The 57,671-nt window shown below is 74.6% G+C and carries 45 protein-coding genes, 1 tRNA gene, 2 pseudogenes and 1 riboswitch; of the genes and pseudogenes, 21 read left to right on the forward strand and 27 right to left on the reverse strand.

Annotated features, from left to right (window positions below):
* Positions 1 to 822: 822 nt before the first annotated feature.
* The 5 genes and pseudogenes from Sya03_RS08005 to Sya03_RS08025 all read left to right on the forward strand — a co-directional run.
* Positions 823 to 3,498, forward strand: a pseudogene (locus Sya03_RS08005) (ATP-binding protein); the annotation flags it as partial.
* 1 nt (position 3,499) lies between these two features.
* On the forward strand, positions 3,500 to 5,467 hold the full coding sequence (locus Sya03_RS08010) for an MFS transporter (RefSeq protein ID WP_203937547.1): 1,968 nt from the start codon (positions 3,500 to 3,502) through the stop codon (positions 5,465 to 5,467).
* Between the two features lie 6 nt (positions 5,468 to 5,473).
* Entirely contained in the window at positions 5,474 to 6,019 is a 546-nt protein-coding gene (locus Sya03_RS08015) for a hypothetical protein (protein ID WP_203937548.1), read from the forward strand.
* Positions 6,016 to 7,242 carry a M23 family metallopeptidase gene (locus Sya03_RS08020; protein ID WP_203937549.1) on the forward strand — a complete coding sequence of 409 codons (1,227 nt, stop codon included), beginning with the start codon at positions 6,016 to 6,018 and terminating at the stop codon, positions 7,240 to 7,242. The genes Sya03_RS08015 and Sya03_RS08020 overlap by 4 nt, the downstream gene beginning before the upstream one ends.
* A 1-nt stretch (position 7,243) precedes the next feature.
* Positions 7,244 to 7,843, forward strand: a complete 600-nt coding sequence (locus tag Sya03_RS08025) for a hypothetical protein (protein ID WP_203937550.1) — start codon at positions 7,244 to 7,246, stop codon at positions 7,841 to 7,843.
* 1 nt (position 7,844) lies between these two features.
* On the opposite strand, the gene Sya03_RS08030 is transcribed toward Sya03_RS08025, so the two are convergent.
* On the reverse strand, positions 7,845 to 8,312 hold the full coding sequence (locus tag Sya03_RS08030; protein WP_239107196.1) for an Rv0361 family membrane protein: 468 nt from the start codon (positions 8,310 to 8,312) through the stop codon (positions 7,845 to 7,847).
* 113 nt (positions 8,313 to 8,425) lie between these two features.
* Between Sya03_RS08030 and Sya03_RS08035 the strand changes: the two genes are divergently transcribed.
* Genes Sya03_RS08035 through Sya03_RS08045 form a run of 3 tightly spaced genes read left to right on the forward strand, consistent with a single transcriptional unit; the run spans position 8,426 to position 11,912 of the window.
* Positions 8,426 to 11,008, forward strand: a complete 2,583-nt coding sequence (locus Sya03_RS08035) for an FtsK/SpoIIIE domain-containing protein (protein ID WP_203937552.1) — start codon at positions 8,426 to 8,428, stop codon at positions 11,006 to 11,008.
* The gene (locus tag Sya03_RS08040; RefSeq protein ID WP_203937553.1) at positions 11,008 to 11,637 is read left to right on the forward strand and encodes a hypothetical protein; all 630 of its coding nucleotides are present in this window, start codon (positions 11,008 to 11,010) and stop codon (positions 11,635 to 11,637) included. The genes Sya03_RS08035 and Sya03_RS08040 overlap by 1 nt, the downstream gene beginning before the upstream one ends.
* Before the next feature lie 14 nt (positions 11,638 to 11,651).
* Positions 11,652 to 11,912, forward strand: a complete 261-nt coding sequence (locus tag Sya03_RS08045; RefSeq protein WP_203937554.1) for a hypothetical protein — start codon at positions 11,652 to 11,654, stop codon at positions 11,910 to 11,912.
* A 3-nt stretch (positions 11,913 to 11,915) separates the two neighbouring features.
* Here Sya03_RS08045 and Sya03_RS08050 read toward each other — a convergent pair whose 3' ends face one another.
* The 9 genes from Sya03_RS08050 to dacB all read right to left on the reverse strand — a co-directional run bounded on the left by Sya03_RS08050 (position 11,916) and on the right by dacB (position 21,586).
* A complete protein-coding gene (locus tag Sya03_RS08050; protein WP_203937555.1) occupies positions 11,916 to 12,722 on the reverse strand; it encodes a superantigen-like protein SSL4 in 807 nt (268 codons plus the stop codon).
* Positions 12,715 to 13,227 (reverse strand): SigE family RNA polymerase sigma factor, encoded by a 513-nt coding sequence (locus Sya03_RS08055; RefSeq protein WP_203937556.1) that lies wholly within the window; start codon positions 13,225 to 13,227, stop codon positions 12,715 to 12,717. Before Sya03_RS08055 ends, Sya03_RS08050 begins: the two co-directional genes overlap by 8 nt.
* Before the next feature lie 29 nt (positions 13,228 to 13,256).
* Positions 13,257 to 13,940 (reverse strand): hypothetical protein, encoded by a 684-nt coding sequence (locus Sya03_RS08060; RefSeq protein WP_203937557.1) that lies wholly within the window; start codon positions 13,938 to 13,940, stop codon positions 13,257 to 13,259.
* Between the two features lie 107 nt (positions 13,941 to 14,047).
* Complete coding sequence (gene folE, locus Sya03_RS08065; RefSeq protein WP_203937658.1) at positions 14,048 to 14,746, reverse strand: GTP cyclohydrolase I FolE; 699 nt, start codon at positions 14,744 to 14,746, stop codon at positions 14,048 to 14,050.
* Entirely contained in the window at positions 14,743 to 16,761 is a 2,019-nt protein-coding gene (ftsH, locus tag Sya03_RS08070; RefSeq protein WP_203937558.1) for an ATP-dependent zinc metalloprotease FtsH, read from the reverse strand. The genes folE and ftsH overlap by 4 nt, the downstream gene beginning before the upstream one ends.
* Before the next feature lie 198 nt (positions 16,762 to 16,959).
* Positions 16,960 to 17,535, reverse strand: a complete 576-nt coding sequence (gene hpt, locus Sya03_RS08075) for a hypoxanthine phosphoribosyltransferase (protein WP_203937559.1) — start codon at positions 17,533 to 17,535, stop codon at positions 16,960 to 16,962.
* A 129-nt stretch (positions 17,536 to 17,664) separates the two neighbouring features.
* Positions 17,665 to 18,645 (reverse strand): tRNA lysidine(34) synthetase TilS, encoded by a 981-nt coding sequence (gene tilS, locus Sya03_RS08080; protein ID WP_203937560.1) that lies wholly within the window; start codon positions 18,643 to 18,645, stop codon positions 17,665 to 17,667.
* A complete protein-coding gene (locus tag Sya03_RS08085; RefSeq protein WP_203937561.1) occupies positions 18,642 to 19,703 on the reverse strand; it encodes an Rv3626c family coenzyme F420 biosynthesis-associated protein in 1,062 nt (353 codons plus the stop codon). The genes tilS and Sya03_RS08085 overlap by 4 nt, the downstream gene beginning before the upstream one ends.
* Before the next feature lie 56 nt (positions 19,704 to 19,759).
* A complete protein-coding gene (gene dacB / locus Sya03_RS08090; protein ID WP_239107197.1) occupies positions 19,760 to 21,586 on the reverse strand; it encodes a D-alanyl-D-alanine carboxypeptidase/D-alanyl-D-alanine endopeptidase in 1,827 nt (608 codons plus the stop codon).
* Between the two features lie 1,519 nt (positions 21,587 to 23,105).
* Between dacB and Sya03_RS08095 the strand changes: the two genes are divergently transcribed.
* A complete protein-coding gene (locus tag Sya03_RS08095) occupies positions 23,106 to 23,612 on the forward strand; it encodes an inorganic diphosphatase (protein WP_203937562.1) in 507 nt (168 codons plus the stop codon).
* A gap of 27 nt (positions 23,613 to 23,639) precedes the next feature.
* On the opposite strand, the gene eccD is transcribed toward Sya03_RS08095, so the two are convergent.
* On the reverse strand, positions 23,640 to 25,058 hold the full coding sequence (eccD, locus tag Sya03_RS08100; protein ID WP_203937563.1) for a type VII secretion integral membrane protein EccD: 1,419 nt from the start codon (positions 25,056 to 25,058) through the stop codon (positions 23,640 to 23,642).
* A 95-nt stretch (positions 25,059 to 25,153) separates the two neighbouring features.
* Between eccD and eccCa the strand changes: the two genes are divergently transcribed.
* Together eccCa and mycP are read left to right on the forward strand one after the other, a co-directional pair.
* Complete coding sequence (eccCa, locus tag Sya03_RS08105; RefSeq protein WP_203937564.1) at positions 25,154 to 29,131, forward strand: type VII secretion protein EccCa; 3,978 nt, start codon at positions 25,154 to 25,156, stop codon at positions 29,129 to 29,131.
* Between the two features lie 96 nt (positions 29,132 to 29,227).
* Positions 29,228 to 30,532 (forward strand): type VII secretion-associated serine protease mycosin, encoded by a 1,305-nt coding sequence (gene mycP / locus Sya03_RS08110; RefSeq protein ID WP_239107198.1) that lies wholly within the window; start codon positions 29,228 to 29,230, stop codon positions 30,530 to 30,532.
* A gap of 6 nt (positions 30,533 to 30,538) precedes the next feature.
* On the opposite strand, the gene Sya03_RS08115 is transcribed toward mycP, so the two are convergent.
* From Sya03_RS08115 to Sya03_RS08140, 6 genes are all read right to left on the reverse strand, one after another.
* Positions 30,539 to 31,717 carry a MarP family serine protease gene (locus Sya03_RS08115; protein ID WP_203937565.1) on the reverse strand — a complete coding sequence of 393 codons (1,179 nt, stop codon included), beginning with the start codon at positions 31,715 to 31,717 and terminating at the stop codon, positions 30,539 to 30,541.
* Positions 31,718 to 31,757: 40 nt separating this feature from the next.
* Positions 31,758 to 32,441 (reverse strand): NUDIX hydrolase, encoded by a 684-nt coding sequence (locus tag Sya03_RS08120; RefSeq protein ID WP_203937566.1) that lies wholly within the window; start codon positions 32,439 to 32,441, stop codon positions 31,758 to 31,760.
* Positions 32,438 to 33,001 carry a TlpA family protein disulfide reductase gene (locus Sya03_RS08125; RefSeq protein WP_203937567.1) on the reverse strand — a complete coding sequence of 188 codons (564 nt, stop codon included), beginning with the start codon at positions 32,999 to 33,001 and terminating at the stop codon, positions 32,438 to 32,440. Before Sya03_RS08125 ends, Sya03_RS08120 begins: the two co-directional genes overlap by 4 nt.
* A complete protein-coding gene (nth, locus tag Sya03_RS08130; protein WP_203937661.1) occupies positions 32,998 to 33,726 on the reverse strand; it encodes an endonuclease III in 729 nt (242 codons plus the stop codon). The genes Sya03_RS08125 and nth overlap by 4 nt, the downstream gene beginning before the upstream one ends.
* A 104-nt stretch (positions 33,727 to 33,830) precedes the next feature.
* Positions 33,831 to 35,015 carry a CapA family protein gene (locus Sya03_RS08135; protein WP_203937568.1) on the reverse strand — a complete coding sequence of 395 codons (1,185 nt, stop codon included), beginning with the start codon at positions 35,013 to 35,015 and terminating at the stop codon, positions 33,831 to 33,833.
* Positions 35,016 to 35,057: 42 nt separating this feature from the next.
* A complete protein-coding gene (locus Sya03_RS08140; protein ID WP_239107199.1) occupies positions 35,058 to 35,708 on the reverse strand; it encodes an adenosylcobinamide amidohydrolase in 651 nt (216 codons plus the stop codon).
* Positions 35,709 to 35,849: 141 nt separating this feature from the next.
* On the opposite strand from Sya03_RS08140, the gene Sya03_RS08145 reads away from it, so the two are divergent.
* Positions 35,850 to 36,527, forward strand: a complete 678-nt coding sequence (locus Sya03_RS08145; RefSeq protein ID WP_203937569.1) for a Crp/Fnr family transcriptional regulator — start codon at positions 35,850 to 35,852, stop codon at positions 36,525 to 36,527.
* 92 nt (positions 36,528 to 36,619) lie between these two features.
* Here the strand turns inward: Sya03_RS08145 and Sya03_RS08150 are convergent, their stop codons facing one another.
* Together Sya03_RS08150 and Sya03_RS08155 are read right to left on the reverse strand one after the other, a co-directional pair.
* On the reverse strand, positions 36,620 to 36,934 hold the full coding sequence (locus Sya03_RS08150; RefSeq protein WP_203937570.1) for a DMT family transporter: 315 nt from the start codon (positions 36,932 to 36,934) through the stop codon (positions 36,620 to 36,622).
* 15 nt (positions 36,935 to 36,949) lie between these two features.
* A riboswitch (guanidine-III (ykkC-III) riboswitch) is annotated at positions 36,950 to 37,021 on the reverse strand.
* Between the two features lie 50 nt (positions 37,022 to 37,071).
* Entirely contained in the window at positions 37,072 to 37,539 is a 468-nt protein-coding gene (locus tag Sya03_RS08155; protein ID WP_203937571.1) for an Lrp/AsnC family transcriptional regulator, read from the reverse strand.
* A gap of 70 nt (positions 37,540 to 37,609) precedes the next feature.
* On the opposite strand from Sya03_RS08155, the gene Sya03_RS08160 reads away from it, so the two are divergent.
* The 3 genes from Sya03_RS08160 to Sya03_RS08170 all read left to right on the forward strand — a co-directional run bounded on the left by Sya03_RS08160 (position 37,610) and on the right by Sya03_RS08170 (position 42,696).
* On the forward strand, positions 37,610 to 38,491 hold the full coding sequence (locus Sya03_RS08160) for a DMT family transporter (RefSeq protein ID WP_203937572.1): 882 nt from the start codon (positions 37,610 to 37,612) through the stop codon (positions 38,489 to 38,491).
* Positions 38,492 to 39,286: 795 nt separating this feature from the next.
* A complete protein-coding gene (locus Sya03_RS08165; protein ID WP_203937573.1) occupies positions 39,287 to 40,663 on the forward strand; it encodes a carboxyl transferase domain-containing protein in 1,377 nt (458 codons plus the stop codon).
* A 14-nt stretch (positions 40,664 to 40,677) separates the two neighbouring features.
* On the forward strand, positions 40,678 to 42,696 hold the full coding sequence (locus Sya03_RS08170) for an ATP-binding protein (protein WP_203937574.1): 2,019 nt from the start codon (positions 40,678 to 40,680) through the stop codon (positions 42,694 to 42,696).
* Here the strand turns inward: Sya03_RS08170 and Sya03_RS08175 are convergent.
* The 6 genes and pseudogenes from Sya03_RS08175 to sp36 all read right to left on the reverse strand — a co-directional run bounded on the left by Sya03_RS08175 (position 42,683) and on the right by sp36 (position 49,569).
* Positions 42,683 to 44,197, reverse strand: a complete 1,515-nt coding sequence (locus Sya03_RS08175; protein ID WP_239107200.1) for a serine/threonine-protein kinase — start codon at positions 44,195 to 44,197, stop codon at positions 42,683 to 42,685. The genes Sya03_RS08170 and Sya03_RS08175 overlap by 14 nt on opposite strands.
* Positions 44,198 to 44,250: 53 nt before the next feature.
* Positions 44,251 to 44,655 carry a hypothetical protein gene (locus tag Sya03_RS08180; protein ID WP_203937663.1) on the reverse strand — a complete coding sequence of 135 codons (405 nt, stop codon included), beginning with the start codon at positions 44,653 to 44,655 and terminating at the stop codon, positions 44,251 to 44,253.
* Between the two features lie 34 nt (positions 44,656 to 44,689).
* Positions 44,690 to 48,139: pseudogene (locus tag Sya03_RS08185) on the reverse strand (adenylate/guanylate cyclase domain-containing protein); the annotation flags it as partial.
* Positions 48,136 to 48,861, reverse strand: coding sequence for an MBL fold metallo-hydrolase (locus Sya03_RS08190; RefSeq protein WP_239107202.1), 726 nt, complete (start codon positions 48,859 to 48,861; stop codon positions 48,136 to 48,138). The pseudogene Sya03_RS08185 and the gene Sya03_RS08190, both read right to left, overlap by 4 nt.
* Before the next feature lie 61 nt (positions 48,862 to 48,922).
* Positions 48,923 to 49,417: a RidA family protein gene (locus tag Sya03_RS08195; RefSeq protein ID WP_203937577.1), complete on the reverse strand. Its 495-nt coding sequence runs from the start codon at positions 49,415 to 49,417 to the stop codon at positions 48,923 to 48,925.
* Positions 49,414 to 49,569, reverse strand: coding sequence for a Sp36 family protein (gene sp36 / locus Sya03_RS08200; protein WP_203937578.1), 156 nt, complete (start codon positions 49,567 to 49,569; stop codon positions 49,414 to 49,416). The genes Sya03_RS08195 and sp36 overlap by 4 nt, the downstream gene beginning before the upstream one ends.
* Positions 49,570 to 49,632: 63 nt before the next feature.
* Here sp36 and Sya03_RS08205 point away from each other — a divergent pair, with 63 nt between their 5' ends.
* From Sya03_RS08205 to bagB, 3 genes are read left to right on the forward strand one after another with little or no spacing between them, the layout of a single operon-like run.
* Positions 49,633 to 50,727 (forward strand): Rv0361 family membrane protein, encoded by a 1,095-nt coding sequence (locus tag Sya03_RS08205; protein WP_203937579.1) that lies wholly within the window; start codon positions 49,633 to 49,635, stop codon positions 50,725 to 50,727.
* 28 nt (positions 50,728 to 50,755) lie between these two features.
* Positions 50,756 to 51,721, forward strand: a complete 966-nt coding sequence (gene bagA, locus Sya03_RS08210; protein ID WP_203937580.1) for an ATPase BagA — start codon at positions 50,756 to 50,758, stop codon at positions 51,719 to 51,721.
* 35 nt (positions 51,722 to 51,756) lie between these two features.
* Positions 51,757 to 52,893 carry an ArsA family ATPase gene (gene bagB / locus Sya03_RS08215; protein ID WP_203937581.1) on the forward strand — a complete coding sequence of 379 codons (1,137 nt, stop codon included), beginning with the start codon at positions 51,757 to 51,759 and terminating at the stop codon, positions 52,891 to 52,893.
* Positions 52,894 to 52,908: 15 nt separating this feature from the next.
* On the opposite strand, the gene Sya03_RS08220 is transcribed toward bagB, so the two are convergent.
* Positions 52,909 to 53,211 (reverse strand): WhiB family transcriptional regulator, encoded by a 303-nt coding sequence (locus Sya03_RS08220; RefSeq protein ID WP_203937582.1) that lies wholly within the window; start codon positions 53,209 to 53,211, stop codon positions 52,909 to 52,911.
* Between the two features lie 321 nt (positions 53,212 to 53,532).
* Here Sya03_RS08220 and Sya03_RS08225 point away from each other — a divergent pair, with 321 nt between their 5' ends.
* Positions 53,533 to 55,968, forward strand: a complete 2,436-nt coding sequence (locus Sya03_RS08225) for a penicillin-binding protein (RefSeq protein ID WP_370871914.1) — start codon at positions 53,533 to 53,535, stop codon at positions 55,966 to 55,968.
* 129 nt (positions 55,969 to 56,097) lie between these two features.
* Here the strand turns inward: Sya03_RS08225 and Sya03_RS08230 are convergent, their stop codons facing one another.
* A complete protein-coding gene (locus Sya03_RS08230; RefSeq protein ID WP_203937583.1) occupies positions 56,098 to 56,544 on the reverse strand; it encodes a GatB/YqeY domain-containing protein in 447 nt (148 codons plus the stop codon).
* 25 nt (positions 56,545 to 56,569) lie between these two features.
* Here Sya03_RS08230 and Sya03_RS08235 point away from each other — a divergent pair, with 25 nt between their 5' ends.
* Positions 56,570 to 57,445, forward strand: coding sequence for a metallophosphoesterase (locus Sya03_RS08235; protein WP_203937584.1), 876 nt, complete (start codon positions 56,570 to 56,572; stop codon positions 57,443 to 57,445).
* 74 nt (positions 57,446 to 57,519) lie between these two features.
* A tRNA-Pro gene (locus tag Sya03_RS08240) sits at positions 57,520 to 57,596 on the forward strand.
* The last annotated feature ends 75 nt before the right edge of the window (positions 57,597 to 57,671 follow it).

Here is a 57,671-nt window from a genome sequence, read left to right on the forward strand (position 1 = left end):
CGGCCCGCGGACCAGGTCGGCGAGGGACACGCCGCGGCGCCGCATGCGGCTTCCTCCACCGACCACTCCGCCGCGCAGGCGGACTCCGCTTCCGCTCTTCCGCTGCCCGCGGGCAGCGTCGGGCACGACGGCACCGAGCAGAACGGCGCGAGCCGCCGCGAGGGCGTCGAGGGTGTCGAGGCGGGAGTGGGTCAGCCGGGCCCGCAGGTCTGGGCTGAGCGCGCGGAGGGGCCCGAGGGCCCCTCTTCCGCGCCGCCCGCGGGCGCGCGGCCCGCCGCACCCACGGCCGCGCCTACCGCGCAGCCCGCCTCACCCACGGCCGCGCCTACCGCGCAGCCCGCCTGGCCCTCGGCCGCGCCTGGCGCGCAGGTGGCCTCGGCCGCGCCCGCCGCGCAGTCCACGTCGCCATCGGCCGCCCCCACCGCGCAGCCGGCGCAGCCCGCCGCCCCCACCGCCGATGAGCGCGGCGGGACCGGGTCCGGGCTCGACTGGGATGACGACGACGACCTGCTCGCGGTGCTCGACGTGACGCGGCCGCTGCCGCCGCGGCAGGCCGCCGCCGACGGTGAGGCCGCCGTGCACGCCGCGCCCGGGGCCCGGGCCGCCGCCGGGCAGCCGGGGCTGGAGGCTCTGGCGCCGCGTACCCGGGTCGCCGACACCGGGCAGTGGCCTGTCGCCGTACCCCCGCAGCAGCCCGGCCACGACGAGGCGCACGCCCTCGTGGTGCGGGAGGACACGCTGCCGGTGGAGAACCGGGAGACCGTCGCGCTGGACACCGGCGTGCGGCCCGCGCCGGCGGCGCAGGTGCCGGCGACGCGGGAGCCCGCGGAGCCGCCGGCGAAGAAGGGCTGGGGGCGGCGGCGCGAGCCGGCGAACCTGCCGGCCGTGCGGGAGAAGAAGCCGAAGACGCCGCCGCCGTTCAAGCCGCAGCGGTTGAAGTTCCAGGACAAGGATCCGTCGGTCGAGCTGGAGATCAGCGAGATCGCGGGGCACCTGACGTTCACGCAGAGCACGGTGACCGCCTGGTACTGGCTGCCGGAGGTGCGCTGGGCGTTCCGGCCGGACGCGGAGCGCGAGGCGCTGCTGTCGGCGATCAGCGAGCAGTACGCGGGCCTCGCCGGGTTCCGGCTGCATCTGCGGCGGACGACGCGGCCGTTCCCGGCGGACGAGTGGGCGCGGACGATCGACCGGCACACGGCGCGGCCGCTGCCGGACGTCGCCGGTGGCACGTCGTGGTCGGACCACCTGGTCAGCGCGCAGCGGCACCTGCTGTCGGTGAACCATGCCGAGGGGCAGACGTACCTGGGGGTGACGTTCGCGCGGCGGGCGCTGGGCGACACGTTCGCGGAGCGGGTGCTGCGGATCTTCGGGCGGGGCACGTCCGACTCGGAGCGGCGCAAGCTCGGGCGCACCGTCGAGCAGTTCGACGAGGTGCTCAACGCGTTCGGCATGCGCGGCCGGCGGGTGACGCCGCAGGAGCTGGAGTGGTTGCTGTTCCGGTCGGTGGCGCTGTGCATGGCGCCGCCCGGGCCGCTGTCGCCGGTCACGAACGGGCAGTGGGAGCGCGGCGACCTGCTGGCGCTGACGGAGCAGGTGGAGCGGTACCGCTCGCCGTACGGGTCGACGGTCAAGCTGGTGAACCGGATGACCGGCGAGGAGCGGCACGTCGCCGTGCTCACGGTCGGCCGGATGGAGCCGCTGGAGATCCCGGAGCGGCACGAGCCGTGGCTGCACTTCCACGAGCGGCTGCCGTGGCCGATGGAGCTGTCGTCCGTGGTGGACATCCTCGGGCCGGCGCACTCGTTCAAGAACCTCGAGCACCGGCTGCGGATGATCCGCTCCCAGCAGCTCGACTACGCGGAGCACGGCATCGACGCGCCGCCGGAGCTGGAGCGCCTCGCCAAGCGGGCCCTGCACATCGGCGACGAGATGACGACGGGCCTGCCGGTGGAGTCGGCGCGGGCGCACGGCTGGCACCGCATCGCCGTGGGCGGCAACACCCGCGAGGAGTGCCTGGAGCGGGCCCGCCGGGTCATCCAGCTGTACTCGCGGGAGCTGCGCATCTCGCTGCAGCACTCCAAGAACCAGGACCAGGTGGCCCGCGAGTTCATCCCGGGCGAGCCGATCGCCAACACCGGGTACGTGCGGCGCATGCCGGTGAAGCTGCTGGCGGCGGCGCTGCCGCAGGCCGCGTCGACGGTCGGTGACCGCCGCGGCGACCTGATCGGGCGCACGTCGGGCACGTGCCGCCGGCCGGTGTTCCTCGACCTGCACTTCCCGATGGAGGTGCGGGAGCGCTCCGGCCTCGGCGTGTTCGTGGCCGAGCCGGGCGGTGGCAAGTCGACGCTGATGGGCGCGCTGGGCTACCTGAACGCCCGCCGCGGCGTGCAGGTCACCCTGCTGGACCCGTCGGGCCCGCTGGCGCGGCTGTGCCAGATGCCGGAGCTGCGGCCGTACTCGCGGGTGCTGAACCTGACCGGCTCGGAGCAGGGCACGCTGGCGCCGTACTCGCTGATCCCGACGCCCGTCCGGTCGGAGTTCGCGACCGGCCCCGCGGGCGACCGCGAGTTCGAGATCGCCATCTCCAACGCCCGCGCCGAGCGCCGCATGCTGGTGCAGGACATCTGCTCGATGCTCGTGCCGCCGCAGGTGGCCCGCGAGGCGTCGACGGCGACGATCCTGCGGCACGCGGTCCGTGGCGTCCCGGCGGAGGAGACGTCCACCCTCGACGACGTGGTGGCGTTCCTGCAGGGCCTCGACGACGAGGGCAAGGAGCTCGCCAACCTGCTCCTCGACACCGCCGAGATGCCGCTGGCGCTGCTGTTCTTCGGCCGCCCGCCGGCGCACCTGCTCAGCGCCGACTCCGCGCTCACCGTCATCACGATGGCCGGCCTGCGCCTGCCCGACATGAAGATCGAGCGCGAGTACTGGTCGGCCGAGGAGGCGCTGGCCCTGCCGATGCTGCACACCGCCCACCGGCTCGCGGTGCGCCGCTGCTACGGCGGCTCGATGACGTCGCGCAAGATGGTCGGCCTGGACGAGGCCCACTTCATGGAGGGCTGGCGCTCCGGCCGGTCGTTCCTGGTGCGCCTCGCCCGCGACTCCCGCAAATGGAACCTGGCCGCCCTGGTGGCGTCGCAGAACCCGCGGGACATCCTCGGCCTCGACGTGCAGAACCTCGTCTCGACGGTGTTCGTGGGCCGCATCGCGGAGGACCAGGAGATCGCCTCCGAGGCGCTGCGCCTGCTGCGGGTGCCGGTCCACGACGGGTACGAGGCCACCCTCGCCTCCCTGTCCCAGGCCGACACGTCGTCGTCGAGCCGCCTGGGCTTCCGCGAGTTCGTGATGCGCGACGTCGACGGCCGGGTGCAGAAGGTGCGGGTCGACGTCTCGTACGTCGACGGCCTCCTGGAGCACCTCGACACCACGCCCGGCGCCCCGCCGCCGGCCATCACCTCCTCTGCCGTTCCGCTCCCCTTACCCGACGCGGAGGTGTGACATGGCCAGGCGGGCGAGTGCGCTGGTCCTCGCCGTGCTGGTCGCGGCCGTCGCCACGCTGACGTGGGCGTTCCTGCCCGCGTCGGCGGCATCGGCGGCCCCGGCCCCGGTGGCCCAGGCACCGGGTGATCCGTTGTGCAGCGTCGAGGAGTGGCGCACGAACATGCGCGGCTGCGTCGGCCGGCTGCAGGACGTGGCCGCCTCGGAGACGTCCTGCCTGACGGCGCCGACGCCGAACACCCCGGACTCTGGGCTGGCGGGCTGGTTCGCGGCCCGCCCGGAGTCGGCGAAGGGCAACGGCCCGAAGGGCCTGTACAGCGAGTACGGCTACGCGGGCTACAACTACTCGACGTACGACATCGGTTGTGCCTCGACGCTGGTCGCGCCGGAGTACAAGTTCGAGACGACGGTGGCGAACGGCGAGTTCATGCTGGCCACGTCCATCATCGGCGCCTCGAACGCGCTGCGCGAGCGCGCGTGGGAGCCGAAGGCGATGTGGGGCTGGGCGGACCCGCTGGTCGAGCAGGCCACCAAGGCCGTGTACGAGAAGGTCTTCAGCGTCTTCGGCGTCATCACGCTGGTGGTCATCGGCGTCTACCTGCTGTGGCGCTCGCGCCAGGCCGACATGAACAACGCCATCACCACGGTGAGCTGGGCGATCCTGGTCATGGCCGCGGTCACTGCGCTGGCGGCGTGGCCGGTGAAGTCGGCGAACATGGCCGACGCCACGCTGGTGGGCACGCTGGGCGTGGTGCACGACGCCATCGGGCCGCGGGCTCAGGACCGGCCGCCGTCCGAGTGCCGGCTGGGTGGCCCGGCGGCCTGCGAGGACGTCCGCCCGCCGGCGGTGCGCGCCAGCGACACGGCCACCGAGACGATGCTGTACCGCAACTGGCTGCGCGGCATGCTGGGCTCCGCCGACAGCGTCACGGCGCAGAAGTACGGCCGGGCGCTGTACGACGCGAAGGCGCTGAGGTGGGACGAGGCCGAACGCCTGCGGACCAACCCGGCGGACCGTGAGGCCACCCTCAAGGACAAGCAGAACCAGTTCATGAGGGTCGCCAACCAGATCAAGACCGAGGACCCCGAGGCGTACGAGTACCTCAAGGGCGTCAACGGCATGGACCGCATCGGCGCGGGCTTCATCGCCCTGCTGGCCGCGGCGCTCTACGCCATGTTCGACCTGACGGCGTCGCTGCTGATCCTGCTGGGCTTCCTGATCTTCCGGTGGGCGGTCATCGCCGCGCCGATCCTCGGCACCCTGGGCCTGCTGCGTCCCGCCAGCGCGGGCCTGCGCCGCCTCGGCAACGCGGTCGTCGCGGCGATCTTCAACATCGCCATCTTCGGCACGGGCGCGGCCATCTACCTGTTCGCCGTCGACCTGATCATGAACACGGCCAGCCTGGCGGGCTGGCTGCAGGTCGTGCTGATCTGGCTGTGCGGCGTGGTGGGCTGGCTGCTGCTGCGGCCGTACCGGCGGATCACCCAGCTCGGCGGCAAGGACAGCAGCCAGGCGGTGTCGTCGGCGGGCTCGTGGCACCGGCGGTTCTTCCGGGACCTGCGCGAGGCCGCGAAGCTGGACCCGGCGGAGCCGGGCGGCACCCGCGAGCCGCAGATCGGCAAGGGCCGCGGCGTGCCGATCATCCAGTCGACGCTGCGGCCGGAGGCCCGGCTCGAGGACCCGGCGCACGCGAACCAGCAGCGGCAGGAGGTCACGGCGGGCGGCGGCGCCGGCACCCCGCAGCAGGACGGCGCCCCGGCCCGGCCGGACGGCGTCGAGCGGGTGGAGCCCGTGCGGGCCGACGACGACGGTGCGCGCCGGCCGGCGCGGCAGCCGACCCGGCGGGAGCCGCGGTGGACGTCGCCCGACGTGCCCGACGCGCCCGCCACGTATGCGATCTACCGGCCGGAGACCGCGGAGAAGGCGCCCGCGCCGGAGCAACCGCGGATCCGGTCCGAGGCGAGGTGACCCGACGTGCAACGCGGACTGCAGACGTTCCTGACCGGCTTCTTCCGGTCCCGGTGGATCGTGGCCGTGGCCCTCGCGGTCATCGTCGTGGCGATCGTGGCGCTGGCCCGGCTGCTGGCCGGCCCGGCGCCGGCCCGGGTGCTCGACGCGGGTGACCGGCCGGCGCCGTCGATCAGCGTCGACCCGCACGGCGACGACAGCGTCACCTCGACGGACCCGCCGCCCGCGCCGAAGGTGAGCCCGGGCACGGCGCGGCCGGAGGCCGTCGGGTACGCGTTCGCGTCGGCGTGGGCCGACCACAACGACGTGTCGGCGAAGGAGTGGCGCGACCGCCTGCTGCCGCACGTCACGAAGGACCTGGCCGGGAAGCTGGCCGACACCGACCCGGAGAGCATCCCCGCCGACCGGGTCACCGGCGAACCCGCCCTGACGTCGCTCGGCTCCCAGCTCGTCGAGGTCCGGGTCGCCACCGACGCCGGTGAGCTGTCGCTCCAGCTGGTCGCCCCGGACGGGCGGTGGCTCGTCGACTCGGTCGGCTGGAAGCGGTCATGACGGCCGCGGCCGAGGCGGAGGGCCGCCTGCAGTCGGCCCGCCGCAAGGCGGCCCTGGCCGTGTCCATCGTCGCCACCCTGGCGCTGCTGTGCTGCGGCGGCAGCGTCAGCGCGTTCTTCCTGGGCAACCTGGGCGACGAGGACAGCCTGCTGGCCGCCTCGTTCGGCTGCGGCGGCGAGATCCTGCCCGACGGCGCCGACCTGCCGGTGTTCGCGAACTACAACCCGAAGCAGATCCGGCACGCGCTGACGATCGTGCGGGTCGGCGACGAGCGCAACCTCGAGGCCCGGGCCTGGATCATCGCCGTGGCCGTGGCGCTGGTCGAGTCGCGGCTGAAGAACTACGCCAACGACAACCCGAAGTACCCGGCGGTGCGGCGGATCAGCATGGCGCTGCCGCACGACGCCGTCGGCCACGACCACGACTCGGTCGGGCTGTTCCAGCAGCGGCCGGTCGAGGGCGACGGCGGCTGGGGCACCGTCAAGGAGCTGATGACGCCGGAGATCGCGGCGGGCAAGTTCTACGACAAGCTGGTGACGATCAAGGACTGGAAGACCCGCGACCTGTCCGAGGTGGCGCAGGCGGTGCAGGTCAGCGCGTTCCCGTACCGCTACGGCGACGAGGAGCCGCTGGCCACCGAGATCGTCAACGCGCTGACCGGCGGCGCCGCCCGCACCCCGATCGGCGGGGACGGCACGCCGCTGCCCACGTCCAGCCAGGACCCGATGTCGGCGGGCTGCGCGGTGGACGGCCAGATCGCCGCCTCCGGCTGGACGATCCCCGTCTCCGAGGGGGTCGTGTCCGGCTTCCGCACCCGCAGCCGCCCCACCCACCAGGGCGTCGACCTGGGCGGCGACCACGGGGACGAGATCGTGGCGGCCGCCGCGGGCGTCGTCAGCGTCGTCAAGTGCGACGAGACCTCCGGCGGCGCCAAGGACTGCGACCGCGACGGCTACCCCGGCAAGGGCGGCTGCGGCTGGATGGTCGAGATCGTCCACGCCGACCGCGTCATGACCCGCTACTGCCACATGATCCAGCGGCCGGACGTGCGCGTCGGCCAGCGGGTCAACGTCCAGCAGAAGATCGGCCTGGTCGGCAGCAGCGGCAACTCGTCCGGGCCGCACCTGCACTTCGAGGTGCACCTCAACAACAACCGCAGCAGCAGCGGCGCCGTCGACCCGGTCAAGTTCATGCGTGACCGCGGCGCGCCGCTCGGGGGATGACGTGACCAACCCGATGCCCGACCCGTTCGCGGGCCAGCCCGACTGGGCGCCCCGGCCGCCCCGGCCCGTCGCACCCACCCCGGCGGTGCTCGGCGGCGACCTGCGCGGCCGCCGCGTCATCGTCGGCCTGCCCGGCCTCGGCTGGCGCGCCGACCTGCGCGCCGACGACCGCGTGGTGCAGGGCAGCCGCACCTACGTGCCGGTCATGTCCGAGCAGGAGTGGTACCGCGCCGAGGCGGAACGCACCGAGGTGTTCGCGCCGCTGGTGCCCGTCGAACGGGTGTGGGTCGAGGAACTCGGCATGGCGCACACCGCGAAGACCGGCGGCGACGTGCTGTCCCGCCTGGTCTCCATGGACGAGCCACCGCGCCGCGAGCCGACGCCGGCCCTCGACGCGGGCGCCCTGACCGGGCGGCGGGTGGTGCACGTGGACGACGGCGAGGAACGCCGCGACCTGCGCGCCGTCACCGAGCTGCACACCGGCGACGAGGGCGACATCTGCGCCCGGGTGGCGACCGAGGTGGACTGGTACCGGTGGGCGTGGAGCGGCAAGGCACCGCAGACCATGGAGATCCCGGTCCACCTGCTCTGGGTGGAGTGAGTCAGGGCAGCTTGGTGGCCGAGCAGACGCGCCAGCCGTCGCGGTCCTCCACGGTGAACGACCACCGGTCGGACAGGGCCTCGCTGCCGTCCGAGACGGCGCGCCGCACCTCGGTCTGCACGGTGGCGCGGTCGTCGCTGCTCGGCTGCACCTGAAGGCTGCCCCAGCTGAAGGCGACGTTCATGGTGTACCGCCGCTCGCGCGACTCGACGTCCCCGCGCAGGGTCGCGATCTCCGAGGTGGCCGGCTGACCGTCGCAGGTGAGCAGCTTCGCCCGCTCGTCGTCGCGATTGACCAGGTAGGCGCGCAGGTAACTGGACACCACCTGATCGGGGTCCTCGCGATCCACGCGGGTCTCCTGGTCGTACAGGACGAAGGCGATGCCGCCGCCGCCCAGGCACAGCAGCGCGACGATCCCCGCCGCCAGCACGAGGATCAGCCGCTTGCGCGGACCCGTCGCACCCTTCACAAACCAGACACTACCCATCCGCGGCCACCCGCACGAACCGACACCGAGGCGGATGCTGAACGATATTCCGCCGCTGGGATACGGTTTGAGCGCGTACAGACGGAGGTGGTGCAGTGGCCGGGTCGAGGGAACGCGTCGACGCCGCGGCCCTGCACCGCCGGGCCGCCGCCGTGGCGACCGCCGCCGCCGACGCGCTCGGGGCGGCCGCGCCGCCGCCGCCCGACCCGCGGGAGCAGTACGAGCTGGCGGAGCGGTTGCGGGCGGCCGCGCAGGCGCTGGCGCCGGGGTGGCTCGGGGCGCCGCTGGACGCGCAGCCGCAGATCCCGCTGGGCGGGCCGCCGCCGCGGTTCGTGCGGCTGGGCGTGGCGCAGCCGCTGGACGACGCGCGGTTCCCCGCCGTGGTGCCGCTGCTGGGCGCGGGTCACCTCACTGTGGACGCCGACGCCCGCGACCCGCGGGTGACGGGGCTGCTGCGGTCGGTGCTGCTGCGGCTGCTGGCGGCCGCGCCCGCGGGCAGTGTGCTGGTGCGGGCCGTCGACGGCGCCGGTGGCGGGTCGGTGTTCGCGCCGTTCGCCGCGCTGGAGGACGCCGGGCTGCTGGCGCCGCCGGCGACGGACCGGGCCGGGCTGCGGACGTTGCTGACGGAGGCGGAGCAGTGGGTGCGCCCGGCGCGCAGCGCGTCGGTGCGGCCGAGCCGGCGCGAGCGCACGATGCTGGTCGTGGTGGCGTCGCTGCCGGAGCTGACGGAGGGCGCGGACCTGACGCGGCTGGCGGCGCTGGCTCAGCACGGGCCGGACGCCAACCTGCACATGGTGGTGGCGGGCTGGCCCCCGCCGCCGCTGACGGCGGAGACGACGCAGCCGCCGCTGCCGCGGGCCACGATGGTGGCGGTGAAGAACCCGTTCGCGTTCGTCAGCGACCCGCCCGGGGCCGCGTTCAGTGAGGTCGCGGCGGCCGGCGGCAAGGTGGGCTGGCTGAACTCGCCGGTGTACCTGGACGAGGACCCGCCGGCGACGCTGGTCGACCGGGTGTGCGAGGAGCTGGCCGCGCAGTCGGCGGTGGCGTCGCAGGTGACGCTGGCCGACGTGCTGCCGGAGCCGGGCGAGGGGCTGTGGGCGGGCGACGCCGCCGACGGGCTGACCACGATCGTCGGGCACGACGGGGACCGCTCGGTGACGCTGCGGTTCAACGACCTCACCCCGCACTGGCTGGTGGGCGGCCGCTCCGGCGCGGGCAAGACGGCATTCCTCATCAACGTGCTGTACGGGCTGGGCAGCCGGTACTCCCCCGGCGAGCTGGCCCTGTACCTGCTGGACTTCAAGGAGGGTGTGTCCTTCACGGAGTTCGTGCCGACGCCGCGGGACCGCACCTGGCTGCCGCACGCCCGGGCCGTCGGGGTCGAGTCCGACCGGGAGTACGGGCTGGCGGTGCTGCGCGAGCTCGAGGCCGAGATGACGCGGCGGTCGGTGGCGTACAAGCGGGCCGGGGTGTCGAAGTTCGCGGACCTGCGCGCCGCGGCGGCCGAGGAGGGCCGCCCGCACCGGCTGCCCCGGGTGCTGTGCGTCATCGACGAGTTCCAGGTGCTGCTGGCCGGCAGCGACCCGATGGCGGCCGAGGCGGTGGCGCTGCTGGAGTCGCTGGCGCGCAAGGGCCGCTCGTACGGCATCCACCTGGTGCTGGCCAGCCAGACCGTGCTCGGCGTGGAGGCCCTGTACGCCAAGCGCGACTCCATCTTCGGCCAGTTCCCGGTGCGGGTGGCCCTACCGGGCGGCGGCGACGTGCTGGAGCCCACGAACGACTCGGCGGCCGGGCTGGCGCTCGGCACCGCCGTCATCAACACGGCGGGCGGCCTGGGCGGCCCGCGCGGCGCGACCCGCGGCCACGAGCGGGTGGTGCAGTTCCCCGACCCGCACGCCGACCGCGCGGAGCTGCTCGACCTGCGGCACCGGCTGTGGCAGGAACGCGACGCGGACGCGGTGCCGCCGCGGGTGTTCGCCGGGTACGCCCGCCAGCACCTCGACGACGACCCCACGTTCCGGGCGGCGCTGGCCGGGCGGGCGGGCCGGCCCGCGGCGCTGCTGGGCCGCACGATCGACGTGAACCTGTCCACGGCGGCGTTCCCGCTGGACGCCTCCCCCGGCCGGCACCTGGCCGTGTTCGGCTCGCAGGCGGTCGGCGCGGAGGTGCTGCAGGCCGCGGCCCGCGGCGTCGCCGCCCACCACGCCCCGCGCACCGCCCGGTTCGTCATCGCGTCGCTGGTGGCGGAGGGCGACGAGCTGGCCAAGCAGCTGGCCGTCGAGGTGGGCCAGTCGCAGGAGGTCAGCGTCATCGAGGCCGCCGACCTGGCCGAGGACCTGGACGCCACCGTGCCCGGCTACCGGATCGTGTTCGGCATGGACGCCGCGAAGCTGCCGACGGACCGGCTGCGCGCCCTGCTGCGCGACGGCCCGGCCAACGGCGCGCACCTGCTGTCGTGGTGGCGGGGCACCCGGCGGTTCACCGAGGAGGTGGGCGGCAGCGCGGCCCGGGAGGACGTGGCCGGGATGCTGTTCCTGAACGTGCCGGGCGCCGACGTGGGGCTGCTGCTGGGCCGCCCCGTCGACTGGCACCCGCGGGAGAACCGGGCGCTGCTGCACGACCGGCACGCCGACCGCACGACCGTCATCGTCCCGTTCGCGGCGCCGGAGCGCGACTGATGACCGAGACCGACCCCTGGGCCGAATACGTCGCCGCCGCGCAGCGCCTGGACACGGTGCGCCGCGCCGCGAGCGACGCCGCGAAGCTGCGCACCGAGGCCGCCGCCGCGGCGCAGGTGGAGCTGACCGGCCTGCAGGCGCGCCTGGCGCCGCAGCGGGCCCGGCTCGCGCAGGACGTGGGCGTACCCGAGACCGACCTGACGCCGACCACGACGGACCTGGAGCTGGCCTCGCAGGCCGTGGCGGGCGGCCCGGCCGCGGTCGCGGCGGCGCTGCGCGACGCCCGCGGCACGGCCGACGCCGCCGACGCGGCGACGGTCCGGACCGGCCGCATCGCCGCGCCGTGGCAGCGCAACCTGCTGGTGTACGGGCCGTTCGCGCTGGTCGTGCTCGTGGTGCAGGTGGTCCTGTCGGCGGTCGCCGACTCGCAGGCCCGGCTCGGCTACGCGCTGCTGTGCAGCCTGACGCTGCCGGTGTTCGCGTTCGCGCTGGGCTGGCTGGCGATCGGCGTGGTGTGGGGCGGCAAGGACGCCAAGGTGGACCGCACCCCGATCATGGGCGCGGCGGTGTGCCTGGCGCCCGTCCTGATCAGCTGCATGGGCGTCGGCCTGATGTCCCTCGTCAACTGAAGGAGCAACCGCCCGTGAGCAGCGTCGAAGAGGTCAAGGTGCACGTGGCCGCGTCGGTCGAGCAGGCCGGCCGGGCCGTCGTCGGCATCCAGCAGGTCACCGACCAGCTGGACGAGGCGCTGAACCGGCTGCGGCTCACCGCGATCGGCTCGGCGCACCCGTCGGCGATCACCGCGATCGCGCAGCTGGAGCAGGCGAAGGACCGGCTGGACGAGGCGATGACGCTGATCCGCAGCGCGTCGGACAGCGCGGAGACGTACCGGTCGGTGGTCTGACCGTCAGTTCGGCGCGGGTCCGTTGTCGACCAGGTAGAACGTGTCCGGCTCCGGACCGTCGCCTGCCTCCTCGAGGATCAGGCCGCGCGCCGGCGAGTACCGCAGGTACGCCGACCGGTTCTCGATCGTCCAGGCGTCGCCGGCGGCACGGACCGTGAACTGCTGCGCCGCGTCGTCGGTGCGGCACGCCGCCGCGGCCACGCTGAGCGGGTCGACGCCGTTGTTCTTCGCTTTCCAGCAGGCCCGCTCGTTGTTCTCCCGCCGGTCGGTGGTCTGGATCAGGTGGGTGCCGTCGTCGAGGGGCACCAGCACGAACGACTGGCTGCCGCTGTCGTCGTCGGTCTCGACCAGCGCGCCGTCGTCGGACAGGGCGACGCCGCCCTCGAACGCCTTGACCCGCACGACGGCGACCCGGCGGTCCCCGGCGAGGATCGGGTTGTCCGGCGTGCTGTCACCGGCGGGCGTGGTGCGGTTCTGTGTCGGCCGCGCGGACGTCGGCGCCGTGGACGGCCGCGACGGATTCGCGCTGGGCGTCACCGGCGGGGTGGTGGGCGGCGCCACGGATGCGGGCGGCGCGGTGGTCGGCCCGGCCGGCAGACTGGGCGGCCGCTGGGCGTCGGGCTGGGCGACGGCGATGCCGGTCGCGACGACGCCGATCGCGACCACCCCGGCCGCGTAGGCGCCGATGGTGTGGCGGCGCCGCCGCCGGTCGCCGCGACGCCGGATGTCGGCAGCGGGCGCGACGCGCCCGGTGCGGTGGATGTCGCCGGCGAGCGAGTGGAGCGCATCGTCGAGGTCCCGGTCAGCCATGATCGCTCCTCCTTCCCGTCAGCGTGTCAGCCTCGTCGGCCAGGTGTTCCGCCATGGCGCGCCGGCCGCGGGCGAGCCAAGTCTTCACGGTATTCGGTGACGCGCCGACCTCCGCCGCGATCTCCGCGACGCTCAGGCCCGTCAGGTGGTGCAGGACGACGACCCGGCGCTGGTCCACGGGGATGCGCCGCAGGGCCGTCACGATCGCCACGTGGTCGGGGCCGACCGCCTCGACGTGTTCCTCGGCGGCGTCCCGGTGGTGCGCGCGGAGGCGGTTGACCGCCTTGCGCCACGCACTGACCGCGATCCGGTACGCGACCCGGCGCACCCACGCCTCGGGACTGTCGGCCTCCCGCACGGAGGACCACCGGTGCCACGCGCGGACGTACGCCTCCGCCACCGCGTCCTCGGCCTCGGCCCTGTTACCGACCATGGCGTACACCTGGCCCAGGACCCGGCGCGAGGACGCGGCGTAGAACGCGTCGAACTCGTCGCTGCTCTGCATGGATGCGGAGGGTTCCTCAGTCGTGTGTGTCAGTCCAGGACCGGGGCCGCACCCCGGACGACCAGCGTGAACGTGGTGGTCAGCGGCGCGTCGCCCAGCTCCTCGAGGATCAGGCCGCGCGTCGGCGAGGCCTGCAAGTATGCGTCGAAGATGCTGATGGCGTACACGTCGGGGCTGATCTCGCGGATCGTGAACCGCTGGTTGCGGTCGGCAGCGTCACAGGCAGCCGCGCGGACGCGCAGCGGCTGTCCGTTGTCCGGGTTGTGCAGGCGCCAGCAGTCCGGCTCGGCGGTGACGTCCCTCTGCAGCGTCTTGATCAGGAACGTGCCGTTGCGTGTCGGGGCGAGGACGAAGTTCTCGCGGCCCTCGGTGCCGTCGATCTCGCCCAGGCTGCCGTCGGGCAGCACGGCGATCGCGCCCTCGAACGCCTGCACCCGGATGATGCCGACCCGCACCTTGCCGGACAGCGGGTCGTCCGCGTCCACGGTCCTGGTGGGCTTCGGCTTGGGCCTGGTGGTCGTGGTCTTGCTCGGCCTGGGCTTCGGCTTGCCGGCCTTGTGCGCCGCCGCGTCGGCGGGAGCGGCTGCAGGAACCGCGGTCCCGGTCGTCCCGGCGGCGCGCTCAGCGGCGGCGGCCTGCCCCATCAGGGAGTACCCGATCATGCCGGTGCAGGCGATGAGGGCCGCCCCCGTGATCAACTTCGCTGTGCGCATCGTCCACTCCTTGAGCGTCGCGGTCCTCGGTGCCGTCGACTCGGCGTCGACGTGCCCTCAACACGCGTGCACAGCGGCCCCGGTTTCAGCCGAGCCAGTGACGCCCGTCACCCTCCACGGATGATGAGGCTCATCGCCTCGGCGCGGACCTTGCCGTCGCTCTGGAACGCGCCCCGCACCGCGGAGGTGACCGTGCGGGCGCCCGCCTTGCGGATGCCGCGCATCTCCATGCACATGTGCTCGCACTCCAGCACGACGATGGCGCCGCGCGGGTCGAGCCGGTCCATGAGCAGGTCGGCGATCTGCGACGTGAGCCGCTCCTGCACCTGCGGGCGGCGGGCGAACACCTCGACGAGGCGGGCCAGCTTCGACAGGCCGGTGATGCGGCCGTGCGAGCCCGGGATGTAGCCGATGTGGGCAACCCCGCGGAACGGCAGCAGGTGGTGCTCGCAGAGGCTCATGACCTCGATGTCGCGCACCAGGACCAGTTCCTCGTGGTTGGCCTCGAACGTGGTGGTGAGCACCTGCGCCGGGTCGACGCGCAGGCCCGCGAACAGCTCCGCGTACGCGCGGGCCACCCGGGCCGGGGTGCGCTGCAGGCCGTCGCGGTCCGGGTCCTCGCCGACGGCCAGCAGGATCTCGCGGACGGCCGCCTCGATGCGGGGCAGGTCGACGGCGTCCTCGACGGGCGTGCCGTTCAACTTGCCGTCGACCAGGCGCGCGGCGAGGTAGTCGAGGTCGCCGTTGCCGTCGGGCTCGGTCGAGGACGCGTCCCCGGCCGAGCCCGTGGCGGCGTTCGTGCTCAGTTGGAGCCCTCGGACGCGCCGTTGGCGGAGTTGCCACCGCCCACGGCGATCTGACCGTCGGCCTGCGCCTGCGCCTTGAGCTTGTCCTTCTCCGCGGGCGTCAGCACCGGCGGGGCGTCGGACGGCAGGCGCTTGCCGAAGCCGTTGAACGGCGCCATCGGCGGGCGCTTCTGCACGCGCTCGGCGATGCGCTGCATGTCGGCCTGGGAGAGGGTCTCCTTCTCCATCAGCTCCAGCACCATCGCGTCGAGGACGTCGCGGTACTCGACCAGGATCTCCCACGCCTCGTCGTGCGCCAGCTCGATGAGCGCCCGCACCTCGGAGTCGATCTCGGCGGCGACCGAGTCGGAGTAGTCCTTCTCGTGGCCCATCGTGCGGCCCAGGAACGGCTCGTCGCCGCTGGTGCCGTACTTGACGGCGCCCAGCTTCGAGCTCATGCCGTACTGGGTGACCATGGCCCGGGCCAGGCCCGTCGCCTTCTCGATGTCGTTGCCGGCGCCCGTGGTGGGCTCGTGGAAGACGAGCTCCTCGGCCGCCCGGCCGCCCAGCGCGTACGCCAGGGTGTCGATCATCTCGGCGCGGGTCTGCGTGTACTTGTCCTCCGTCGGCAGCACCAGGGTGTGCCCCAGGGAGCGGCCGCGCGGCAGGATCGTCACCTTGTGCACGGGCGCCGAGTGCGGCAGCGCGTACGCCACCAGCGCGTGGCCGCCCTCGTGGTACGCGGTGATCTTCTTCTCGTGGTCGCTCATCGCGCGGGTCTTGCGCTCCGGGCCGGCGATGACCCGGTCGATCGACTCCTCGAGGAACTCGTTGCTGATCGCCCGCTTCTCGTTGCGGGCCGTCAGCAGCGCGGCCTCGTTGATGACGTTGGCCAGGTCGGCGCCCGAGAAGCCGGGCGTGCGGCGGGCCACCGAGTCGAGGTCGACGTCCGGCGCGAACGGCTTGCCCTTGGCGTGCACCCGCAGGATGGCCTTGCGGCCCTCCATGTCGGGGGCGTCCACGGCGATCTGCCGGTCGAAGCGGCCCGGGCGCAGCAGCGCCGGGTCGAGGATGTCGGGGCGGTTCGTGGCGGCGATGAGGATGACGCCGCCCTTGGTGTCGAAGCCGTCCATCTCGACGAGCAGCTGGTTGAGCGTCTGCTCGCGCTCGTCGTGGCCGCCGCCCATGCCGGCGCCGCGGTGGCGGCCGACGGCGTCGATCTCGTCGACGAAGACGATGGCGGGCGCGTTCGACTTGGCCTGCTCGAACAGGTCGCGGACGCGGCTCGCGCCGACACCGACGAACATCTCGACGAAGTCCGAACCCGAGATCGTGTAGAACGGCACCCCGGCCTCGCCGGCGACCGCGCGGGCCAGCAGCGTCTTACCGGTGCCGGGCGGGCCGAACAGCAGCACGCCCTTCGGGATCTTGGCGCCGAGCGCCTGGTACTTCGCCGGGTTCTGCAGGAAGTCCTTGATCTCGTGCAGCTCCTGCACGGCCTCGTCGGCCCCGGCCACGTCGGCGAACGTCGTCTTCGGCGTGTCCTTGGTGATCATCTTCGCCTTGGACTTGCCGAAGTTGAGCACCCGGGAACCGCCGCCCTGCATCTGCGACATGAACAGCAGCAGCAGGATGACGAGGATCGCGATGGGCAGCAGGTTGACCAGCAGCGAGAGCAGGATGCTGTCGCCGGACACCGTGCTGTTGTAGTTGTCGGTGACCCGGCCTGCGCCCTTGGCCTGCTGCACCGCGGCCCACACGTCGCGGGTGACCTCGTACGGGTACTGGGTCTCGATCCGGTCGGTGGTGGTGTCACCGAACTTCTCGCGCTGGGCGAGGTCGAGCTGGAGCGTCTGCTCCTTGTCCTTGACGAGGGCGACCTTGATGCCGGGCTGATTGAGCCGGTCCAGCGCCACGGAGGTGTCGACCCGGTGGTAGCTCGGGCCGTTGGTGAACAGGGTGCTGAGCGCGATCGCACCGATGATCACCAGGATGATCCAGACCACCGGGCGGCGGAAGAAACGCGTACGTTCCATGCTGTTGACGAGCGCCGGGGCGCCCGGACCTCCTGATCGGCAAGCTGGGTCTCTCGGACTTTCGACCGTACACCGTGAGTGCCCCGGCCACCGCCGTGAGCCCGTTGGTGCACACGGCCACCACTACCCGTCCGTGCGCCGCCAATGCCTACCGAGCGGGCAAAACAGGACGCCGAGGACTCAGGGGACTCTCAGCTTTCAGCTACGGGCGTACACGTCCTTCTTCAACACGCCCACGTACGGCAGCTCGCGGTACCGCTCGGAGTAGTCCAGCCCGTAGCCCACCACGAACTCGCTGGGGATCTCGAAGCCCACGTACTTCACCGGCACGTGCACCTTCACCGCGTCGGGCTTGCGGAACAGCGCCACCACCTCGACGCTCGCCGCCGACCGCGACTCCAGGTACTTCAGCAGCCAGGACAGCGTCAGCCCGGAGTCGACGATGTCCTCCACCACGATCACGTGCTTGCCGGCGATGTCGCGGTCCAGGTCCTTGAGGATGCGCACCACGCCCGACGACGTCGTGCCCTGCCCGTACGACGAGACCGCCATGAACTCCATCTCGGTGGGCGGGCCGTAGCGGCCCAGCGCCCGCGCGAAGTCCGCCATGAACATCACGGCGCCCTTGAGCACGCAGACCAGCAGGAGGCCGCCCGTGCTGTCCGCGTGGTCGGCCGACACCTGCTTGGCCAGCTCCGCGGTCTTCTCGCGGATCTGTTCCTCGGTGATGATCACGCGGTCGATGTCGGCGTCGTACCAGGAGCCCTCAGCCATGCCGCCTAGCCTGCCCCATGCGCGCCGGAGTACGCCGCACGGGGCGTCGGTCACGGCACGTCCGTACGCGCGAATTGCGGCGGAACCGCCCTGCTGACCCCGTTGCCGCGGCGGCGCCGGTGAGAACCGTCACAGCGCCGGGCGCAGCGCGTCACCGCGGCGGGCGACGCCGAGGCCGCCCGGCAGCGACGCCGTGCCCTGCCCGTGCCAGTCGGTGACGAGGGCGTCCAGCGCCGCCACGTGCCGGTGCGACAGCGCCGCCCCGGCCGCGCCCAGCTCCCGGCACCAGGCGTGCAGCACCCGGGTGCGCACCGCCGCGTCCAGGTCGCGCAGCGCCGGCACCGACAGCCCGTCGCCGTCGCGGCTGGCCGCCAGGGCCGCCGCGGCCAGCCGGTCCAGCGTCGCCGCGTCCTCGGCCAGCATCCGCGCCGTGCGGGCCAGGTTGTCCACCACCGCCGGGCCCAGGGCCGCCACCAGCGCCGGCAGGGCGGAGGCGCGCACCCGCGCCCGCGCGTACCCGGGATCGTGGTTGTGCGGGTCCTCCCAGGGCGACAGGCCCTCCGCCGCGCACGCCGCGCGGGTGTCCGCCCGGCCCACGGCCAGCAGCGGCCGCAGCAGGGCGACCCCGTCGAGGTCGCGGCGCGCCGGCATGCCGGCCAGGCCGCGCGGGCCCGCCCCGCGGGCCAGCGCCAGCAGCACCGTCTCCGCCTGGTCGTCGCGGGTGTGGCCCAGCAGCACCGCGGCGGCGCCGTGCCGGTGCGCGGCCGCCACCAGGGCCTCGTAGCGGGCCTCCCGGGCCGCCGCCTCCGGCCCGCCCGGACGCCCGGCCACCCGCACCGCGACCGCCTCGGCCGGCGCCAGCCCCACCGTGGCGCCCCAGGCGGCCACAGCGGCCGCCCGCGCCGCCGACCCCGGCTGCAGCCCGTGGTCGACCGTCACCAGCCCCACCGCGCGGCCCGACCGGGGGCCGGTGAACGCGGCCGCCGCGGCCAGCGCCAGCGAGTCCGCCCCGCCCGAGCACGCCACCAGGACCGGGCCCGGCGGCGCCGCCCGCAGCGCCTCCCGCACGGCCAGCCGCACCGCCGCCACCGCGGGCGGGAGGGAGGTCATGCCCCGGTGATCGCCGGCCCGTGCACGCGCGCCACCCAGGCGTCCGGGTCGCCGATCTCGTCGAGCCGGGGCAGGGTCAGCGGCGAGCTGAAGATCTTGTTGAAGCCGTCCATGCCGACGCGCTCCACCACGCCGTGCACGAACTTGCGCCCCTCCGCGTACTGACGCATCTTGACCTCGATCCCGAGGATCCGGCGCACCGCCTTCTCCAGCGGGTTGCCGCTCTCCCGGCGGCGGTTGAACCGGGCCCGGATCTGCTCCACCGTCGGGATCACCGTGGGGCCCACGCCGTCCATCACGAACTCGGCGTGGCCCTCCAGCAGCGTCATCAGCGCCGTCAGCCGGTCCAGCACCGCCTTCTGCGCCGGCGTCTGCACCAGGTCCAGCACCGACGTGCGGCTCTCCGGGTCGCGCACCGCCTCGGCGAGAGCGCCCACGCCCCGGCGCAACCGGTCGACGATGTTGTCCCCGCCCGCCTGCGACGCGTCGACGAACGACTGCACCTCGCCCAGGAAGTGCCCGCGCATCCACGGCACCGCCGTGAACTGGGTGCGGTGCGTGACCTCGTGCAGCGCCACCCACAGCCGGAAGTCGTGCGGGTCGGCGCCCAGCTTGCGCTCCACCTCGACGATGTTCGGGGCCACCAGCAGCAGCTCGCCCGGCTCCTTCGAGAACACCTCGTACTGGCCGAGGACCCGCCCCGACATGTACGCCAGCACCGTGCCCGCCTGCACACCGGTCACCCGCGAGCCGATCGCGTCGGTGATCGGGTTCGGCGGCTTGTCGCCCGTCAGCCGGTTGACCAGCGGGGTGATCACCTCACGCAGCCCGGCGATGTTCGACGCCGCCCAGTCGCGGCGGTCCACCACCCGCACCGGCGGGTGCTCCACCTGCGCGCGCAGCCCCGTGTAGTCCGCGACGTGCCCCGCGGCCTCCTCGGTCAACCGCCGCAGATCGGCCACCACGTCGGTGGCCTCCTCGTAGCTCACCGCGGGCCCGGTCTTACCCAGCGCCCCCGCGGTGGCGGCGGCCAGGTCCCAATCCACGAACTGCGCCATGGCCCCACCGTACCCGCGGGGTCACAACCCGCCCGTTCTCCTTCTCACGTACGGCCTTACGTTCGGCAGCCGCAGGCCACCAGCGCCGCGACGATCCCGTCGAGCACCCGGCGCGCCTTCTCCGTGCCCGCCGTGACCCCGTCCGCCATGATCGCGAACGCGAGCAGGTGCCCGCTCTGCGTCGCCACCACCCCCGACAGCGAGCTGACCCCGTTCAGCGTGCCCGTCTTGGCCCGCACCGCGCCCTGCCCGGCCGCGTTGCGCTGCGCCGTCACGAACCGGTCCGCCAGCGTGCCCGACCAGCCCGCCACCGGCAGCCCCGCGAACAGCTCCGCCAGCTCCGGGCGCGACCCGCCCGCCGACAGCGCCAGCACGTCCGTCAGCAGCGACGGCGACACCTCGTTCAGCCGCGACAGGCCGCTGCCGTCGCGCAGCTCCGACTCCGCCGCGTTCAGCCCCAGCGCCGCCACGACCTCGTCCATCGCCGCCTGCGCCCCCGCGAACGACGCCTCCTCGCCCTGCGCCAGCGCCACCTGCCGGGCCAGCGCCTCGGCGATCACGTTGTCGCTGGCCTCCAGCATCCACTCGACCAGCCGCACCATCGGCGGCGAGTCCACCCGGCCCAGCTCGGTGCCCGGCGCCAGCGGCGCCGCCGCCGTCCCGTCGCCGTCCGCCGTGGCCAGCGCCGACGGCTCCGTCACCGCCGGCTCCGGCGCGGTGCCCCGCGACGCCCCGGACAACCCCAGCAGCCGGGCGAAATCGGCGCCCGCCGCCAGGTCCGGCTGCGCGTCCCGCGCGTCGCCGTGCCCGCTCAGCTTCGGCTCGCGCCGCCCGCCGTCCACCATCAGCGCGGTGATCGGCGCCGCGTACCCGCCCGGGCTGACCACGTCCGGGTCCCAGCCCGGCCCGAGCACCGGCCCGCTGAACAGCGACCCGTCCACCACGACCTTCGTCGGCCGCGTGTCCCCCAGCGCCTTCTTCACCTGCGCCGCGAGCCGGTCCAGCCGGGCCACCCCCGGGTACGCGCTGCGGCTGCCCGCCCCCAGCGTCGGATCCCCGCCGCCCACGATCACGACCTCGCCCGGCCGCGCGCCCGCCACCACCCGCGTCGGGATGCGGTACGCCGCCCCGCGGCTCGCCAGCACCGCCGCGGCAGTCACCAGCTTCGTCGTGGACGCCGGCACGGTCAGGTCGTCCTCGTTCGTCACGTACAGCGGCTGCCCCGACGCCACGTCGACGATCGACACGTTCATCCGCCCACCGAGCCCGCTCGCCCGGATCAACCCGCCCACGGCCGCCGACACCCCGGCCGCGTCCGGCCCCGCCCCGTCCGCGGCCACGGCCGCCAGCACCGGCGGCGGCACCGGATCCGGCGCGGGCGGCGGCGTGGTCGGCGCCGGCTCCGGCCCGGCCAGCCACCGGTCCACCGGCCCCGGCCGCACGACCAGCACCAGGCCGGCCCCCACCATCAGCACGACCAGGGCGACAAGCAGAGCCACCGCCCGGGTACGCCTCCCGCGCGCCGGCTTCGCCGGCTCCACCTCCGCGGGCGCCGGGAAATGCTGCGGCGCGGCCCGCGGCGGCAACCCGCCCGGCGCCGGACTGACCTGCGCCCGGCCGGCCGCCGCCGGCACACGCCGCACCGGCCACCCGAGCACCTGCGTCGGCGGCTCGTCGTCCCCGACCGGCGCGGGCGCGGTGGGCCGGGCCCTCCCGGCGGCCGGCGGCGTCGCGCGGCCCGCCGCGGGCGGCATCGCCGCGGAGGCGCGGCCGGCGGCCGGCGGCTGGTCGGCGGGCCGGGCCTGGGTGCGCTCCGGGTACGCCGCCGGGGCGCGACCGGCGGCCGGCGGGCCCGCCACGGGCGCGGCCGGCGGGCCACTCACGGAAGCGCGACCGGCCGCCTGCTGGCCGGTTCTGGGCGGTGTGACCTGGGCCGACCCGCGCGTCGGGGCCGGCGGCGGCTGCTCCCCACGGGTCGGCGCGGGGATGGCGGCGGTGGGCTCGTCCTGCGGGGCGGGCTGCCGGCGCGGCGGGTGGATCGCGGCGGTGGGCTCCTCCTCCGCCGGACCACGTCGCGCGCCCGGGGACCCGCCGCCCTGCCACGCCGGGGCCGACGGGGTGGGGCCGGCTGCGGTCGGCGGGGCAGTCGGCTGACTCGCCCACGGCGGTGGGGTCCACCGCGGCGGGGCCGGCGGACCCGAGGCCGCGGGAGCCGCACCGCTCGCGGGCGGGGCGGCCTCGGCTTCAGCGGCCGGCGGCTCGGCCGCGGCGGGCTGGTCCGGGGCCTTCGGCGCCGGGTGATCGGGGACCGGCTGCCCGCCGCTCGACGAGACGAAGGTGATCTGGTCGATCTTGGGCGGACGGTCACCGCTCGGCCGCGGGCCGGCACTCGGCCCTGCGGGCCGGTCGGGTTGCGGCGGCGCGGGCGGTTCCGCCTGCTCCGGCCGGGGGTCGATCCGGGCGGTCGGCTCGTCGGCATCGGCCGTGGGCCGCTTCTCCGGGGCCTTCCCGGCCTGCGCGGTGTCGGAGGTGGCCGGGGTCGCGCGGACCTGGGCGGTCTCCACAACCGTGGGGCTGTCCGTGGCCTGCTCGGCCTCCGTCGCGGAGGGAGCGGAGGGCGCAGGCGCGGAGGGCGCAGGCGCGGAGGGCGCAGGCGGGGAGGGCGCCGGCTCCGACGGAACCTGCGCGGCCGACTCGGCGGCGGGCTTCCCCGTCTCGGGCGCCGCATCCGGTGCCGCCTCCGGCTTGGAGGCCGGCTCCGGCACAGACTGCGGAGCTCGCGCCGCAGTCGAGACCTCGGCCGGCGGCGCCCCGCCAGGCCGAACGTCAGCCGCAGGCGTGTGGGTGGACCCAGCCTCGGCCGCCTGCTCGACCGGCGGGGCGGCCTCGGCCGCCGTCTCCTGGGCAGGCCCGACCTCGGCCGCCGGATCCGCGGCGGGCGGGACCTCGGCCGCCGGCTCCGCGGCAGGCGGCTCCTCGGCAGCAGGCTCCGTCGTCGCCCCACCCTCCGGCGCCGGAACGGGCTCACCGGCGGACGGCAGCACGAGCTGAGCAGTCGGCTCCGTGTCCGGGTCGCTCAGGACTACAGGTGTCGTGGGCTCGTCACCCGGCGGTGGGACAGTGGGCTGTGCGGGGGCCGGTTGTGCGTCGGACGGCGCAACGGCCGGTTCATGCTGCGGTGCTGCCGTGCCGGGCTTAGGCTCGGGGGCGGGCTTACCGCTCACGGCTTCGGATGCGGTTTCGGACACGCCGTCACCCTCCGAACCGTGATGTGAATCTTGCCTCCCCACCGGGCCCTCCTCGTACGCGGCCGCAGACTTAGAGGAGACTAGTCGCGTCCGGCAATTCCCTGCGCGGGGATCGGGCAGTGGGACGGCGTGGGACGGACAGAGGGAGTGGCAGATGGACTTCGACGTTCTGGTCGAGATCCCGAAGGGTCAGCGGAACAAGTACGAGGTCGATCACAAGACCGGCCGGATCCGGCTCGACAGGACCCTCTTCACCGCCACGCAGTACCCGGCGGACTACGGGTACATCGAGGGGACGCTCGGTCAGGACGGTGACCCGCTCGACGCGCTGGTGCTGATCCAGGAGCCGACGTTCCCGGGGTGCCTGGTGCGGGCGCGGGCCATCGGCATGTACCGGATGACGGACGAGAAGGGCCGCGACGACAAGGTCCTGTGCGTCCCGGCGGAGGACCCGCGGCAGGAGCACCTGCGCGACATCCACCACCTGGGCGAGTTCGACCGGATGGAGATCCAGCACTTCTTCACCGTCTACAAGGACCTGGAGCCGGGCAAGTCGGTCGAGGGCGCGCTGTGGACGGGCCGGGTCGAGGCCGAGGAGGAGATCCGGGCGTCGTTCGAGCGGCAGCAGAAGCTCGAGGCCGAGGGCGGCGACCACCACTGATCGTGTGCACCACCTGAGCGGTCTGGCCTATCCGGCCAGGCCGCTCACTTTGTCGTAGAGGTCGAGCACGGCGCAGGCGACGGGCACGACGGAGATGACGATGAGGGTGTCGAGCAGGTCGGCGGCGCGGCCGAGGTACGGCGACGGCGGGCGCTGGGAGTAGGTGGCGCCGCCGACGACGGTGAGCACGGCGAGGACGAGGACGACGCCGGTCCACAGCAGGACGGTGCCGCCGCCGGCGACGGCGAGCGCGAGGGCGCCGAGGCCGAGCAGGCCGGCGGTGATCATGGGTACGCGCTGGCGGACGGTGACGAACAGCCGGGAGCGCAGCAGCAGCGCGGCGGCGGCGACGGCGGTGAGGATCTGGCCCCAGCCGTCGCCGGCGAGCACCAGGAACGCGCAGGACGCGAGGACGGCGTGCCCGATGAGCATGCCGGTGAGCAGTTCCTCGGTGCGGGCGACGGCGGCGAAGACGCGGGTGCGGTCGGGGCGTTCGCGGGCGGCGTCGAGGGCGCCGGAGCCGGCGGCGGTGAAGCCGCGGGTGGCGTCCTCGCCGGTGGGCAGGGCGACGGGCGGCATGGGGACCTTGCCGAACCGGATGGCCAGCAGGGGCAGCGCGCCGATGCCGCACACGAGGACGGCGACGAGGATCGCGGCGGCGCCGGGGGCGGACACGCCGGGCAGGTAGGCGGCGAGCGCGGTGAGGGCGCCGAGCAGCCCGGCGAAGCCGCCGGCGGCGAAGACCCGGACGGACGCGGCGACTCCGACGGCCCCGAGCAGGGCCAGGACGAGGGTGAACACGCTGCCGGCGAGCAGTTCGGGTTCGGCGATCCAGCCGGCGAGGGGCAGCGGGCCGGTGCGGTCGCCGGTGGCGACGAGGGCGGCGCCGCCGAGGAACGCGTAGGGCAGGCCGAACCCGGCGAGGGCGGCGCCGGCCAGGCCGTCCCCGTACGCCCGGGAGGCGCCGACCCCGGCGACGGTGAGCAGCAGTGCGACGCCGAGCGCCACCCACGCGGCGCCGTCGCGGGGGCCGCCGAGCAGGATGACGAGGGCGCCGACGCCGAGCAGCACGCCGCCGGCGGTGAGGGTGGCGGCCCGGGTGGACGCGGCGGTCCAGGCGGCGCCGCGGCGGCGGGCGCCGTCGGCGATGGCCTCGACGACGTCGTCGTACTCGAGTTCGGGCCAGGCCTGCCGGGCGGGCACGAGGTGCAGCACCTCGCCGTCGCGCACACCCTGCGGGAACAGGCCCTGGGCGATGGCGAGGACGGCGCCGTCGACGCGGCGCAGCAACCAGCCGCCGTGCTTCTCGCCGTCGTCGGCGAGGCCCTCGCCGGCGTGCTTGAGGACCTCGGGCAGCAGCTCGACGAGCGGGACGTGCTCGGGCAGGGCGACGTCGACGCGGCGCTGCGGCGCGCTGATGGTGACGCGTGCGAGCCCGGCGCTCATCGACGTACCTCCGTGCACAGGGGACTGCGGAACGTCGGGCACTTTACCTAGGATGACCGCGGCGCGGGGGACGGGACGAAGGGGCGGTCGCAGGCATGAGCACCGTGGTGGTTCGGCGGTCGGCGCGGCGGCCCGAGCCGGAGATCCCGACCGGCGAGATCACTGTGGAGGCTCCGCCGGAGATCCCGCAGGCCACGGGCGCCCGCTGGCAGCAACTGCTGATGGTGCTGCCGATGCTGGGCGGCTCGGTCGCGATGGCGATGATGATGGGCGGCCAGGGCAGCGGCGGCGGCACCCGCGCGTACTCCTATGTGGTGGGTGGCCTGTTCGGCATCTCGTCGCTGGCGATGCTGGCGACGTCGTTCTCGTCGAGCGGTTCGCCGAAGAAGACCGAGATGATGGCGGCCCGCCGCGAGTACCTGCGCCACCTGGCGAGCCTGCGCCGCCGGGTGCGGCAGACGGCCGACCGGCAGCGCTCGGGGCTGTTCTACCGGCACCCCGACCCGGCGCAGCTGTGGTCGACGGCGAACAGCCACCGGCTGTGGGAGCGCCGCGCCGCCGACCCGGACTTCGGGGTGGTGCGGGTGGCGGTGGGGCCGCAGATGCTGGCGACGCCGCTGATCCCGCCGCAGACGCGGCCGCTGGAGGACCTGGAGCCGATGACGGCGGGGGCGCTGCGGCGTTTCCTGGACGCGTACTCGGTGGTGCCGGACCTGCCGGTGGCGGTGTCGCTGCGGGCGTTCGCGACGGTGTTCCTGCGCGGCGGCGGCCACGGCGCCGACGCGGACGCGCGGGCCCTGACCCGCGCGATGCTGGTGCAGCTGGCGACGTTCCACGCGCCGGACGACCTGCTCGTCGCGGTGTGCGCGGGCCCGGACCGGCGGGAGCTGTGGGAGTGGACGAAGTGGCTGCCGCACGCGCAGCATCCGTCCAGGATGGACGCGCTGGGCCCGGTGCGGCTGGTGGCCAGCGCGGGCGAGGAGCTGGAACGCATCGTCGAGGACGTGATCGGCAACCGCCGCCGGTTCGGGGCGGGCACCGGCCAGCTCGACGGCCCGCACGTCGTCATCGTGCTGGACGGCGCGCACCTGGAGGGCGCGACGCAGCTCGACGACGGCCTGGACGGCGTGACGGTGCTGGACCTGGACGCCCGGCCGCCGCGGATGCTGGACCGCAGCATGCTGGTGCTGGAGGTGGCCGGCAGGCAGCGGGCGCTCAACACGTACGCGATGGAGCACGAGGCCACGGTGGGCACCGCGGACCGGCTGACGATCGCGGAGGCGGAGGGCATCGCCCGCCGGCTGGCGCCGCTGCGGCTGGCGGCGCGGTCCACGTCGTCGGACGCGCCGCTGGCCACCGACATGGGGCTGGCGGAGCTGCTCGGCATCGCCGACCCCGAGGGCTTCAACGTGCAGCAGGGCTGGGCGCCGCGGCCGAACCGGGACCGGCTGCGGGTGCCGATCGGCATCGCCGCCGACGGCTCCCCGATCGAACTGGACCTGAAGGAGTCGGCGCAGGACGGCATGGGCCCGCACGGCCTGCTGATCGGCGCGACGGGTTCGGGCAAGTCGGAGCTGCTGCGCACGCTGGTGCTGGCGCTGGCGGCCACGCACTCGTCGGAGACGCTGAACTTCGTCCTGATCGACTTCAAGGGCGGCGCGACGTTCTCGTCGCTGGACCGGCTGCCGCACACGGCCGCGGTCATCACGAACCTGAAGGACGAACTGCCGCTGGTCGACCGCATGGTGGACGCGATCGAGGGCGAAATGACCCGCCGCCAGGAGGTGCTGCGCAAGGCGGGCAACTACGCCAGCCTGCGCGACTACGAGAAGGCCCGGGCGGGCGGCGCCCCGCTCGCCCCGCTGCCGTCGCTGCTGATCATCTGCGACGAGTTCTCGGAGCTGCTCACCGCGAAGCCGGACTTCATCGACCTGTTCGTGTCGATCGGCCGGCTGGGCCGGTCGCTGGGCGTGCACCTGCTGCTGGCGTCGCAGCGGCTGGAGGAGGGGCGGCTGCGCGGCCTCGACACGCACCTGTCGTACCGGATCGGCCTGAAGACGTTCTCGGCGCTGGAGTCGCGGGCGGTGCTGGGCGTGCCGGACGCGTACGAGCTGCCGTCGTCGCCGGGCCACGGCTACCTGAAGTTCGGCACGGAGGCGCTCAACCGGTTCAAGGCGGCGTACGTGTCGGGGTCGTTCCGGGCGGCCGGGCGCGGCGGGGCGGGCTTCGACGGCGAGCGCGACGAGCCGCGGGTGCTGGCGTACACGACGCACCACCAGGCGATCGTCGAGCCGGCGAAGAAGCCGGCGCCGCAGGTGCAGGCGGCGGGCGGCCGCTCGCTGCTGGACGTCATGGTGGACCGGCTGGCCGGGCAGGGCCCGCCCGCGCACCAGGTGTGGCTGCCGCCGCTGGTGACGTCGCCCGCCCTGGACGAGCTGCTCGGCCCGGTGACGGTCGACCCGGCGCGCGGCCTGGCGTTCGCGAACCCGGAGCTGCACGGCGCGCTGCAGGTGCCGGTGGCGCTCATCGACAAGCCGGCCGAGCAGCGCCGCGACGTGATGTGGTTCCAGCTGGGCGGGGCGGCCGGGCACGTCGCCGTGGTGGGCGGCCCGCAGTCGGGCAAGTCGACGTCGATCCGCACCATCATCAGCGGGCTGGCGCTCACCCACACGCCGCGCGAGGTGCAGATCTACTGCCTGGACTTCGGCGGCGGCGCGCTGAACGCGGTGCGGGAGCTGCCGCACGTCGGCGGCGTCGCGGGCCGGCTCGACGGGGCGTCGGTGCGCCGCACGATCGGCGAGGTGATGACCCTGCTGAACGCGCGCGAGCAGCGCTTCGCCGACCACGGCATCGAGAGCATGGCGGCGTACCGCAAGCGCCGGGCGGCGGCGGCCGGGATGGGTCAGCAGCTGGACGACCCGTACGGCGACGTGTTCCTCGTCATCGACGGCTGGGCGACGCTGCGCAAGGACTACGACGACCTGGAGCCGGTCGTGACCGACCTGGCCACCCGGGGCCTGTCGTACGGCATCCACGTCATCGCGGGCGCCTCGCGCTGGATGGACTTCCGGCCCGCGATCCGCGACCTGTTCGGCTCGCGGCTGGAGCTGCGCCTGGGCGACCCGTCCGACTCGATCGTGCCGCGCAAGCTGTCGCAGACCGTGCCGGAGAACACCCCGGGCCGCGGCATCACGCCCAACGGCAAGGACGACGCCCTGCACATCCTGGCCGTGAAGCCGGAGGTGGCGTCGCTCGGCGAGTCCGCCGACCTGGTGAAGGCGTGCGCGGCGGCCTGGCAGGGGCCGGGCGCCCCGCAGGTGCGGCTGCTGCCGGCGGAGTTCCCGTACTCGGCGCTGGACCTGTCGGCGACCTCCGGCCTGGTGTTCCCGATCGGCCTGGCCGAGCACAACATGGCCCAGGTGTCGCTGGACTTCGCCGCGGAGCCGCACTTCCTGCTGTTCGGCGACTCGGAGTGCGGCAAGTCGTCGGTGCTGCGGTCGATCGCGACGACGATCAGCCGGCGCTTCGAGCCCGACCGGTGCCGCATGATCATCGTCGACTACCGCCGTAGTCTCTTCGACACCGACTCGCCGAACCGGATGCGCTACGTCACCCAGGCCGCCGAGGCGCTGGAGCTGATGCAGTCGGTGGCCGGCTACATGGAGAACCGGCTGCCGAAGTCCGACATCACGCCGGAGCAGCTGCGCGACCGCTCGTGGTGGGAGGGCCCGGAGCTGTTCGTGCTGGTCGACGACTACGACCTGGTCACCGGCGGCACCACGAACCCGCTGCAGCCGCTGCTGGAGTACATCCCGCACGCCCGCGACATCGGCCTGCACCTGGTGCTCGCGCGCCGGGCGGGCGGCGCGTCGCGGGCCGCGTACGAGCCGTTCATCCAGCGCCTGCGCGAGCTGTCCACGCCGGGCCTGGTGATGGCGGGCGACCCGAACGAGGGCGCGCTCGTCGGCCCGGCGAAACCCGCGCCGCTGCCGCCGGGCCGCGGGCGGTTGGTCACCCGGCGCGAGGGGGTACGACTGATCCAGGTCGCCCACCAGCCGCCGCCGACCCTGTGAGATTTCCGCGCGGGGAAGCTCTGCTGCGTGGGCACCGATCGGAGTAACCTCCCTCCATCGACCGTCCGCCCGGGTGAGAATGGCCATGTCGTCCACGTGAGTGCAGCATCGAGCGCAACGCCGGCTGAGCAGCCCCGGAGACCGGGGGCCGCCCGGCGCTTCGTCGCGGCGTCGTTCGCCCTGCTCGCGCTGGGTGTGGCCCCGGTGCCCGCGGGCGCGCCGGCGGGCGGCTCGGCCGCCGGCCCGCTCACCGCCCCGCCGCTGTCCGGCGACCCGGTGCGCGACGAGCAGTGGCAGCTGAAGGCGCTCGACATCGACGCGGCCTGGAAGCTGTCCACCGGCGCGGGCGTCACCGTCGCGGTGATCGACTCCGGCGTCGACGGCGGGCACGCCGACCTGAAGGGCCAGGTGCTGGCGGGCCTCGACCTGGTCGCCGACTCGGGCGACGGCCGCACCGACCCGGTCGGCCACGGCACCACCGTCGCCGCCCTCATCGCGGGCCGCGCCGACGACGACGCGGGCGTGGTCGGCATCGCGCCGAAGGCGAAGATCCTGCCGGTGCGGGTGCTCGACAAGGAGAACAAGTACGACGACGCCCTGATCGTGGCGAAGGCGGTCCGCTGGGCCGTCGACAGCGGCGCCCAGGTCATCAACCTGTCGCTCGGCGGCACGGGCAGCAGCGCGTCGCTGGCGGCCGCCCTCGACTACGCGTTCGCCAAGGACGTGGTCGTGGTGGCCTGCACCGGCAACTCGGGCAGCACCGAGCCCAGCGAGGTGTGGTACCCGGCCCGCGAGCCCGGCGTCATCGCGGTCGCGGGCCTGGAGCGCGACCGCGACGCGCTGTGGTCCGGCAGCATCAGCGGCCGGCAGACGGTGGTGTCCGCGCCCGCCACCCAGCTCGTCGGCGCCCGGCCGGGCCCGAGCGACTACTGGCGCGTGCAGGGCACCAGCTTCGCCGCGCCGATGGTGTCCGCCACGGCGGCGCTGATCCGCGCCCGCTGGCCGCAGATGAGCGCGGCCGACGTCGTCAACCGCATCATCACCAGCGCGCAGGACATGGGCCCGGCGGGCCGCGACGAGTCGTTCGGCTACGGCATGGTCGACCCGGTCGCCGCGCTGACCACGCAGGTCGCCACCGTGCGGCAGAACCCGCTGGACACCACGCCGTCGCCGGGCGTGGCCCGGTTCGGCGCGGCGCCGGGCACCGGCACCGACACGGCGGCGGGCCGGCCGGCGGGCGGCAACGCCCCGGGCAGCGGCACGGCGTGGCGCCCGGTCGCCACCCGCGCGGCCGCCGAGGACGAGAGCGAGGGCGGCATGTGGTGGGGCGCGGCGACGCTGTTCGTCGTCTCGGCCGCGGCGGCCGCGTTCACGGTCCGCCGCGTCGGCCGCCTCGGCTGACCCGGGTCAGGCGCAGTCGCCGGTCTTCACGCCGCGGGTGCGCTCCAGCCCCAGCCGGGCCGTGCCGGCGGCCTCCTCGACCGTCACCGCGAAGCCGGTGTTCCGGTCGTCGGCCGCCGCCGCGAAGATCACGCCGAGGACGTCGCCGTTCGGGGCCACCAGCGGGCCGCCCGAGTTGCCGCTGCGCACCAGCGCCCGGATCGTGTAGATCTCCCGGGTGACGTCGCCCGACTCGTAGATGTCGGGGCCGGTGATGCGGCTGACGTCGCGGATGCGGGCGGACTGGGCGTTGTACGGGCCGTCGAGCGGGAAGCCGAGCACGATCGCGTTGGCGTTGGTGCGGGCCTGGGCCGGGGCCCAGTCCATGGCGGGCGCCTGTAGGCCGGGCACGTGGATGACGGCCAGGTCGCGGTCGGGGTCGTACACGACGACCTCGCCGTCGCGGCGCTCGTCGCCCACCTCGACGACGATCTCCTTGGTGCCGGCGACGACGTGCGCGTTGGTCATGATCCGCTCGGCGGCGTACACGAAGCCGGAGCCCTCGATGCGGCGCGAGCAGCTCGGCGCGGTGCCGAGCACCTTGACGACCGAGCGGCGGGCCTGCTGCACGACCTGCGACCGGGCCAGCGCCGGGTCCGGCGGCTCGACCTCGCGGGCCTGGGTGCGAGCGAGCCCGCCGAACACGTCGGGGAAGTCGTTGGGGTCGAGGGTGTCGCGCAGCGCGCCGGACAGCGCCTGCGCCTGGGCGGGCATGAGCCGGTCGATGCCGCCGAGCAGGGCGCTGCTGCGGACCTCCCGGTTGAGCCACGGCACGGACGACGAGCCGAGCGGCACCGCGACCAGCCACGCCACGAGCAGCACGGCGACCAGGGAGACGACCGCCCCGCCCAGGTCGTCGGCGCGCTGGCCGGACGGGCTGGTGATGCCGCGGCGCAGCCGGGTGCCGAGCCAGCCGGCCAGGGTCTGGCCGAGGACGGCGAGGGCGAACACGGCGATGAGCGACACGACGATGCGCACCACGCCGTCGTCGAAGTTGCGGGCGATCAGCGGGCCGACCTGCAGGCCGATGAGCGCGCCGCTGAAGAAGCCGCCGAACGACAGCGCCCCGATGACGAAACCCTGCCGGTAACCGCTGATCGCGAAGACCAGCATGAGCAGGATCAGGATTCCATCGACCACGGGCACTCGCTCAGCGTAGAAGTGTTGGGCCACGACCCCGGACTGATCATCGGCCGTCCTCCGCCGAAGCTGAACCCGACGCGGACGGCACCGGCGTGGCGTCCACCGCGGGCAGGTCGACGAGGCGGCCCGGACCCCACGGGCGCGACCAGCCGCCCATGTCGAGCACGGCCGACAGCACGCCGCCGGTGAACCCCCAGACGAGCATGCCGGGCATGTCGAAGGCGGGGCCGATCCAGCCGCTGGGGTGGCGTACCCGGACGCGGTTGGCGGGGTCGACCAGCTCGGCGACCGGCAGCCGGGCGACGTGCGCCACCTCCTCGGGCTGGCACGGCCACACCTCGTGCGGGGAGTGCCACCAGGCCAGCACCGGCGTGACGACGTACCGGCTGACCGGGATCCACAGCCGGGGCAGCTGGGCGACGACGGTGACGCTGGCCGGGTCGAGCCCGACCTCCTCGTTCGCCTCGCGCAGGGCGGTGGCGGCCGCGTCGGCGTCGCCCGGGTCGGCGGCGCCGCCGGGGAACGCCGGCTGCCCGGCGTGCTGGCGCATCCGGGCGGCGCGCTGCAGGACCAGCACGTCGGGGCCGGCGGGCCCCTCGCCGAGCAGCACGAGCACGGCGGAGTCGCGGCCGCCCTCGGCGGGCGTGGCGAGGCGGGTGAAGTCCTCGGTGCGGGACGCGGCGGCGCGGTCGAGCAGCGGCTGGAACCAGCCGGGCAGGGCGGTCACGCGGGCACCGCCACGCCGAGGTGGGTGTCGACCAGCTCGGCGAGGTCCGCGTCGGTGAGCGCGGTGCCGTTGTGGACGTGCGCGACGGAGCCGGTGGCGTCGACCAGCACGGTGAGCGGGATGCCGATCTTGCCGAGGGCCGCCATCAGCCGCTGGCCGGGGTCGTCGACGTTGGGGTAGCCGACGCCGACGTCGGTGCCGAACGACTGCGCGCGCGGCCGGGTGTCGCCGGTGACGACGCCGAGGACGTGCAGCCGCCCGGCGGTGCGGTCGGCGAGGCGCTGCAGCGCGGGCATCTCCTCCCGGCACGGCGCGCAGCCGGTGTTCCACACGTTGACCAGGGCGGGGCCGCGGACGTCCGCGAGCTTGACGGTGCCGCCGGCGTAGCAGTCGAGGGTGAGGTCGGGCAGCGGCTCGGCGGGCGCCACCCCGCCGCCCGGGGCGACGGCGGCGCACCCGGCGAACGGGTTCGGCGTGGCGGGCGGGCCGGGGTCGGGCGCGGCGCACCCGGCCGCCGCCGAGGTCAGCAGCAGCGCGGCGAGCGGCAGCCCACGCCTCATGGCACGTCCGGGGCGGCGACGGCGGCGGCCGGCACCAGGTCGGGGTCGACGCCGGCGGCCGCGGCGAGGTCGCGGGCGCGCGGGCCCTTGAGCAGCTTCGCCGCGGGGGCCGCCTCGGTGGGGCCGAGCCCGTACGACGGGCACAGGCGCGCCAGCGTGCAGGCGCCGCAGGCGGGCTTCTTGGCGTGGCAGACCCGGCGGCCGTGGAAGATGATCCGGTGCGAGAACATCGTCCAGTCGCGCTTCTCCACCAGCTCGGCGACGACGTTCTCGATCTTCACCGGGTCGGTCTCGGCGGTCCACCGGAAGCGCTGCACGAGCCGCTGGAAGTGGGTGTCGACGGTCAGCCCGGGCACCCCGAACGCGTTGCCGAGGATGACGTTGGCGGTCTTGCGCCCGACGCCGGGCAGCGACACCAGCTCGGCCATGGTGCGCGGCACCTCGCCGCCGAACCGCTCGACGATCGCCTGCCCGAGCTTCATCACCGAGGCCGTCTTGGCGCGGAAGAAGCCGGTGGGCTTGAGGATGGCCTCCATCTCCTCGCGGTCGGCCCCCGCCAGGTCGGCGGCGGTCGGGTAGCGCGCGAAGAGGATCGGCGTGACCTCGTTGACCTTCTTGTCGGTGGTCTGCGCGCTCAGCACGGTGGCCACGGTGAGCTGCAAAGCGTCCTTGTGGTCGAGTTCGCAGTGCGCGTCCGGGTGGGCCTCGGCCAGCGCCCGCGCCATGCGCCGGGCGCGGCGCTTGAGCCCCAGCGCCGTCTCGGGGGCGGCAGCGGCCTGGGTGCGGGTCACGCCAGCAAGGGTACGTCGCACGAGCGGCCGTCACCCCGTCAGGAACGCGGGGCGATCTTCCCGTCGTCGCCGATCTTCACGCCGTCGGCGCCGAAGTCGTCCGCGGACAGCTGGTTGACCAGCTCCCGGCCGTTCTCGTCGGTGTCGCGGGTGGGTACCCCGGACGAGTTCATCCGGGTGGAGAGGAACTCCCCGCCGGTGAAGGCGCCGTCCTTCGTCAGGCTGACCTTCAGCACCCCGCCCCAGCCGAGGCGCCCGGTGCGCGACAGCGTCTTGCCGCCGCCGGCGAAGTTGCCCAGCGAGTACGCGATGAGCCGGTCGTTGTAGAACTCCATGCCGCGCAGCACGTGCGGGCCGTGCCCGACGACCAGGTCGGCGCCGGCGTCGATCACGGCGCGGGAGAACTTCATCGGGTCGCCGCGGTTCTCGCCGAAGAACGTCTCGGTGCCGGGCTTCACCCGGGTCTTGTCGGCGCCCTCGGCGCCCATGTGCACCTGCACGACGACGAGGTCGGCCTCCTCGTCGGCCTTCTTGACGATCTCCTCGGCGGCGCCGATGTCGGTGAGCAGGTTCAGCCCCGCGTACGACGCGAAGCCGACGACCGCGACCGTGATGCCCTCGACCTCGACGGTGGCGATCTCGCCCTCGGCGCCGGTGTGCGCCAGCCCTTGCGCCTCGAGCGCCTTCTGGGTGTTGGCGAAGCCCACCGGCCCGTAGTCCTTGCCGTGGTTGTTGGCCATGTTGAGCAGCTCGAACCCGGCGTCCTTGAGGTGCGCGGCGTACTCGGGCGGGGCGCGGAACGCGAAGCAGTTCGGGCGCGGCGGGGTGCCGCACTTGCTGGTGCCGGTGTCGCCGGTGAGCGGCTGTTCGAGGTTGCCCATGACCAGGTCGGCCTTGAGCGCCTCGGCCACGTCGTCGAAGAAGCCCTCGCCGCCGTTCGCGGGCAGCTTGTTCGGGGCGCTGCCCATGATGATGTCGCCGGTCGCCGACAGCGAAATGCTCTTCGCTCCGGCCGCCGGCGCCTCCTCGGAGGGCTCGCTGGAGGCCGCCGGGGCGGCGCCCGCCGGGGTCTGCCAGCGCGGCGGGCCCAGGTCGTCGCCGCGGTTGGCGAGCGCGACGCCGCCGAGCCCGGCGCCGATGAGGGCGGCGAGCGCGATCGTGACGGTCAGGACGGGGCGACCGGCCAGGCCGCGGCGCGGGGGTTCCGAGGGGGTGGCGTTCATCGATGGCGACCCTAGCCGTGGGCCGCAACCCGACACACCCCCCTAAAAGCCTGCCCTGTCCGACCAGGGGACCGTGTCGATCCCCCGGGTGACGACGGCGCGGTGCACCGCCCGGGCCAGCCGGGCGCCCCACCGCGAGCGCGGCCCGCCGTACTCGGCGGCGGGCCCGTCCGGGTCGCACAGGACGGTGACGGCGTCGGTGGCCGTACCCGTGGCCACGAGGCCGAGGTCGGTCATGGCCTGCGCCTTGGCCTCGGCCGCGGTGGCGACCAGGTTGACCAGCGCCCCCGGGCCCGGCAGCGCCGGCAGGTGGGCGACCACGTTGACGGTGCCCGGCCGGGTGACCGCCGGCGCGTCGGGCGCGGCCGCCAGCGTCGGCGTGCCGAGGCCGACGGTCGCCCACACCCGCACGCCGCCGTCGTCGGCGGTGACCACCTCGCCCACGTCGACGCCGGTCAGCAACCCGACACCGGGCCCGCGCAGCCCGAGGCCGCGGGCCAGCTCCGCCAGGTGGTCCGCCGGGTCGTCCCGGTGGTACGACATGGGCACGGTCGCGTTGACCACCCAGTGCCGCAGCCCCAGCCCGCCGCCCAGCACCGCCGACGAAACGGTCATCAACGGCCTTTCGGGACGCCAGACGAGCACCGGCACGGCGCGGCCGCCCTCGGCACGGGTCGTGAGCTGCGGGTCCACGGCGCCGACTCTAGAGACGGTGCTCGGGCCGCGGGCGGGTAGGGATAGGCTGATCAAGACCTATAGGGGTGCCCGACCGATTCCGGCCCGCGTGCGCCTAGACTGACGTGGCGCGGTGGGACGCGCATTCGGAGGTGCGCGATGGATGACGTACTGGCTCGCAGCGGGATCTTCCAGGGCGTTGACCCGGAGGCTGCCGACGCGCTCGCCAAGGAGATGGACCAGATCGACGTCCGTAAGGGCGACGTCGTGTTCAACGAGGGTGAGCCGGGCGACAGCCTGTACATCGTGCTGTCCGGCAAGATCAAGCTGGGCCGGCGCGCCGCCGACGGCCGGCAGAACCTGATCTCGGTCATGGGACCGTCCGACATGCTCGGCGAGCTGTCCCTGTTCGACCCCGGGCCGCGCACCGCCACGGCCACCGCGGTCACCGACACGCGCCTGGCCCGGCTGAAGAAGTCGTCGCTGCGCCCGTGGCTCAACAACCGCCCCGAGATCGCCGAGCAACTGCTGCGCGTGCTCGCCCGCAGGCTGCGCCGGACGAACGACGCCCTCGCCGACCTGATCTTCACCGACGTGCCCGGCCGCGTCGCGAAGAACCTGCTCCAGATGGCGGGCCGCTTCGGCACCCGCGACGGCGGCGTCCTGCGGGTCACCCACGACCTCACCCAGGAGGAGCTGGCCCAGCTCGTCGGCGCGTCCCGCGAGACGGTCAACAAGGCCCTCGCCGACTTCGCGTCCCGCGCCTGGCTGCGCCTCGACGGCAAGAGCGTCATCATCCTCGACCCCGAACGCCTGGCCCGCCGCGCCCGCGTCTGACCGGCCGCCCGGGGGTCACCTGCCGCTGTCGGGCCTGACCCGGGCGGCCCGGGGTCACCTGCCGCTTTTGCGTCCGACCCGGCGCCCGGAGGTCAGTGGAAGACCTTCAGCCCGATCACGCCCGCGACCACCAGCAGGATGCACAGCACCCGGGCCACGCTGACGGTCTCGCCGAGCGCCACCATGCCCACGATCGCCGTGCCCACCGCGCCGATCCCCACCCACACCGCGTACCCGGTGCCGATCGGGATGTCGCGCAACGCGTAGCTGAGCCCGGCCATGCTGGCGACCAGCGCCACCCCGAACACGGCCGACGGCACCGGCCGGCTGAAACCCTCGCTCTTGCCGAGCGCGATGGCCCACACGGTCTCCAGCACCCCGGAGACGACGAGAACAACCCACGCCATGACGCAGTTCACCCCTCGGCGGTCGTCTTGGCAGAACCGGGTACGACACGCAACTCGTCCGGGGTGGCCGCACGTCAGCGGCACCGCCTACGACGGTAACCCGCCCCCGCGGCCCGGTGAACCGATGGTCAGAAAGGTCACCCGGCGGCCACCGGCAGCGGCGACGACGGCTTCAGCTCCTCCAGCCGCAACAGCGTCGTCAACCGCTGCGCGCCCCGCGTCGACAATCGCGTCAGCACCTTCTGCAGCTCCGCCACGTCCCGCGCCACCACCAGGAGCATCACGTCGATCTCGCCGGCCACCCAGTCCGCCGCGATCACCTCGGGCATCGCGCGCACCGCGTCCTCGAACGCCTTGCTCGCCCGCGGCTCGTGCCGAGCCAGGATCACCGACACGTACACCTGCAACGGGAACCCCGCCGCCCCCGGATCGAGCCGCGCCGCAATCTTGGTGATCACGCCCGCCTCCTTCAGCCGGCGCACCCGGTTCAGCGTCGCCGCCGGCGACAACCCCACCAACCGGGCCAGCTCCACGTTGGGACGGTCCGCGTCCACCTGCAGCTCGGTCAGCAGCTGCAGGTCAATTTCATCCAGTCGAACGGCCATCCGACCGACGATAATTTGGTCCGGGCGCCGATGCACGGCTCATCCGCTCGCGAACGCGGACGCTTGCCGCATGCGTCGCCACCTGTTCGCCCTCATCGCCGCCGGCCTCCTCTGGGGCAGCACCGTGCCCCTCACCAAGGTCGCCCTCGCCGGCTGGGGCCCCGGCTGGCTCACCGTCGCCCGCTTCACCCTGGCCGCCCTCCCCCTCGCCTGGCTGGCCCGCCACCGGCTCCGCGCCGCCGTCACCCCGGCGATCATCGGCTGGGGCGTCCTCGGGTACGGGCTGGTCATCGTCCTGCAGAACGCCGGCATCGAACGCACCAGCGTCACCCACGCCGCCCTGCTCGTCGGCGCCACCCCGATCCTGGTCGCCCTCCTCACCGTCGCCACCGGCCGCGCCACCGTCCGCCCCACCGCCTGGGCCGGCTTCGCCACCGCCCTCGCCGGCGTTGCGTTCGTCGCGTCCCACGGCGGCTCCGGCGCCACCCTCACCGGCGACGCCCTCGTCATCCTGTCCCTCGTGCTGTCCGCGGCCTTCCTGGTCGCCCAGCCCCGCATGCTCACCGGCCGCGACCCCGTCGCCGTCACCGCCGTCCAACTCACAGCCGCCGCCGTCGGCGCCGTCCCCGCCGCTGCTCTCCTCGACGGCCCGGCCCCCGCCGCACCCGGCGCCATCCCCCTGCTCGCGATGCTGGGCCTCGCCGTCGGCGGCACCCTGCTGCCGTTCACCCTGTTCGCGTACGCCCAGAGCCGCGTCTCCCCCGACGTCGCCGGCGCCTTCCTCAACCTCGAACCGCTCGTGGGGGTGCTGGCCGCGGCGGCGGTGTTCGGGGAGGCGCTGGGGGTGGCGCAGGTCGCGGGTGGAGTGGCGATCCTGGCTGGCATCGCCTTGAGCACGGCGGCCGCCTTCCTTCGGCCGGCGCGACCTCGGCGGCTGGAGCTGGCGGGCTGAGCCGGGCAGCGGTTGTGGTCGTCTGCCTGGCGCGCCGCCGGGCCACCGGGACCGGCCGGGGCGTGGCCCTGCCACGCCGGGACCGGCGGAAGTGGTGGCCGGACTACGCCGGACCACCCAACGCCACGTCGACCCACCCTCTACCCACGCCGAGCCACCCCGGGCCCCGCGGGCTTACAACCCACCCTCGCGAGCTTGCGGAAGCGGCAAAAGCGGCGCGGCGGGCGCTGGCGCCGCGGTCGCGGCGCGGGCGGCGCGGCGGGCGCGGCGCGGGCGGCGCGGGCGGCGCGGGCGGCGCGGGCGGCGCGGGCGGCGCGGGCAGCGCGGGCAGCGCGGGCAGCGCGGGCAGCGCGGGCAGCGCGGGCAGCGCGGCGCCGCCGCGGCTGCCGTCGGGATCGTCCTGAGTGCGGCGAGGCGGCCCCACGAAGGAGGGGTGATCCACGGCCGGGACGGTCCGGTCGAGGTGGTCGGCGATGCTGCCGGGGCACGCCATCGGTAGTCCCGCGGACCCCCGGCCCACCGCCGGCCGCTCGCGGTGCCGCGGCATCCGGTGGAGACCCCGGCAGGGCCAACCCCCGCCCGCAGAAGACCCGCCGATGGCGACGCGACACACCGCCAGGCGTGTCCGGTTTGGGGCGGTATTGCAGGCGCGCCGCAGAGGGGTCGTACGGGCGTTTCAATCTTGGGCGGGGGTGGGGGTGTCCGTGTCGAGTAGTGGCGGACGTTCGTTAGCCGAGTGGTCGAACGGCACTATCCGGAGGCGTGGATCTTGAAGTTCGTCAGGGTGGCGGCGGCATGACGGTCCTCGACACGGCCGTCGATCCGCGGAGCCCCGCGCATCTGGAGAACCGGGGCGCCATGCTGGAGCGCCTCGCCGACCTCGAGTCCGCCCTGGAGGCCGCCCGCGCCGGTGGTGGCGAGAAGAATGTCACCCGGCATCATGCGCGCGGCAAGCTGTTGCCGCGGGAGCGGGTGGAGTTGCTGCTGGACCAGGATGCCCCGTTCCTGGAGTTGTCGCCGGTGGCGGCGTGGGGCACGGAGTTCCCGGTCGGGGCGAGTGTGGTGACCGGCGTGGGGGTCGTCGAGGGTGTCGAGTGTGTCGTCGTCGCCCATGATCCGACGGTGCACGGCGGGGCGGTCAATCCTTTCACGGATCGGAAGGTGCGGCGGGCGGCGGAGATCGCCGCGGCGAACCGGTTGCCGTTGCTGACGATGGTGGAGTCGACGGGCAGTGGGTCGCCGGCGCCGGGGGCGGTGGCGGCGGAGCTGGCGCGGCACCGGGTGCCGACCGTGTGTGTGGTGTTCGGGCCGACGTCCGGGGACGCCGTGTATCTGCCGGCGCTGTCGGACCAGCTCATTCTGGTGGGGCCGCAGGCGCGGGTGCAGTTGTCGCAGCAGGCGGACGGCCAGCACGACGGGCTCGCGGACTTCGTGGCGGAGGACGAGCGGGACGGGATCCGGCTGGCGCGGTTGTGTGTGCGGCGGTTGAACTGGCGCAAGCTGGGGCCGGCGCCGCGGTCGGCGGAGCCGGTGCCGCCGCGGCACGAGATGGAGGATCTGCTCACGATCGCGGGGAGTTTCCCGGCGGGGCCGTTCGAGGCGCGTGAGGTGCTGGCGCGGGTGCTGGACGGCAGTGTGTTCGACGAGTTCAAGCCGGGTTACGGCCCGGAGCTGGTGTGCGGGTGGGGCGAGGTGCACGGCTACCCGGTGGCGGTGCTGGCGGTGGGCGGGTCGCCCGCGTCGGCGGAGGCGCGCAAGGGGGCGCACTTCGTGCAGCTGGCGAACGCGTCGGCGACGCCGCTGGTGGAGTTGCGGCACCCGGGCAACCGGGCGGCGGCGGGCGGGGACGTGTCGTCGGCGGCGCTGCTGGTGAACGCGCTGGCGAACTCGGTGGTGCCGCGGCTGGCGGTGACGCTGGGCGAGGGGGTGCGGGAGCCGGGGCACCGGTTCGGCTTCCGGTGGCCGTCGAACCCGTTGCCGGTGGGGCTGGTGCCGAGCCCGGGCGGCGGGGACGCGCCGAAGGCGTCGGCGGCCATGTACGCGTCGGGGCACCTGCACGACGACGGCGTCATCGACCCGCGGGACACCCGTACCGTGCTGGGAATCTGCCTGTCCGCGGTGCACAGCGGACCGATCGGGGGCGCCGCGTCGTACGGCGTCTTCCGCGTGTGACGAGGGGTACGAACATGATCCGTCGTCTGCTGGTCGCCAACCGCGGGGAGATCGCCCGCCGCATCTTCGCCACCTGCCGCCTGATCGGCATCGAGACGGTCGCCGTGTACTCGGACGCGGACGCCGACGCCCCGCACGTGGCGGAGGCGGACTACGCGGTGCGCCTGGCGGGCAGCGCGCCGGCGGCCACGTACCTGCGCGGTGACCTGGTCATCGCGGCGGCCCTGCGGGCGGGCGCGAACGCCGTCCACCCGGGGGTGGGGATGCTGGCGGACGACCCGGAGTTCGCGGCGGCGGTGACCGACGCGGGCATGATCTGGGTCGGGCCGGAGGCGAAGACCCTCGCCACGCTGCGCTCGAAGGTGGCGGCGAAGGAGCTGTTCACGCAGGCCGGGGTGCCGGTGCTGCCGTCATTCACGGACCCGGCGGCGGTGCCGGAGCTGCCGGTGCTGATCAAGCCGGCGGCGGGTTCGGCCGGCCGCGGCCTGCGGATCGTGCGGGACCCGGCGGCGCTGGCGGAGGCGGTGGCGTCGGCGCGCCGGGACGCGCAGGTCGCCACGGGCGACGGCACCGTGTTCTGCGAGCCGCTGGTGGAGGGTGCCCGGCACCTGGAGGTGCAGATCATCGCGGACGCGCACGGGGCGGTGATCCCGTTCGGCGAGCGGGAGTGCTCGGTGCAGCGGCGCCACCAGATGATCGTGGAGGAATCGCCGTCGCCGGCGGTGAACACGACGCTGCGCGCGCAGATCTGCAAGGCCGCGGTGATGGCGGCGCGGGCGGCCGGGTTCGTGGGGGCGGGCACGGTCGAGTTCCTGCTGTCGCCGGACGGCGGGTTCCACTGCATCGAGCTGACGCCGGCGTTGCAGGTGCAGCACGCGGTCACCGAGTGCATCTCCGGCTTCGACCTGGTGCGGCTGCAGCTGCTGGTGGCGGAGGGCGGGCACCTGCCGATGGGCGGGCCGCCGCCGATCCGCGGGCACGCCATGGAGGTGCGGCTGTGCGCTGAGGACCCGGCGTACGCGTGGCTGCCGGCGACGGGCACCCTGCACCGGTTCGCGGTGCCGGACGTGGCGGGCCGGTTCAAGCCGCTGCTGCAGCCCGGCCTGCGCCTGGACGCCGGCGTGGGCGACGGCTCCGTCGTGGGGGTGCTGTACGACCCGATGCTGGCGAAGCTGGTGGCGTGGGCGCCGACGCGCGCCGAGGCGGCCCGGATGCTGGCGTCGGCGCTGACCCGGGCGCAGATCCACGGCGTCGTCACGAACCGGGACCTGCTGGTGCGGGTGCTGCGGCACCCGGCGTTCCGGGCGGGCGACGTCGACACCGGCTTCCTGGACCGGCACCCGGAGGTGTTCGCGCCGCTGCTGTCCTCGGTGGACGCGGTGCGCGTGTCGTGCCTGGCGGCGGCGCTGGCCGGGGCGGCGGCGCGGCGGGCGGGCAGCCCGGTGCTGGGGACGCTGCCGTCGGGCTGGCGCAACGTGCCGTCGGCGTCGCAGAGCGCCCTGTACGTGGGCCCGTCCGGCCCGGTCGAGGTGGGTTACCGGATGAACCGGCTGGGCGCCCTGGCCGGCTGGTGGGTGCGCCCGATCGACCCGGACGACCTGGACCTGGCGGGGTTGGGGCAGCCGCCGCTGACGGACGACCAGCCACCGGTGAGCGTGGTGTCGGCGGACGCGGAGCGGGTCGTGCTGGACCTGAACGGGATGCGGCTGGGCTTCGGCGTGCACCGCGTGGGCGAGGTGTCGTACGTGGACAGTCCCGAGGGTTCGGTGACGCTGTCGGAGATGCCGCGCTTCCCGACGGCGACCGGCCCGGCGGAGGGTTCGCTGACGGCGCCGCTGCCGGGCGAGGTGCGGCAGGTGCTGGTGGTGCCGGGGCAGCGGGTGCGGGCGGGCGACCTGCTGCTGACGCTGGAGGCGATGAAGCTGGAGCACCCGGTGCACGCCCCGTCGGCGGGCGTGGTGGCGGCGGTGCCGGTGGCCCCCGGCTCGGAGGTCGACACGGGCGCGGTGCTCGCGGTGGTCAGTCCCGAGTGAGCGTGGGGCCGGTCAGGGCGTTGGTGCCCCGGCCGGCCAGGCAGCGGAACGTGCGGTCGGCGGCGGCCGCGTCGGGCGGCAGCACCGACAGGCTCCACCCGGCCGCGCTGACCAGGCCGGTGGTGCGCAGGAACGTCTCGCGGCTGCACACCTGGCGGACGGTCGGGTCGCCCTTGACGGCCTCCTGGTCGGTGGGCGACACGGCCGCGGGCAGGGTGCCGAGGGCGAACACCTCCCACGTGTGCCGCTCGGTGCACGCCACCAGCCCGGCGGCGAAGCCCTGGTCGGGCCGCCGGTTGAGGCATTCGAGGGAGCCGGGGCAGCGGGCGCCGCCGGGCAGTGGGGTGGCGCAGCCGGGCAGGGCGGTGCCGGCGCCGGAGCCGGGCGCGGTGCCGGTGGACGACGGCGCGGCGACCGCCGGGGGCGGCGTCGGGGTGTCCTGCCGGTCGGTGCCGAACCACACGCCGGCCGCGCCGGCGGCGAGCAGCAGGGCCGCGCCGAAGCCGCCGAACAGCCACTTGCGCTTGCCGCGCTTGCGGGCGGTGTGCACGGTCGGGGTGTCGTCGGCCGGGCCGGGCAGGTCGCGGGTGGGCGACACCGGCGGGTGCAGCTGCGGGGTGCGGAACGTGCTGGACCGGTACACGTTCGCCGGGGCGCCCGACGTCGGCGCGTTGGTGCCGAGCGGCAGGCTGCCGAGCATCTCGCACAGCTGGGCGGCGGACGGCCGGGCCCGCGGCTCGTTGGCCATGCCGTAGCGCAGCACCTCGAGGAACTGCGGGGGGACGCCGGGCAGGTCGGGGATGGGCCGGTTGAACAGGTCCATCAGCGTGATGAGGCTGGGGCTGTGGTCGGTGTCCCAGCGCGGCGGGCGGCCGCGCATCACCGCGTACAGGGTGGCGCACAGCGCGTAGACGTCGACGGCCGGCGACGGGGTGGCGTGCCGGAACATCTCCGGCGGCGCGTACGCCGGGGTGAGCACCTCGAGGGTGACGGACGAGTCACGCATCTCGCCCAGCACGGCGAGGCCGAAGTCGGCGAGCACGGCCGGGTTGAAGTTCGAGTAGAGGATGTTCGCCGGCTTGACGTCGCGATGCAGCACGCCCGCCCCGTGGGAGTGGGCGAGCGCGTCGGCGATCTTGACCCCGAGGTCGCGGGCCTCGGCCGGGCCGAGCGGCGAGACCTTCATCCGGTCGAGGTACGAGCCGTCGCAGAGCTCCATGATCAGGTACGGGTGCTGGTCGACGGTGACGCCCACGTCGAACAGGTCGACGACGTGCGGGTGCGAGGACATGCGCCCGGCCGCCTTCGCCTCGCGCAGGAAGCGGGCCTGGTCACGGGGGTTGTCCAGGGTCCGGTTCTCGACCTTGATCGCGACCTCGCGGCCGACCGAGTCCTGCGTGGCGCGGTAGACCGTGGCATAGCCGCCGCGGGCCATGACCGTCAACCCGGACATGCCCGGCACGTACGGCGTCGGCAGGGCGCCAGGTGGGGTGTCCGTCACGGGTATGAAAATACGCCAGGGGTCCGACGACCGGTCGGCCCGCATCCCGACGGTTAGGCGACAATCATGGTCGCGCGCCGCCGTTCGTGCAGCAGGGCGGCCCCGGTGGCCAGCGCGCCGAGCCCCTCCCACGCCGCCACGGCCAGAAATCCGGCCGGCGCGGGCCCCACCAGCACGAACAGTGTGAACACGGTGACGGTGAGCGCCCGGAACGGCACGGTGAAGGCGAAGAACGGCTTCCAGTCCCGCGAGGCCGCCAGCAGGTAGTACACGCCCATGTTCAGCGACGCCATCGACGACGCCGCCAGGAACGTGGCCGCCGCCCCGTCCAGCGGGGTGGCGAAGCCGAGCGGGCCGACGAGGGCGCCCGGCACGGCCAGTCCGAGGACGCCGTTGACGAGGGCGAGCGCCCCGAACACGGCGATGGTCCAACCCGACACGGACTTCGGCACGACCACTCCCACCCGACGCTCCACAGGGGAGCTCAGGTTAGGTCACGGCCCGGACCCGGTGCAGCACCGCTTCGGCGTACGCCTGGGCCCGCACCCCCTCGGTGGGCACCTCCAGCGCCCGTTCGATCCAGTTCTGCGCCTCGGTGACCCGGTTGTCCGCGAGCAGCGCGTCGGCGTACGCGGCCAGCGCGGGGCGGCGGCCCTCCAGCAGGGCGGCCGCCCGCGGCGCGGCGGCGATCGGCGCGAGCAGCCCGATGGCGGTCGGCGGGTCGCCGTCGGCCAGGCGGCACTGCGCCAGCAGCACCCGCGGGCCGATCTGGGCGGGCGCGAGCGGGTTGTGCGGCTCCACGTTGGTGATGACCCGGCGGGCGTCCGCCTCGGCGCCCGCGATGTCGCCCAGGCGCAGCAGCACGTGGCCGCGGTGGGTGCCGGCGAGGCCCAGCAGCAGCGGGTGGTTCGTCTTGTCGGCGTACGCCAGCGCGTCGGCCAGCAGGTCGGCCGCGTGCTCCGGCTCGCCGAGGCCGCGCGCCACGATGCCGCGCACCACCAGCGCCAGGCCCTGGCCCCAGTCGTCGCCGGCCGCCACGAAGTCCCGGTACGCCCGGCGCGCCTCCCGGTCCGCCTCGGTCAGGTCGCCCAACTCGGCGGCGGCGCACGCCTCGACGGAGCGCAGCGTCCCCGCCGCCCACGACTCGCCGACCCGCTCGCCGAACGGCAGGAACGCGTTCGCCAGCCGCCGCGCCTCGGTGAGCCGCCCGGCCAGCAGCCGCGCGAACGCCGTCGTGCCGCGCAGCCACGCCCGGCCCACCGGGTCGCCCAGCTCTGCGAACAGCCGCGCCGCCCGGCCCAGCACCGCGTCGGTGCCCGCGAAGTCGCCCCGGGTGGTCGTCACCCAGGCCAGGTTCTGCATGGACCACGCCTGGCCGTGCCGGTCCCCCGCCGTCAGGGTCACCTGGTACGCGGCGGCCAGCCGGGAACTGGCCTGGCCGAGCCGCCCGGCCCGGAAGTCCGCCATGCCCAGCCGGCGCATCGCCTCCGCCCGCTCCGGCAGCAGCTCCGCGTCCGTGGCCGTCTGCAGCGCGTCCTCCCACGAGCGCACCGCGCGCTCGTTGTCGCCCAGCGCCTCCAGCGACTGGCCGGCCACCAGCATCGCCTCGGTGCGGCACAGCGCGTCGCCGTCGGCGTTGGCGCAGATCTTCTCGCTGTAGGTGAGCGCGTCGGCGGCCCGGCCGGTCTGCAGCAGCGCCCGGGCGTACACCAGCCGGTCCGGCAGCGGCAGCGCCTCGCCGGCCAGGTTCGCGGCCCGCTCCGCCAGCGACACCGCGGCGGCGGGCTCGGCGGCGAACAGCGCCCGCCGGGCCGCCCGGCCCAGCGCCGCCACGCCCAGCGGGGCGACCGCCCGGGCGTCGGCGTCCGGGCGCAGCCGCACCGCGTCGGCCAGCTCCACGGCGCACTCGGCGTGGTGGGCGACGAACGCGTCCCGCTCCGCCTCGCTGAACCCGGCGCCGCGGAACGTGTCGCCCGTCGGGGCCGCCCAGCGGGCCAGGTACGCGTGCCGCTCCGCCAGGTCCGCCTTGCCCAGGCCGCCGTACGCGGCCTCGCGCATCAGTGGCGTCGTGAACGCGAACCCGCCGCGCACCCGGTGCAGCATGCGCCGCTGCAGCAGCTCGTCGACGGCGCGCTCCAGCTCGACGTGCGCGACGGCGGTCGGCCGCGGATCGCCCACCGACCGGCGTTCGCGCAGCGCGTCCATCGCCGCCACCGGGATCGTGTCGCCGACGACGGCCGCGTCGCGCAGCACCGAGCGGGCGTCCGGCGGCAGCGCGTCGATGCGGGCCGCCAGCACGGCCGCCAGGTCCCGCGACAGCAGCTGGCTGCCCAGCGAGCCCGGCGCCAGCCGCCACGGCCCCGCCGGGTCCGGGCCCGCCGGGGTCAGCGCGCCGCGCTCCATCAGCAGCGTCACCAGCTCGGCCAGGTAGAACGCGTTGCCCTGCGCGGTGCTCAGCAGCCGGTCGGCGTCGTTCTGCGGCAGCCGCCCGCCCGACAGGTACGCCGTCAGCAGCCGGGACGCGTCCGCGCCGCGCAGCGGCGGCAGGGCGTGCACCTCCGCGTCGGCCAGGCCGGTCAGCGCGCCCGCAGTGCGCACCAGCTCGGGGCGGCCCAGCAGCAGCACCACGATCGGCCCGCTCAGGTGGTCGAGCATCACGCCGACCGCGTCGATCGTCTCCGCCGTCGCGTCGTGCAGGTCGTCGATCACCACCAGCAGGGGCGCCTCGGCGGCCAGGCCGGTCAGCAGGTCGCCGACGGCCGCCGGCACCGCCTCGGCGTCCACCGTGGGGGCCGGCGCCCAGTCGGTGGCGTTGGCCGGGTTGGCGGGGGCGGGCGTGTCCGCGTACCCCAGCAGGAGCAGCAGCAGGTCGATCGGGACCGGCGGGGCGTCGAGCTGCCGGGCGAGGCGCTGGGCCAGGCGGCGCAGCCGCTCCTCGACCACCGCGCGGGTCACGGCGGTGGCGCTGTCGACGGGCAGGCCCACCGCGTTGCGCACGAGGTCGGCGAGCGGCGCCAGCCGGCGGCGCTCGCCGAAGGCGGCGCACCGCACGTGCAGCACCCGGGCCCCGGTGTGCGCGCCGAAGCCGCCCGGACCGACGTCGTAGCCGGCGGCGTACCGCTCCACCTCGGCGGCGAACCGCGACTTGCCGATGCCCGCCTCGGCCGTCAGGACCAGCACCCGCGGCTCGCGCCGGTCGATGACCTCGGCGAGCCGGCCGACGACCCGGCCCAGCTCGGCCTCGCGGCCCACGAACGGCGCCTCGTCGCCCAGGCCGGACCGGGTGCCCGGCGCGTCCAGCAGGCCCAGCAGCTCGTACGCGGGCACCGGTTCGCGCTTGCCCTTCAGCCGCAGCGGGCGCAGGTGCCGCCACGACGCGACCCGCTTCGTCGCGTTCATCGTGGCGTCGCCCGCGTAGACCGCGCCGACCGCGGCCGCGTCGGCCAGCCGGGCGGCCGTGTTCACCGTGTCGCCGATGACCGTGTACTCGATGGACGCCTGGATGCCCGCCACCACGTCGCCGGTGTTCAGGCCGACGCGCAGGCCCAGCGGGGCGCCGCCGCCGCGCTCGTCGTCCAGCACCCGGCGCACCGCGCGCTGCATGGACAGGGCGGCGCGCACCGCCCGCTCGGCGTCGTCCTCGTGCGCCACCGGCGCCCCGAACACCGCCATGATGCCGTCGCCGGTCAGCTTGTCGACGTGCCCGCCGAACGTCTTCACCGCGCCCGCCAGCGACGCCAGCACCCGGTCGGTGACCGCGCCCACCCGCTCCGGGTCCAGGTCCTCCGACCACGACGTGAAGTCCGACAGGTCGCCGAACAGCACCGTCACGACGCGCCGCTCCGTCGCCGGCAGGGTCGCCGCGGCGGGCAGGGCGGCGCCGCAGTTGTGGCAGAAGTTCGCCGCCGGCACCGCCACCGTGCCGCACACCGGGCAGGTCACGCCGCCCGCCCCAGGTAGGCCAGCTGCGCCCGCACCGTCTGCTCCGCCGCCGGCCACAGCGCCCGGTCGACGTCCGCGTAGACCAGCTCGACGACCGCCTGCGGCGTCGTCGCGCCCGCCGCCAGGGCCCGCTCCACCTGGGCGAGCCGCTCGCGCCGGTGCGCGCGGTAGGCCCGCGCCGCCGCGGCGCAGTCGGCCAGCACCGGGCCGTGGCCCGGCAACCCTGGCACCGGGTACGCGGCCAGCAGCTCCAGGCTGTCCAGGTACGCGCCCAGGTCGCCGTCCGGGTGCGTCACCACCGTGCTGCCGCGGCCCAGGATCGTGTCGCCGGTCAGCACCACCCGCTCGTCGCCGACCCGGGCGAGGAAGCACACCGAGTCGGCCGTGTGGCCCGGCGCCGGCAGCCGCTCGATCTCCACGCCGCCCGCCGTCAGGCGCGCCGAGGTGTCGAGCCGGGCGCCCGTCAGCTCCAGGAACGCCGCCAGCCCGTCGACGTGGTCGGGGTGGCCGTGCGTCACCAGGACCGTGCCGACCGGGCCCGCCGCGGCGACCGCGCGCAGGTGACCGGCGTCGTCCGGGCCCGGGTCGACCACCACCGCGTCCGCCGCGCCGGGGGCGCGCAGGATCCACGTGTTCGTGCCGTCGAGGGTCATCACACCGGGGTTCGGGGCGCGCACCAGCGTCACCCAGCCCGGAAGCCGGTCGTCCGGCACACCCCCCACGCAAGCATCGTACGTCCCCGACCGCACCTGATCATCCGGCAGCGGCCGCGGATCAGCGCAGCTAGGGGGCGATCTCGGCGATGATCTCGATCTCGACCGGCGCGCCCAGCGGCAGCTCCGCCACGCCCACCGCGCTGCGCGCGTGCCGGCCGATCTCGCCGAGTACGTCGCCGAACAGGTTCGACGCCCCGTTCACCACCGCCGGCAGCGCCGTGAACCCCGGCGCCGCCGCCACGAACCCGGTCACCTTCACCAGCTTCACGACCCGGCCCAGGCCCACCAGCGCCTCCACGGCCGCGAGCGCGTTCAGCGCGCAGATGCGCGCCAGCTCGGCCGCGCGCTCCGGCGACACCTCGGCCCCGACCTTGCCCGCCCCGGCCAGCTCGCCGCCGACCAGCGGCAGCTGCCCCGACACGTACACGTGGTGGCCCGACTGCACCGCCGGCACGTACGCCGCCAGCGGCGCCGCCACCTCGGGCAGCGTCAGGCCCAGGTCGGCCAGGCGCGCGTAGACGTCGACGACCCCGGAGACCGGGACCGGAACCGGCTCGCTCATGCCTTCGGGCGCTTCAGGTAGGCGACCAGGTTCTCGGCGTTCATGCCGGGAACAACGGTGACGAGCTCCCAGCCGTCGTCGCCCCAGTTGTCGAGGATCTGCTTCGTCGCGTGCACCAGCAGCGGCACGGTCACGTACTCCCACTTCTGCATGGCCGCCAGCGTAGTGGGGTCGAGCGGCCCACGGCGGGAGGGTCCGGGCCGATACGCTGAGCGGTGACCGAACCGTCCGGCGACGGGCTGAACAGGACGAACGCGCACACGGGGGACGACATGGCGACTCAGGGCGGCGACACCCCACCCGACGAGCCGGACTTCTTCGGCCGCCGCGCCGCGGAGATGGCCGCCAACCGGGACACCCCACCCGCCGCGCCTCCCGCCGGGGCCTCCGCGCCGGCCGCTGGGGCTTCCGCGCCGTCCGCGCCGTCCGAGCCCGGCTCACCCACCTCCGCGCCGCCCACCTCCGCGCCGCCCGCGCCGCCCGCGGGGCCCGCGGGGCCCGCCGGGTCCGCCGGAGCCTCCGCGCCTTCCGCCCCTGACGCGGCCGGTGCACCCGGCTCCGCGCCGCCCGCCGGTCCTCCGTCGGCCACCTCGCCGTCCTCGACCGGCCCCGGCTCCCCCGCACCGGGCGGACCGCCGGCGCCGGGGATCCCGCAGGACCCGGACGCCACCGGCGTCTTCCCCGGGGCGCGGGAGTCCGGCCCGCCGCCGGCCGCCGACTCCTGGGCGGCTCCCGCCGCCGGGATCCCCGCCGATCCCTGGCGCGCCCCCGCGGGCGCGCCGCCGCCCGCTGCCGCCCCCGGCACGCCGGGCGCGGGCCCGGCCCCGTACCCCGGGGGCTCGGGCTGGCCGGTGACGACGGCGCGCAAGCGGCGGCCCGGCCTGTGGGTGACCCTGGTGCTGGTCCTGGCGCTGGTGCTGTGCGGCGGTGGCGGCGTGTCGGCGTTCCTGCTGCTGCGCAACGCGGAGTCCGGCGACGGCGCGCCCGACCCGGCGACGGCGGTCAACCGGTTCCTGACGGCGGTCTACAACCAGCAGGACCCGGCGGCCGCGGCGGCGCTGGTGTGCCGGGAGGCCCGCGACGAGGCCAAGATCGCCGCGAAGGTCGACGAGGTGAAGGCGTACGCCCAGAAGTATGACAAGCCGAGCTTCACGTGGGGCGACCCGGCGGTGGCGAGCGTCGACGAGGAGCGCGCCCGGGTGTCGGTCGAGTTGACGATGACGACGCGGGACGAGAAGACGTCGGAGCAGGCGCTGACGTTCACGACGATCCGCAAGACCGGCTGGTGGGTGTGCGAGGTCTCGGGCTGACCGCGCGGGGCTGACCTACGCTCGGGGAGTGGGGTCGGAGGAACAGCACGAGCAGTGGCCGGCGCGCCTGCACGTCGTGACGGGCAAGGGCGGCACCGGCAAGACGACGGTGGCGGCGGCGCTGGCGCTCGCCCTGGCCAGGGGCGGCAGGCGCACGCTGCTGGTCGAGGTGGAGGGCCGGCAGGGCATCGCGCAGCTGTTCGGCACGGATCCGCTGCCGTACGAGGAGCGGCGGATCGCGACGACGCCGGACGGCGGTGAGGTGCGGGCGCTCGCCGTCGACCCGGAGGAGGCCCTGCTCGAGTACCTCGACATGTTCTACCGGCTGGGGGCGGCCGGGCGGGCGCTGCGCAAGCTGGGTGCGATCGACTTCGCGACGACGATCGCCCCGGGCCTGCGCGACGTGCTGCTGACCGGCAAGGTCAAGGAGGCGACGACCCGGTCGGTGAACGGGCGGCGGGCGTACCACGCGGTGGTGCTGGACGCGCCGCCGACGGGCCGGATCGGGCGGTTCCTGAACGTGACGACGGAGACGGCCCGGCTGGCGAAGGTGGGCCCGATCAAGAGCCAGAGCGAGGGCGTGGCCGCGCTGCTGCGCTCGCCGATGACGGCGGTGCACGTGGTGACGCTGCTGGAGGAGATGCCGGTCCAGGAGTCGGCGGACGCGATCGGCGAGCTGACCGCGCTGGGCATCGGGATCGGGAAGGTCATCGTGAACGGGGCCCGGCCGCCGTTGCTGGCGTCCCGCGGCCGGGTGACGAAGCAGGAGCTGAAGCGCGGCCTGGCGGCGGCGGGGTTGCCGGCCGACGCGGGCAGCGTGGCCGCCCTGCAGGCCGAGGCGCAGGCGCACCTGACCCGGCGCGAGCTGGAGGAGTCGCTGCGCACGGAGCTGGCCGAGCTGGGCCGGCCGATGATCGAGCTGCCGCAGCTGGCGGACGGCGTGGACGCCGCCGCGCTGCGCACGCTCGCCGACCGGCTGGCGGGTCGCGGTTGAGCGCGGGCCCGGGCGGCCTTCAGTACGCTCGAACGGTGCCCACTGCGACCGCGCGCCTGGACGTCGACGCGCTCCTGGCCGACCCCTCGATCCGCATCGTGGTCTGCTGCGGGGCGGGCGGCGTCGGCAAGACGACGACCGCGGCGGCGCTCGGCGTGCGGGCGGCGGAGCGGCACGGCCGCCGCACGGTGGTGCTGACGATCGACCCGGCGCGCCGGCTGGCGCAGTCGCTGGGCCTGACGGAGCTGGACAACACGCCGCGCCAGGTCAAGGGCATCGACACGGACTCCAGCGGCGGTGAGCTGCACGCCATGATGCTGGACATGAAGCGCACCTTCGACGAGGTGGTGCAGGCGCACACCGACCCGGCGCGCGCGCAGGAGATCTTCGCGAACCCCTTCTACCAGGCCATGAGCTCGACGTTCTCCGGCACGCAGGAGTACATGGCGATGGAGAAGCTGGGCCAGCTGCGCTCGCGGGACGAGTGGGACCTGATCGTGGTGGACACGCCGCCGTCGCGGTCGGCGCTGGACTTCCTGGACGCCCCGGCCCGGCTGTCGCGGTTCCTGGACGGCCGGATGCTGCGGCTGCTGATGGCGCCCGCCCGGGCCGGCGGCCGCAGCATGTTCAACCTGGTGACGGCGTCGTTCGGGGTGTTCTCCCGCGTGGTGCAGAAGGTGATCGGGGCGCAGCTGCTGACCGACCTGTCGGGGTTCGTGGCGGCGCTGGACTCGATGTTCGGCGGGTTCCGGCAGCGGGCGGAGCGCACGTACCAGGTGCTGCAGGACCGGGAGACGGCGTTCCTGCTGGTGGCGGCGCCCGAACCGGACGCGGTCCGGGAGGCGCAGTACTTCGCGGAGCGGCTGGTGGCCGAGCGGATGCCGCTGGCGGGGCTGGTGCTCAACCGCGTCCACTCGACGACCCTGGACCTGGACGCGGCGGCGAGCCTGGCGGCGGCGGACGCGCTGGACGCGGCCGGCGATCAGGCGGTGACGGCGGACGCCCTGCGCGTGCACGCGGCCCTGGTCCGGCAGACGGAGCGGGAGGCGCAGGTGGCGCAGCGGTTCACGGCGGCGTTCCCGGCGGTGCCGACGGTGCCGGTGACGGCGCAGCCCGCCGACATCCACGATGTCGACGGGCTGCGGACGATCGGCGACGCGCTGGCCGCCTGATATCTCCTGCGAGGGTCAGCTCGTGGAGACGAGCACCTTGTCGGCGCCCTTCTCCCGCAGAGCGGCCTCGAACATCTTGCGCCAGCTGGCGACGTGCGGGTGGCGCCGGAGGAGCGCGCGGCGCTCCCGCTCGGTCATCCCGCCCCACACGCCGAACTCGATCCGGTTGTCGAGCGCGTCGGACAGGCACTCGTAGCGAACCGGGCAGCTGCGGCAGATGCGCTTGGCCACGTTCTGCTCAGCTCCCTGCACGAACAGCGCGTCAGGGTCCCCACTCTGACATGCCGCCATGCTGGGCCAGTCGCTGATCATCCCCATGTGTCCACGTCCCCCCTTGCAAATCCCCCTGACGCCCCGGTGCCTCCCGTGCCCCATGAGGACGTCGTTGCGATACTCGCCACGCCATCATGCTCTGTAGTTGGGCGATTACGCAACGTTGTCAGACAAGAACTACAAAGCCGGACACTTTCCACCCATCGAACGTTTGTGCCATTCCGGCCTATCTATGCCGGATTCCGGGAAAGTCAGGCGCTTCCCGGGACGCTACCCCGAAGATGATCTGGCGAACCGCACCCACGGCGTCCACAGGCCGACCGCTCGATAAGCGGCGGGGTGCAACCTTCACGTACCCTGCTTCGCGTGACTCGTGTGCGCAAGCGTGACCACAACCTCCTGACGAACGGCGCCTCGCTGCTGATCTGCGGCCTGCTGGCGGGCGTCGTGGTGGCGGCCGCCGCCTTCCCCGCGGTCGCGATGTCGGGCCTCGCCGCCAAGGCGGGCGCCCAGACGTTCGACGCGCTGCCCACCGAGCTCAAGGACCAGCGGGCCCCGCAGATCACCCGGGTCTACGCCAACGACGGCAAGACCCTCATCGCGATGATGTACGACGAGTTCCGCAGCGACGTCCCGCTGAAGGACATCTCGAAGAACATGCAGAACGCGATCATCGCGGCCGAGGACCACGACTTCTACAAGCACAACGGCGTCGACGTGAAGGGCATCGCCCGCGCCTTCGTCGCCAACAAGGGCGCCGGCAAGACCGAGCAGGGCGCGTCCACGCTCACCATGCAGTACGTCCGCATGTCGATCTCCTACTCGGCCACCCACCCGGTCGACGTGGTCCGCGCCAGCGAGGACACCCCGGCCCGCAAGGCCCGCGAGATGCGCTACGCGCTCAAGATCGAGCAGGAGCTCACGAAGGACCAGATCCTCGAGCGCTACCTGAACATCGCGCCCTTCGGCAACGGCGCCTACGGCGTCTACGCCGCCAGCCAGGTCTACTTCGGCAAGCGCCCCAAGGACCTCACCATCGACCAGGCCGCGCTGCTGGCCGGCATGGTCAAGGCCCCGTCCGCGTTCAACCCCGCCACCGAGACCGGCTACCCGCAGGCCGTCGACCGCCGGGCGTACATCCTCAAGAACATGCTCGACCTGAAGCAGATCACCCAGGCCGAGTACGACGCCGCCAGCGCCACGAAGGTCACCCGCGACGTCAAGCGCGCCGGCCGCGACTGCGTCAGCGTGCCGAAGAACAACTGGGGCTTCTTCTGCGACTACTTCTACCGCTGGTGGATGGCGCAGGAGACGTTCGGCGACACCTCGTACGACCGGGAGCGGCGCCTCAAGACCGGCGGCTACAACATCGTCACCTCGCTCGACACCAAGGTGCAGGCGGCCGCCTACAAGAACGTCCAGCAGTACCTGAAGAACGGCAGCAAGGACGCCCTGATGCTGGCGGCCGTCGAGCCGGGCTCGGGCCGGGTGCGCAGCCTCGCGGTCAACCGCAACTTCAAGATCGACGACCCGTCGGACCCGAAGAACGGCCCCTCGTCGAACCCCGACAAGAAGGGCCAGCGCGGCTCCTACCCGAACACCACGAACCCGCTGGTCACCGGCGGCGGCGACATCACCGGCTACCAGGGCGGCTCGGTCTTCAAGATGTTCACCCTGGCGGCCGCGCTCGAGGCGGGCTACCCGCTGAGCTACACGATCAACGCCAAGGACCAGTACGTGTCGAAGTACCGGGTCGGCGCCGGCTCGGCCACCTGCCAGGGCGACCGGTACTGCCCGAAGAACGCGGGCAAGATGTCCGGCGTCAAGAACATGTGGTCGGCGTTCGGCCAGTCGGTCAACACCTACTTCATCCCGCTGCAGGAGCGCGTCGGCTCCGGCAAGGCCGTCGACATGGCCTACAAGCTGGGCATCCGGTTCCGCTCGTCCGAGGACGTCAAGCAGTACAACAACCGCAAGCTGGACGACTGGGGCGCGTTCTCGCTGGGCGTCACCGACGTCACCCCGCTCGACCTCGCCAACGCGTACGCGACCCTCGCCGCCGACGGCAAGTACTGCGAGCCCATCCCGGTCCAGGAGATCCGCGACCACGACGGCAACAAGCTCGACGTGGCGAACCCCCGCTGCAACAAGGTCATCGGCGAGGACGTCGCCCGGGCCGCCGTCGACGCCGGCCGCTGCCCGGTCGGCGACCGCCCGGCCTTCGGCAGCTGCGGCGGCTACGCGACCGCCCGCGCCACCCGCGGCGTCGTCGGCCACCCGGTCTTCGGCAAGTCCGGCACCAGCGACGGCGCCAAGACCGTCTCGCTGATCGCCGGCACCAAGTCGCTCGTGGTCGCCGGCCTGGAGGCCGACGCGGACTGGCCGCAGAACCCCCGCTACCGCCAGCACGACCGGGTCAACCCGGCGGTGTGGGAGACCCTGGCCGACGCCATGAAGGGCAAGGACAAACAGGACTTCAAGGCGCCGACGGAGAAGATGGCGTACGGCGACCAGCGCAGCATCCCCAACGTCACCTGCGACTCCCGCGAGAGCGCCATCGACGAGCTGCGCGACGCCGGCTTCGACGTCGAGGTGAGCTTCAGCCGCACCGCCTCGTCCTGCCCGGCCGGCTCGGCCGCGGGCACCAACCCGTCGGGCCGCACGATCAAGGGCGGCGTCGTGATCGTCGAGATCAGCGACGGCACGGGCGGTCAGCAGCCGGGCCAGCCCGGCCAGCCGGGGCAGCCAGGCCAACCGGGACGCCCGGAGAACGGCCCGGTGACCCGCCCGGGCCCGCGGTAACCCGAACACGGACGGCGGCGCCGGCTTCGGCCGGCGCCGCCGTCGTCGTCTCCCCTGCCGTCGTCCCGCCCGCCGGCACGTGAGCCCTGCGGTGCACGAGGGCCGCCCCGGGCGGTGCTGTGTCCGCGATCAGCCGGCGAGCTGTCGGCGTACCTCCGCGGCGACGCGACCCCCCTCGGCCCGGCCCGCCACCGCGGCCTGGGCCGCCTTCATGGCCGGGCCCATCGCGGTCGTGCCGGCGGCGGACAGCGCCCCGGCGACGATCTCGGCCAGCTCGGCGTCGCCGAGCTGAGCCGGCAGGTACCGCTCGATGATGTCGCCCTCGGCGGTCTCCTTCGCGGCCTGCTCGGCCCGCCCGGCGTCGGCGAACGCGGTGGCCGCCTCCCGCCGCTTCTTCGCCTCCCGGGTCAGCACGGCCAGCACGTCGTCGTCGGACAGCTCCTTGGCCTGCTTGCCGGCCACCTCGGCGGTGCGCACGGCGGCAAGCACCATGCGCAGCGTGGACGTGGTCAGCTCGTCGCGGCCCTTCATGGCACCGCGGAGGTCATCGTTGAGTCGGTCCTTGAGCGCGCTCATGGACGGTCAAACTACCCTTACGCCCATGCGCAAGCGCACCCTTATCGGCCTCGCCGCGAGCACCGCCGCCGCGACCCTCGCCTACGCCAGCCTCGTCGAGCGCAACATGTTCACCCTGCGCCGCGTGGACGTCCCCGTCCTCGACCCGGACGCCGAACCGCTGCGCATCCTGCACCTGTCCGACCTGCACATGACCCCCGACCAGCGCCGCAAGCAACAGTGGGTGGCCGCCCTGGCCGGCACCGACCCCGACCTGGTCGTCACCACGGGCGACAACATGGCCCACCCGGACGCCGTCCCGGCGGTCCTGCGCGCCCTCGGCCCCCTGCTCGACCTCCCCGGCGCCTTCGTCTTCGGCTCCAACGACTACACGGGCCCGGTCTGGAAGAACCCGCTGTCGTACCTGCTGCCGTCGCGCGAATATGTGGAGGGCGCGGACCTGCCGTTCGAGGACCTCCGCACCGGCCTGCTCACGGCCGGCTGGGCCGACCTCAACAACGCCCGCACCACCCTGAAGGCCGGCGGCCGCACCATCGAACTCGCCGGCGTCGACGACCCCCACGTGGCCCGCGACGACTACGCCTCGGTGTCCGGCCCGTCGACGGCCGACCTGTTCCTCGGCGTCACCCACACCCCCGCCTCCCAGATCCTCGACGGCATGGCCAACGACGGCGCCGACATCGTCCTGGCCGGCCACACCCACGGCGGCCAGGTGTGCGTCCCGTTCGTCGGCGCACTGGCCACCAACTGCGACCTGCCCCGCTCCATGGCCAAGGGCCTGCACCGCCTGGGCACCTCCTCCTGGCTGCACGTCTCGGCCGGCCTCGGCACCCACCCGACGGCCCCGGTCCGCTTCGCCTGCCGGCCGGAGGCCACGCTGCTGACGCTGATACCGCGCTGACCTGCGGGTTTGCGGCTGGGTGGATACCGATTTCGCCTGGGGATCAGGGTCGGATACTATTGCTCAGCACGCCTCGGGGTGTGGCGCAGCTTGGTAGCGCGCTTCGTTCGGGACGAAGAGGTCGTCGGTTCAAATCCGGCCACCCCGACCAAGTAAGTGCAGGTCAGGCCCGGTTCTTCCACACGGAAGACCGGGCCTTCTGCCTCTCTCCCAGGGCTGCGTGGGA

Origin of the sequence: Spirilliplanes yamanashiensis, assembly GCF_016863475.1 — a bacterium.
In the GTDB taxonomy this organism is placed as follows: domain Bacteria; phylum Actinomycetota; class Actinomycetes; order Mycobacteriales; family Micromonosporaceae; genus Spirilliplanes; species Spirilliplanes yamanashiensis.

What these genes read in the sequence shown, in the direction of transcription:
- Sya03_RS08195 (WP_203937577.1), bottom strand. Translation starts at nt 49,417, where the DNA reads ATGAGCGAGCCGGTTCCGGTCCCGGTCTCCGGGGTCGTCGACGTCTAC.
- eccCa (WP_203937564.1), top strand. Translation starts at nt 25,154, where the DNA reads ATGAGCACCGTGGTGGTTCGGCGGTCGGCGCGGCGGCCCGAGCCGGAG.
- Sya03_RS08020 (WP_203937549.1), top strand. Translation starts at nt 6,016, where the DNA reads ATGACGGCCGCGGCCGAGGCGGAGGGCCGCCTGCAGTCGGCCCGCCGC.
- eccD (WP_203937563.1), bottom strand. Translation starts at nt 25,058, where the DNA reads ATGAGCGCCGGGCTCGCACGCGTCACCATCAGCGCGCCGCAGCGCCGC.
- Sya03_RS08060 (WP_203937557.1), bottom strand. Translation starts at nt 13,940, where the DNA reads ATGCGCACAGCGAAGTTGATCACGGGGGCGGCCCTCATCGCCTGCACC.
- Sya03_RS08220 (WP_203937582.1), bottom strand. Translation starts at nt 53,211, where the DNA reads ATGGGGATGATCAGCGACTGGCCCAGCATGGCGGCATGTCAGAGTGGG.
- Sya03_RS08235 (WP_203937584.1), top strand. Translation starts at nt 56,570, where the DNA reads ATGCGCAAGCGCACCCTTATCGGCCTCGCCGCGAGCACCGCCGCCGCG.
- Sya03_RS08125 (WP_203937567.1), bottom strand. Translation starts at nt 33,001, where the DNA reads ATGAGGCGTGGGCTGCCGCTCGCCGCGCTGCTGCTGACCTCGGCGGCG.
- Sya03_RS08145 (WP_203937569.1), top strand. Translation starts at nt 35,850, where the DNA reads ATGGATGACGTACTGGCTCGCAGCGGGATCTTCCAGGGCGTTGACCCG.
- Sya03_RS08165 (WP_203937573.1), top strand. Translation starts at nt 39,287, where the DNA reads ATGACGGTCCTCGACACGGCCGTCGATCCGCGGAGCCCCGCGCATCTG.
- Sya03_RS08040 (WP_203937553.1), top strand. Translation starts at nt 11,008, where the DNA reads ATGACCGAGACCGACCCCTGGGCCGAATACGTCGCCGCCGCGCAGCGC.
- Sya03_RS08160 (WP_203937572.1), top strand. Translation starts at nt 37,610, where the DNA reads ATGCGTCGCCACCTGTTCGCCCTCATCGCCGCCGGCCTCCTCTGGGGC.
- Sya03_RS08155 (WP_203937571.1), bottom strand. Translation starts at nt 37,539, where the DNA reads ATGGCCGTTCGACTGGATGAAATTGACCTGCAGCTGCTGACCGAGCTG.
- tilS (WP_203937560.1), bottom strand. Translation starts at nt 18,645, where the DNA reads ATGACCTCCCTCCCGCCCGCGGTGGCGGCGGTGCGGCTGGCCGTGCGG.
- Sya03_RS08135 (WP_203937568.1), bottom strand. Translation starts at nt 35,015, where the DNA reads ATGAACGCCACCCCCTCGGAACCCCCGCGCCGCGGCCTGGCCGGTCGC.
- Sya03_RS08010 (WP_203937547.1), top strand. Translation starts at nt 3,500, where the DNA reads ATGGCCAGGCGGGCGAGTGCGCTGGTCCTCGCCGTGCTGGTCGCGGCC.
- ftsH (WP_203937558.1), bottom strand. Translation starts at nt 16,761, where the DNA reads ATGGAACGTACGCGTTTCTTCCGCCGCCCGGTGGTCTGGATCATCCTG.
- Sya03_RS08095 (WP_203937562.1), top strand. Translation starts at nt 23,106, where the DNA reads ATGGACTTCGACGTTCTGGTCGAGATCCCGAAGGGTCAGCGGAACAAG.
- hpt (WP_203937559.1), bottom strand. Translation starts at nt 17,535, where the DNA reads ATGGCTGAGGGCTCCTGGTACGACGCCGACATCGACCGCGTGATCATC.
- Sya03_RS08230 (WP_203937583.1), bottom strand. Translation starts at nt 56,544, where the DNA reads ATGAGCGCGCTCAAGGACCGACTCAACGATGACCTCCGCGGTGCCATG.
- Sya03_RS08170 (WP_203937574.1), top strand. Translation starts at nt 40,678, where the DNA reads ATGATCCGTCGTCTGCTGGTCGCCAACCGCGGGGAGATCGCCCGCCGC.
- Sya03_RS08085 (WP_203937561.1), bottom strand. Translation starts at nt 19,703, where the DNA reads ATGGCGCAGTTCGTGGATTGGGACCTGGCCGCCGCCACCGCGGGGGCG.
- Sya03_RS08055 (WP_203937556.1), bottom strand. Translation starts at nt 13,227, where the DNA reads ATGCAGAGCAGCGACGAGTTCGACGCGTTCTACGCCGCGTCCTCGCGC.
- Sya03_RS08050 (WP_203937555.1), bottom strand. Translation starts at nt 12,722, where the DNA reads ATGGCTGACCGGGACCTCGACGATGCGCTCCACTCGCTCGCCGGCGAC.
- sp36 (WP_203937578.1), bottom strand. Translation starts at nt 49,569, where the DNA reads ATGCAGAAGTGGGAGTACGTGACCGTGCCGCTGCTGGTGCACGCGACG.
- nth (WP_203937661.1), bottom strand. Translation starts at nt 33,726, where the DNA reads ATGGCGCGGGCGCTGGCCGAGGCCCACCCGGACGCGCACTGCGAACTC.
- Sya03_RS08150 (WP_203937570.1), bottom strand. Translation starts at nt 36,934, where the DNA reads ATGGCGTGGGTTGTTCTCGTCGTCTCCGGGGTGCTGGAGACCGTGTGG.